The sequence below is a fragment of the Tenacibaculum aestuarii genome (assembly GCF_964510395.1).
Taxonomy (GTDB): Bacteria; Bacteroidota; Bacteroidia; order Flavobacteriales; family Flavobacteriaceae; genus Polaribacter; species Polaribacter aestuarii.
Genome location: NZ_CAZEFY010000003.1, coordinates 519045 through 576715, shown reverse-complemented (window position 1 = coordinate 576715; position 57671 = coordinate 519045). Strand labels below are relative to the sequence as shown.

Sequence of the window (57671 nt, the reverse complement as noted above, 5' to 3'; positions counted from 1 at the left end):
TTCAAAGAAGATTTAGCGAATAAGAATTCTGAATATAAAAATATTCTACAAGAATATAAAGAAGGATTGCTATTGTTTGATTTAATGGAAGCTAAAATTTGGAACAAGGCTTCAACTGATGAGGTAGGATTGAATCAGTTTTATTCAACTCATAAAAACAAATATGGCAAAGAACTTGATGAAATTAGAGGGCAGGTGATGAGCGATTATCAAGATGAATTAGAAAAAGAGTGGATTAAAGATTTAAGAGAAAAGAATACTATCAAAGTAAAAGAAAAGGTTTTAAGAAAATTAAAGAAAACGTATAACCAATAGTATAAAGTGAAGAAATATATTTTTCTAATAGTATTAATAAGTATAGTTTCATGTGATCTTGTTAGTTTAAAGAAAGAAAAAACAAGAGAAGATAAACCTATAGCCACAGTTTATAACAAACATTTATATGAGAATGATATTAAAGGGTTATTACCTAAAAATCTTTCTAAAAAAGATAGTTTAGTACTCGTTAAAGGTATTATCAATTCATGGGCTAAACAAGAATTGTTATACATAAAAGCTGAAGAAAATATATCAGAAGTAAATAGCGAGCAGATTGAAGGCTTAGTAAACGATTACAAAAAAAGTTTATATATAAACGGTTACAAAGAACGATTAATAAAACAGCAATTAGACACTGTTGTAGGAGAAGAAGAAATAGCTTCATACTATGAAGAGAACAAAGAAAACTTTAAAACAAATGAAGAGTTACTGCAATTTGAGTATATAAATTTTGGTAAAAAGTTTTTAGATAAAAAGGAAACCATAGCACAGTTTAAATCAGAAAAAGAAGAAGATAAAATAGATTTAGAAAGACACTTGTTGAACTTCAAATCATATCGTTTACAAGATTCAACTTGGGTAACTTTTGATTATTTAAAGAAAAAAATACCTCCTTTTCGTAACGAATCAAAGGAAAACTTGTTAAAAATATCAAAATTCATACAAAAAGAAGATACTTTAGGAGTATATTTGGTCGCTGTAAAAAATATATTGCCTAAGAATGCAACTGCTCCTTTAAGCTATGTTAGCCCTAGAATTAAGCAAATTATTTTACATAAAAGAAAATTAGAATTAATACGAGATATTGAAAAAACACTAATAAATGATGCAATCCAAAACAAAAACTTTAAAGAATACTAGTATAGCTTTTGCCTTGTTTTTAGCAGGTTTAACTACGTTAAACGCACAAGAAAAAATAGACGGAGTAGCCGTTGTGGTAGGTAAAAACATTGTTTTAGATTCTGATATTGATAAATTTAAGCAAGAAGTAGAGTTAAGGAGTGAAGGAAAAGTAAAGATTTCTAACTGCGAAATGCTTGAAGAGTTAATGCAACAAAAATTATTAGCACACCATGCTGTAATTGATAGTGTAGTAGTGTCTCAATCTGAAATAGATGGGAGAGTAGACCGAAGTATTGCTTTTTTCACGCAAGAATACGGAAGTGAAGAAAAAGTAGTTGAAGCATATGGTTTTAACGATATCGAAGATTTAAAGAAAGAATTAGCTAGAGTTCAAAAAGAAAACTTACTAATAGAAAAAGAGCAACAAAAAATTACAGAAGATATTGATGTTACTCCAGAAGAAATTAGAGTATATTTTAAAGGTTTAGAAGAGAAAGGAGAGCTTCCTGAAATTCCTGCAGAAGTAGTATTAAATCAATTAATCTTAAAAGCTGAACCAACTCAAGAAGAAGTAGATCGTGTTATAAACAAGCTTAAAGAAATTAAAAAGGAGATTGAAGAGGGAGCAAGTTTTAAATTAAAAGCGATTATTAACTCAGAAGATCCAGCGGTAGCTCAAAACGGAGGAAAATATGTGATAACTAAAGATAGTCCGTTTATCAAAGAGTTTAAAGAAACTGCTTTTTCGTTAGATGTAAATCAAATTTCAGAACCTATTAAATCAGCATTCGGATACCATATTCTTCAATTACATAAAGTAAAAGGGAATCAAAGAGAAGTATCTCATATTTTAATGCAACCTCAAATTTCTGATGAAAAATTAAAAGAAACTAAAGAGGAAATCGAAAAAATTGTAGCTGAAATAAAAGAAGGTAAAATTACATTTGAGGAAGCTGTAGCAAAATATTCTGAAGACGAAGAAACTAAAAATAGTGGAGGTTTAATTGTAAACCCATATACACAAGAACCTTCTTTTGAATTAACAAGAATGCCTCCAGAATTATATCCAAGAATTAGTGAGTTAAACAAAGGAGATTTATCAGATATTTATTATGATGAAACTCGTGAAGGAGAAAAAATGTACGGGGTAATCTTAATGAAAGATAAAACAGATAACCATACGGCTGATTTAGTTCAAGATTATGTAAGAATGCAACAGTTTGCTTTGGCTAAAAAGAAAGAAGAAGAAATAGCTAAATGGACAAAGGAAAAAATACAAGAAACGTATTTAAAGTTAGGAAACGATTATAAAGATTGTACTTTCAAGAAAGATTGGAAGAAAGAAAATAAATAAGAAGTAATAAATTTAGTATATTGTCATTCCCGCGAAAGCGGGAATTTCATTTTATAAAAGTTTGTAATTAAATTTATTGAATAAAGAAAAACTTTCATTTATGTCTGACGTAACAGCAGTAAACACACTGGTAGAAAAATACAGCCAACTACAGCAAGAAATAGGAAAAGTTATAATAGGGCAGCAAGAAGCTGTAAATTACACGTTGCTTTCGATTTTTTGCGGAGGTCACTCGTTATTAATAGGTGTTCCAGGGTTAGCAAAAACCTTGTTGGTAAATACAATTTCAAGCGCATTAGGATTAAATTTTAGTAGAATTCAGTTTACGCCCGATTTAATGCCTTCTGATATTTTAGGAAGTGAAATACTAGATGAAACACGTCATTTTAAATTTATAAAAGGGCCAATTTTCTCAAACATCATTTTAGCAGATGAGATAAACCGTACACCTCCAAAAACACAGGCAGCTTTACTAGAAGCCATGCAAGAGAAGTCGGTAACAGTGGCGGGACATCACTATAAATTAGATTTACCATTTTTTGTGTTAGCAACACAAAACCCAATAGAACAAGAAGGAACATACCCGTTACCAGAAGCACAGTTAGACCGTTTTATGTTTTCAATCAACTTAGAATACCCAAGTTTTGAAGAAGAGGTGCAAGTGGTAAAAAATACTACTTCATTGGTAGATGAAAAGGTAAATGCTATTTTTTCTTCAAAAGAAATTATTGAAGTCCAAAAATTGATTCGTAAGATTCCTGTAGCAGATAATGTAGTAGAGTATGCTGTTAAATTGGTAGGTAAAACGCGTCCGAAATCAGATAAAGCAACAGAGTTGATAAAAAAATATATTGATTGGGGAGCTGGTCCAAGAGCCTCACAAAACTTAATTTTAGCAGCGAAAGCACATGCTGCGGTTCATGGAAAGTATTCTCCAGATATTGAAGATGTTCAAGCAGTAGCAATTCCTATCCTATCACATAGGATAGTGAGGAATTATAAAGCAGAGGCAGAAGGAATTACTATTAAAGAAATCATAAACTCTCTATTTTAAAATGAAGAAATTTGTTAGCATTTTTTTATTTGTTGTAGTATTTGTTTCATGTAAACAAGAAGCTACCAAAACAGTTTCAGAGGAAACAGAAAAGCAAGAAATTTTATTGGTGATGAAAGCTCAGGAAGAAGCTTGGTCCAAACACGATTTAGAAGGTTTTATGCAAGGATACTGGAAAAGTGATTCATTAAAATTCTATGGAAGAAAAGGAGTTACTTTTGGTTGGCAAAAAACCTTAGATAACTATAAAAAAGGATATCCAACAAAAGAACACTCAGGAACATTGACTTTTAAGATTAATGATATTTCTAAAATTACTGAAGGAGCATATTCTGTAATGGGAGAATATCACTTAAAAAGACCCGTAGGAGATGCTGACGGTGTTTTTATGATTATCTTTAAGAAGATACAAGGCGAGTGGAAAATCATCGCGGATACTTCGTGTTAATTTAAAGTAATGTACTATCAGGTCATTTCGAACGAATGTGAGAAATCTCACATATCTTATAAAGTAAAAAAGGGAAGTTTTCAATTGAAAACTTCCCTTTTTTTTATAGTTGTAAGCTAAAGTTTACGAAAACATTTTCGCTACTTTCTCAGCTTTTCTACTTTCAGAATAATCGTAAAAACCTTCACCAGATTTTACACCTAATTTACCTGCCATTACCATATTTACTAATAACGGACATGGAGCATACTTAGGGTTTTTAAATCCGTCATACATTACGTTTAAGATAGATAAACAAACATCTAATCCAATAAAATCAGCTAATTGTAATGGTCCCATTGGGTGCGCCATTCCTAACTTCATTACAGTATCAATTTCAGCAACACCAGCAACACCATTGTATAAAGTTTCAATACTTTCGTTAATCATTGGCATTAAAATACGGTTGGCAACAAAACCAGGATAATCATTTACTTCAACAGGAACTTTGTTGATTTTCTTAGTTAAATCAACCGTAAAATTCATTACTTCATCAGAAGTATTGTATCCTCTAATAATTTCAACCAATTTCATAATTGGCACAGGATTCATAAAGTGCATTCCAATTACTTTTTCAGGGCGATTTGTAACCGCAGCAATCTGAGTAATTGAAATTGATGAAGTGTTAGTAGCTAAAATAGTATCCTCAGCACAAGCTTCATCTAAATCTTTAAAGATTTTAAGTTTTAAGTCAATATTTTCAGTAGCAGCCTCAACAACTAAACTAGTATTTTGTACACCTTCTTTAATAGAAGTGTAGGTAGTAATATTGTTTAAGGTATTATTTTTATCGTCTTCAGTAATTTTTTCTTTCGCTACCATTCTATCTAAGTTTTTAGTAATGGTTGCTAAACCTCTATCTAAGGCAGCTTGCGAAATGTCGATAAGTTGAACATTGTATCCAAATTGAGCAAACGTATGCGCAATTCCGTTCCCCATTGTTCCTGCTCCAATTACGGCGATATTTTTCATGTTGTTGTGTTTTGGTATTTATATGGGCGTTCCCCTATGGGGCGGGCTTTCCGCTACAATCTTTTTTGGTGTATTCTTCGCTTTACTCAGAATAACAAAAAAGGATTTTCACTACAATCCCTAACGCGGTTGTTACTTATTTACTTTATTCTAAAAACAGTCTATAATCTGATGTGCTACACGTAAAGCCTCAGTACCTTGACGTAACGAAACGATAGGAGTAGTGTCGTTATGAATTGCATCTGCAAATGATTCTAACTCATCTAAAATGGCATTGTTAGCCACCACTTCAGGATTGTCGTAATAAATTTGCTTTTTAACACCTTCAGCATTTTGTAAAATCATAGCAAACTCATCAGGTTTTTCTGGTACATCTTTCATTCTAACAACTTCTGACTTCTTTTCTAAGAAGTTTACAGAAATGTATGCATCTCTTTGGAAAAAACGGCTTTTACGCATGTTTTTCATCGAAATTCTACTTGCTGTTAAATTCGCAACACAACCATTTTCAAACTCAATACGGGCGTTGGCAATATCAGGAGTTTCAGAAATTACTGATACACCACTAGCATGAACACTTTTTACTTTTGAGTTTACTACTGATAAAATGATATCAATATCATGAATCATTAAATCTAACACAACAGGTACATCCGTTCCTCGTGGGTTAAACTCTGCCAAGCGATGTGTTTCAATAAACATAGGCGTGTCTATCATATCTTTTACAGCAGTAAAAGCAGGGTTAAAACGCTCTACATGCCCTACTTGTCCACGAACATGGTGTTGACTAGCAAGGGTTCTAATAGCTTCTGCTTCTAGTACGGTATTGGTAATTGGTTTTTCAATAAAAATATGTCTTCCTTTTTTAATGGCTTGTTTAGCACAATCAAAGTGAGAAAGTGTAGGGGTAACAATGTCTACCACTTCTACAGCATCTATTAATTCTTCTACAGAATTGAATAATTTATAACCAAATTCATCGGCTACTTTTTGTGCATTTTCAGTAAAAGGATCATAAAATCCTACTAACTCGTATTTTTCTGATTGTTGTAACAAACGCAAATGGATTTTTCCTAAATGACCTGCGCCTAAAACTCCAGCTTTTAACATTCTTATCTGTTTAGTTATTGAAAAGTATTGTTGTTTGTAGGAAGAAAGCTTTCTTTATTCGAATGATTGATAAATATTTACCTAAAAAAACAGCTTTACCGTTTTAAACAACGCTAACAAAGATACACTTTTATACATATTTATTACTACTTTTAGCCTCTCGAAATTTTATGATCAGCCAAACTTTTACAGGAAGAGTTGGCAATAGTTACAATAAAATAAATAACCTATATTTATATAGAATACTGTTTGTATTAGGAGGGAATATAAATGAAAGACACAACCAAACACCAAGGACTTAGAAATCAATTAGCAAACGTTTTAGCCGCAAAAGGAATTACTGATACTAAAGTATTAGAAGCAGTTCGTAAAATACCAAGACATTTGTTTATGGATAGTAGTTTTGAAGCACATGCGTACCAAGACAAAGCTTTTCCTATTGCTGCAGAGCAAACGATTTCTCAACCTTATACGGTAGCTTTTCAATCGGAAGTTTTAGAGATACAGCCTGGTGAAAAAGTATTGGAAATAGGTACAGGATCTGGATATCAAACAGCAGTTTTATTAGAGTTGGGAGCAGAAGTATATTCAATTGAGCGCCAGCACGAATTGTTTAAGAAAACTTCTATGTTTTTACCAAAATTAGGATATAGACCAAAGCGTTTTATTTTTGGAGATGGATATAAAGGTTTACCAGAAGAAGCTCCTTTTGATAAAATTATTGTAACTGCTGGGGCTCCGTACGTTCCTAAAGCGTTATTGGCACAAATTAAAGTAGGAGGTAGGTTGTTGATTCCTGTGGGAGATAAAGAACAAGTAATGACACTTTTTATAAGGAAATCACCCAAAGAATTTGAAAAGCACGAGCTAGGCGATTTTAGATTTGTACCTATGTTAAAAAAGAAAAATTAATAATTTAAATTGTTGTAATATGAATGGAAAAAAAGAAGATGAGTTAGATAAGTTAAAAAGACTTTTACCATATGCTAGAGGTTTACAAAGAGAGATAACCGAAGCAGAAGCTCTTTTATTAACTAATGAATTGTCAAGAAGATCTATAAAAAAATTAAAGTATGATAGTATAACTAACCTTCTTTTTTTAATCATTGGAGGAGCTATAACTTTTTTCTTTACTAGTATTTCAGAGAGTAACTCTAGAGAACTCATAGAGGGTGTTGATGAGCTAAAAAAGGAAATATTAGAGAATAAATCGAATTATGAAAAAAGAATAGAAAAACATAAAAAAGATATTTTTATAATTCAAAGAGAACTAGATTCCTTGAAAAAAAAATCCGCCTAAAAAAGCGGATTTATTGAATTTGAATAAAGAAACATCAACTTATTCAGCAATCGCTACTTCAGTTGCATCGGCAACCACTACCTCTTGTTGTTGATGTTGTTTTTGTTGAGTTTGATCAGTTTTGGCTAAACCACAAGGACTAGTACTTCCGCAAGAAGAAAAACCTAATAAACTAACAGTACAAATTGCAATAAATACTACTTTTTTCATGTGTTTGTTTTTATCGTTTTTAATAGTCGTACCTCAATTAAATTAGGTACTTTATGTAAGCTTTACTATTGAAAATAGTCAATTTATTGAATGTATAATGACTATTTTAAACAGGGTAGCTTGGTTATTTTTTGTTTTCTGAAAATCAAATATACATATTTCTGATTAAGTCACCAGAATTTTCCTTCTTTTCAATAACGTTAAACTCTACCATTTTATTTTGTATAGTAGAAATTAAATCTTCGCTAATAGGTTTTCCATCGTTCCATTCAGTAATAGATAACCATTCTTGGATATCTTCTAACTGTTGTTCGTATCTGTTAGCAAGAACTTCATCGATGTTGTCAAAATCTTTAAAGTCTTTTGTACAACTATTGATAATATCGTGTACTTTTTTTACTTCTTCGAAGTGATTTTCTAAAATTTCATCACGAACAGCAATCACAAAACAAGGCCAAGGTGTAGGGCAGTCGCCAACACGTCTAAAAGTACCGTTATCTACTAAAGGCTTTGTAGTAAAATGCTCCCACATAAAATAATCAGCGTCACCATTTGTTAAAGCGTCAATTCCTCCTTGTAAATCGCCAACTACTTTAAACTTTAGTTTACTAACATCCCAACCATTATTATGAGCATTCACAATGGCCATAAGTTGAGAACCAGAGCCAAATCGACTAATAGCTACCGTAGCATGCTCTAAATCGGAAATGGTTTTGAATTTAGAGTTTGCACCTACATGTATCCCCCAAATAAGAGGACTTTTTACAAAGGTTTGTGTAATTTTTGAAGGGTTGCCATTGATGATATCTTTTATAATTCCCTCAGTAAGGACTAACGCGATATCAACTTCTCCAGAACGTAACGCTTTTGCCATCGCACCTGTACCTCCAGGGTAATCTTGCCAACGCAGGTTGATTCCTTCTTTAGTATATTCTTTATTTTTCAACGTAATGTACCATGGATAATTAAAGTGTTCTGGTACACCACCTATTCTTAAATTTATCATGAAATAATTAAAATAATAATTATTAAAAATATTAATAATACAGAGATTAATGCTGTAAAAAGTGAGTTAGATGTAAATTTAGGAAGTCTAGTTTCAATATTAGGTAATGAATCTAAATAGATTTCAAGTTGATTTTTTACACAAATAGCGTCAAACTTTTTTCTGTCAGAATTTCTAATATAATATTTATTAGACCTTGATTCAGTTAAATGTTCTAGTTCATTATGAAACTGAATATTGTTTTCGAGCATTAATCTTTCAAACTTAAAGATATCTTGAAACCTAATATGAAATTTAAAAGCTTCCTCTCCATCAAACATTTATTCAACTAATTTATCTAGGGTATATACAATCAAATCATTCACCACTTTGTACGGATCTTCACTAAACGTTCCATTGGCTCTATTAGCAATAATAGCATTCATCGAGGCTGCATTGTGACCTAATAATTTGGCTAATCCGTAAATGGCAGAAGTTTCCATTTCTAGATTGGTGATTCGGTTGTTATTATAGTTAAAACTATCAATTTTGTGGTTTAACTCAGCGTCTTGTAAAGGCAAGCGTAACACACGACCTTGAGGGCCGTAAAAACCACCAGCGGTAGCTGTAATTCCTTTATAAACTTTATCAGATAACAACTTATCTTCTAAAGATTTCCCGTTAGAAACAATTAAAGGGTATGATTTTTTCTCACTCCACCTTGTGTGTTTTATAAAAGCTTCTTCAAGTTCAGGGTGTGAAATTTCATCTACTTGATAAGATTGAAGTAGTCCGTTTAGATCTAAAGCATGAGAACTTAATAAAAAGCTATTAACAGGAATATCACTGTGTAAAGAACCAGAAGTTCCAATTCTTGTAATGTTTAACTGGGTATGGTTTTCTTTTACTTTACGTGTATTTAAATCGATGTTTACAAGAGCGTCTAACTCGTTTAAAACAATATCAATATTGTCAGGGCCTATACCTGTAGAAATAACAGTAATTCGTTTTCCTTTATAGGCACCAGTTGTAGTTTTAAATTCTCTTTTTTGGGTACTGAATTCTATAGTGTCAAAATGTTTCGTAACCTTATCCACACGATATTGATCACCAACGAAAATAATATCGGTAGCAATATGTTCAGGTCTTAAATTCAAATGATAGATACTACCATCTGGATTTAAGATGAGCTCAGAATGTTGTATACTCATTTATGATGTAATTTTTAACAGCTTATCGGTAGAGTTTACATAGAGATAGCTGTACTTTTTTGCGCCACCAAGATACGAAAAATCAGAACGAATTTTAGCATAATAATTGGTTTGGTTTTGCAATACCTTTTTTCCTGTCTTGCTTAATTTAACAGGGTCAAAAGAAGTAAATAGTTTTTTTAATTCATCTAGCTTATGAAAATATTGACTGTCGCCAAATCCATAATTTTCTTGATGCGTTAACATATAGCCAACTAATTCGTTTTGATTTGCAAAATTGTGTTCGTTAGCTATTTTTAATATGTTGTTTTCTAAGTGATTTAATCCGTTTTCAATTGAAGGAAAACGAAGTAAGTGCGCTTTAATGGCACTTTCTAAGTAAACAAAAGGTGATTTTGGATTGAATTTATGAGCATTTTCAAGAGGAAGTGGACTGTCAGAACAATATAGTTGCCATATATAATCAGCATATTCAATATCGTCGTTAGTTAGTTCTATTCTGTTTTCAAAATGCTGTTGTAATTGTGTTTCAGATAATTCTCCTAAGCCGAATAATTTTTCTTCTCCTTGAATTTTACCGCTTGTAACTAGAGATACTTTGTGGCCAGAACGATAACGTTTTAACCAACTAATTACAGCAACCATGTTTATTTGACAAAACAAATCATATTCAAACCATAAAACAATTTCATCTTGTTGTTTTTGATTACAAAGATTTCTGTATTCTTTTAAAGTGTAATCGATGAATTTCTTTTTAGTGATTTTATAGGAATCTTTTAAAAAGTCGAAGCGGATTTTCCAAAAGTTTTCGCTTCCAACATCGACAGAAGTTTTTCCTTCACATAACATTTCACGCCAAGTAATAATATCGCCTTCAACATTTAATTTTTGAAGTCTTTGAGTGGTGTGGTCTCCATTAGTTATGTGTAATAAAGAATGTTTCATAATTTTTAAGGGAATTAGTTGATTTCTTTATTGATATAAAATAAACGGTTTATTTTACACGTTATTATTTATTGGTTGATATTTAACACTTTACAAAAAGTTGTAAATATAAAAAAAATGTCGAGGAATCAAATTCCTGACATTTTTTTGTTTATCCACCAACGCGTTTTACGTTGAATCCTTTATCTTTTAAAAGCTGCATTATAGTATCTCTATAATCGCCTTGAATGATGATTTGGTCATCTTTAAAACTACCACCAACACTTAGTTTGGTTTTAATTTCTTTTGCTAATTTCTTGAAATCTTCGGTAGCTCCATTGTATCCGTCTATAATTGTAACTGGTTTCCCTTTTCGCTTTTCGTATTTACATAAAATAGGATCATCTTGAAGCCAGATATCAGGTTTTTCTTCAATAGGTTTTTCTTCAAATTGATGATCAGGGAATAGGTTTTTTAATTGATCTTGTAAATCCATTAGATTTATTTTTTCAATCCTAATTCACGTAAACGCTCATCTAAAAACTCACCAGCAGTAATGTCTTCAAACTGTTTTGGGTTGTTTTCATCAATACAATTTTCTAAAACATCTAATTTCATGTCTGAAACTGGGTGCATAAAAAATGGAATTGAGTAACGAGAAGTTCCCCATAATTCTTTAGGAGGGTTAGTTACTTGGTGAATGGTAGATTTTAATTTGTTGTTACTGTGACGTGATAACATATCACCAACATTAATCATTAATTCATCTGGTTCAGCAATAGCGTCAATCCATTCTCCTTTATGGTTTTGAACTTGTAATCCTTTTCCTTGAGCTCCCATTAATAAGGTGATTAAGTTGATATCACCATGAGCAGCAGCTCTTACAGCTCCTTTAGGTTCTGTAGTAATAGGAGGGTAGTGGATTGGACGTAAAATACTGTTTCCGTTTTTGATATAGTTATCAAAGTAAGTTTCCTCTAAACCTAAATGCAATGCTAAAGAACGTAAAACATATTTAGCTGTTTTTTCTAACATTTGGTAAGCTTCTTTACCTACTTTGTTAAATTCAGGTAATTCCTCAACCTCTACATTTTCTGGATATTCTTTTGCGTATTTTGAATCAGCATCAACATACTGACCAAAGTGCCAAAACTCTTTTAAATCTCCTTCTTTTTTTCCTTTTGCACTTTCTTTACCAAAAGAAACATATCCTCTTTGACCTCCAATACCTGGAATTTCGTATTTTTCTTTTACTTCAGTAGGTAAATCAAAAAACTTCTTGATTTCAGCATATAAGTTATCTACTAATTCATCGTCTAAAAAGTGTCCTTTTAATGCTACAAATCCTATATTCTCATAAGCGTCACCAATTTCGTTGATGAATTTTTGTTTTCTTTCAGCATCGTCTGATAAAAAATCTGCTAAGTTTACGCTTGGAATTTTATTCATTGTTAATAAGTTTTATTATTCAGACTGTAAAGTTAGTGAAATCAAGCGTATGCTGATAATTTATTTATTAACAAAAGGGATTAAGTACGATATTGTATAATTAAATCCGAAGCCTGTACTGCTGTCAAATACACGATTAAAACCAGGAGCATATAAGGTTTTAAATCCTTTTTGATCATCAACACTCAGCATTATTTTATAAGAAAAGCTAAACCCAACAAATAAGTTTTTAAAAGTTTCTGCTTTGATACCTAGCTGTAATTCAGTCCAATGAGCAGTTAAGCCAGTATCAGTTATTGGAACTTCAACAGAAGGAATTGAAGGGAAATAGGGAGGTGAGCCAGCAGTACCAGAAGACACATTAGGAGTGTAGCTATTTAAAGTATGATCAAACATAGCAAAGCCATAACGCATACCAACATAAATTTCGTTATTCATGTCTAACCAATTCTCGTAAGCATTGTAATTAGCTCCAAGTCTAATATAATTTCCTTTTGAGGTTGAAGAAGTAAAGTCTTCAAAAGTTATTTCTTCTTCATGACCTAATTCGGCAGCAACATACCACTTTTCAGAAACACGGTAATCTCCCACAAGTTCTAATCCGCTATAACTTTTGTCAATAATAGCAAGACCAGGTTTGCTAATATCTATTCCCAATCGTAAACCGTATCCAGTTTTATAAGTTACCGTATCTTTTTTTTCTTCGGATTTTTCTTTAGATGTGTTTTGTTGAGAATATCCGTTTACAAACACAAATACAAAACATAGACTAATGAAATACTTGTACATGGGAACTAGCTTGATTATCGATTAAAGGAATTTCTTTGGTAGATAAACTGTCTATCCAACCTGTATGATCTAAGGTAACATTTTCAAAAATGATTCTAAAACCACATGAACGAGATACATAGTCTTCTTCTGGTTTATATTCAATGGTGAGTGTAGCGGTTTGATTATTGGCTACATTACCATCTACATCATTCATTTTTAAAGTATAAACTGTTTTTTGTGACAGACTATTTAAAGGAATAGCAATACTATCTGTAGTTCTATTTGTAAAAAGACTGTCTGTTTTTCCTTCTGAAATTACCGATAGATGCTCTGCATTTTTAAGGTCATTAGTATTGTCTTTATCATAAAAACGTAGGACTAAGTTAGGAGTTACTGGGTTTTGTGTACAAAAATCATCTTTTTCACAAGAGCTTAAACCTGCTAGAAGTATGAATAGCGCAATGTATTTTTTCATTAATTTTTTATTTTTCAAATAAAACAACCGTTTCTATATGTGATGTATGCGGAAATTGATCTACTAAACTAATCTTTTTCAATTGATATCCGTTTTTGATTAACTCTTCCGTATCACGAGCTTGCGTTGCAGGGTTACAAGATACATAAACCATTCTATCTGCATTTAAGTTTATGATTTTCTTAAGCGTTTTAGGAGCAATTCCTGCGCGAGCTGGATCTAAAATAATGGTTCTAATTTTATTTTTATACTGTGGATGTTCGTTTAAGAACTTTCCTACATCAGCAGCATAAAATTGTAATCCTTCAATGTTATTTCGTTCAGCATTTTTCTTAGCATCTTCAATTGCTGAAGCAACAATATCTACCCCAACAATTTTAGTGTTATTTGCTTTTGAAGCGATAATTTGCCCGATGGTTCCTGTACCACAGAATAAATCCATAACTACCGTGTTGTCTACAGCTTCTTTGTTTTCTAACGCGTAATCAACTACTTTGGTATAAAGCTTTTCGGCAGATTTAGGGTTAGTTTGAAAGAAGCTCTTCATACTAATTTCAAAGTTTAAGCCTAATAATTCTTCTACAATTTTATCTTTTCCGTATACCAATTTGATACTTCCAGAAGTTGCAATAGTTCTATCGCCAGTTTCATCATTTATAGTATGCAATAAACCAGCTACTCTCTCTCCGAATAATTCAACCAAATAGTTAGCAAAATCTTGTAAATCAAATTTTGATAAACCGTTTGAAGTGGTTACTAAGTTGAATAATAATTCGTTGGTTTTGTATGATTTTCTTACCACAAAATACCTAAAGAAACCTTCTTTTTTAGGTCCATGCCAAGGCGCTAAACCAGTTTTTTCACAATACTCTCTAATGTTTTTGATGTTATCTTCAACTTGTTTGTCAAACAACCCTGAGTCTTTTTCTAAATTATCTCCCATCCACCAAACACCACGACGCTTGAATCCTAGGGTAAACTCATCAATATCGGTTTTGTTTTCACGATCGTAACCAATGGCAGAAAAACCATATTCCATTTTATTTCGGTAGTGGAATATATTTGGAGAAGAAATAAATTCATCAAATAAGTCTTCTATATTTTCAACTTTACCTATACGTTTGAATAAAGACAACGTACTTTCTTGCTTGTATTTGTGTTGTAATTCGATAGGTAATTGAATATATGGAGCTCCAGGGATGTCTTGATACGGAACTTCAACTTCATCTTTTGAGTGTTGTAAAACATCAATTAATTTACATTCTGCATATTTCTTTTTAGATTTTTCTACACGTGCTTTTACCAATTGACCTGGTAAGGTATTCGGTACAAAAACCACGAAAACACCTTCCTCAGAACGTATTCTTCCAATTCCTTTTCCTCCGAAGGCATAATCCTCAATTAAAATCTCGATGATTTGTCCTCTTTTTACAAACTTATTTCGCTCTCTTCTTGGCATTTTCTACTAAAATTTATGGTATGCAAAATTAGGAAAAGATATGGTTTGTGTAACTTTAAAGATGAACATTAATTCTTATTTTTAGTGTAAAATTGAACCTTTTTATTTTTTCTACGTCTATGAGGTGTAATCAATGATGAAAAACTTGAGGAAAATATCTGATGCAACACTGATTTTGGCTTACCAATCAGGAGATTCTAAGGCACTCAATACTTTGGTGAAAAAATGGCATTTGCAATTTTGTAAGTTCGCCTTCTGGATGGTAAAAGATGCTGATGCAGCCAAGGATATAGCTCAAGAAAGCTGGAAAGTTATTTTTAACAAGCTAACCGATTTAAAAGAACCAGAGAAGTTTAAGTCTTGGGCAATAAGTATTGTAAATAGAAAATCGATTGATTATTTACGAGCCAACCAAAGAAAAGCATTGCAGTTGAGAAATTATCAGCAAGAAGAGGTTCAGCATAATGTTGAAGAGGGTGATGATGCTTCTTTATATCGAAAAAAATTAAGAAAAGCAATTTTAGAATTGCCAGAAAATCAAAGAATAATCATTCAGCTGTTTTATTTGCAGAATTATTCTTTAAAGGAAATAGGAGAGTTGTTGGGTATATCGGTAGGAACTGTGAAATCAAGATTGTTTCATGCCAGAGAAAAATTAAAGTTAAGTATAAAAAATAGAAATCATGAGTAAGTTAGAAGATATTGATGCATTAATAAAGGAAACATTAACCGAAGAGGAAGCAAAATTTTACGATGAACTTGAAGAACAGAATGTTTTTCAAATGATAGGAGGCTTGTTTGAAGGAAAAAATAAATGGATTATGTACGGAATGAACTTTGTAACACTGATTTTTTTCGGATTGTTTATTTACTGTATAGTTCAGTTTTTTCATGCAGAAGAAACAAAAGAACTTATTAAGTGGGCGAGTGGAACCATTATTTTTTTAATGGGCGTAAGTATGCTAAAGATGTTTGCGTGGATGCAAATGGATAAAAAAGCAATTTTACGAGAAATTAAACGATTAGAAATACAGGTTTCTTCGTTGTCTGGAAAACATTTGGAATAAAAAAACTCCGTAGGATATCCTGCGGAGTTTTTAATGAATTTTAGGTCACTTTTTATTGACCTGCTTCTTTTTTAGCTTCTTGAATCATTTGTTCGTTAGCAACGATGGCAAATTCAACACGTCTGTTTTTACTTCTACCTTCAGCAGTTTCGTTAGTAGCAATAGGGTCGTTAACACCTAAGCCTTTGGTTTCAAAACGGCTGTTGTTTAATCCTTTGCTAGCTAAATAATTTTTTACAGAATTAGCTCTTTTTTCTGAAAGCGTTTGGTTGTACTCAACAGCACCAGTGCTATCTGTATATCCGTAAATTACAATATCTGTGTTTTGGTAATCTTTAAAAACAGGGACTAATTTCTCTAAGTTAGCTTTAGCTGTTGAAGTTAAACTAGCTTTATTAGTATCAAAACGTACAGCATTTTCTCCTAGTGTAAGTTTAATACCTTCACCAATTCTTTCTACTTCTGCACCAGGTAAAGCTTCTTCAATTTCACGAGCTTGTTTATCCATTTGGTTACCAATTACACCACCAGCAACTCCACCAACAACACCACCTAAAATAGCGCCAAGTTCAGAGTTATTTTTGTTTCCTACATTGTTACCTATTACAGCTCCTATTACAGCTCCTGCGGCTGTACCAATAACAGCTCCTTTTTGTGTGTTATTAGCATTTTGAACTGATTTGCAAGAAGTGAAAATAGTACCTGCTAAAAATAAAATTGATAAACTATAAATGATTGATTTTTTCATAATGCTTTTATTAATTATTGTCTTTGAAATGAATATGTGATGTCTTTTACTTGTCCTGCAACGTTAACTTTGTCAATTAAATCAAAACTAGTTTCAGTAACGTTTCGTAAGCCTAAAATATATCCGGTATTAACGTCTTTAGCTTTGTGATTATTGATGATTTTTAATACAAAGTTTCCATCTTTATTTACATACCAAGTAATTGGAGAACTAAAGTCTTTACAATCTGTACTAGGATTGTTTAAGTTCATTTCTCCTTTGTTATTGTTTGAAATAAAACTCCAGTTACTACCAATAAAACAGCTAGAATCTTCTAAATTAAATGAGTTTACTTTTAAGTATTCTGATCCAGGAAAGTTAACCGAAGTAATTGTCCAGTTACCTTTTAGCATTCGTTCAGTTTTGTTGTCTAGTTTCGTGTTGGTTACAGATGTTGATTTACATCCAATTACAGCTGCAGAAAGCAGTAATAAAAAAATGATTCTTTTCATAAAATGATATTTAGTTAATTTCTTTTAAAGATAAAAAAACTATTTAACTCTGTTTTTATTGTAAACAGTAAAAAGTTAAGGAGTTTTATTTTTTAGACGCGCTAAACCTAAATAAAGTCACTTAAATTTGATAATTTTGTAGCTAGGGATGATTTCTTTCCCACGCTGAATTTTCGAAACTTCTTTTTCGAAAGGATAAAGGTAGATAAGGAATGGTTATTTTATAAATTTAAAAAAATTAAGAAAAATGGCTGTTTTAGACCAATTAACTTCGCAACAAGCGATCGACTTAGAAAACAAATACGGAGCGCATAACTATCACCCATTACCTGTAGTATTAAGTAAAGGAGAAGGAGTGTATGTGTGGGATGTTGAAGGAAAAAAATACTACGATTTTTTATCGGCTTACTCTGCAGTAAATCAAGGACATTGTCACCCTAAAATTGTAGGAGCAATGGTAAATCAAGCGCAAACTTTAACCTTAACTTCTCGTGCATTTTATAACGATATGTTAGGTAAATATGAAAAATTTGCAACTGAATACTTCGGATTTGACAAGTTGTTACCAATGAATACTGGTGCTGAAGCTGTTGAAACTGCTTTAAAGATTTGTAGAAAATGGGCATACGAAGTAAAAGGAATTGAAGAAAACGAAGCACAAATAATTGTATGTAAAAATAACTTCCACGGAAGAACAACTACGATTATTTCTTTTTCAAACGATCCAGTAGCTCGTAAAAACTTTGGTCCGTTTACTGACGGATTTATCAAAATTGAGTACGATAACTTACAAGCTTTAGAAGAAGCGTTAGAAAATAACGATAATATTGCTGGTTTCATGGCTGAACCAATTCAAGGGGAAGCAGGAGTATATGTGCCTTCTGAAGGATATTTAGCAGCTGCTAAAGCTTTATGTGAAAAGCACAATGTATTATTTATTGCTGATGAAGTACAAACAGGAATTGCACGTACAGGAAAATTATTAGCAGTAAACCACGAAGATGTACAACCAGATATTTTAATTTTAGGAAAAGCATTAAGTGGAGGAGCGTATCCAGTATCAGCAGTGTTAGCAAACGATAGCATTATGAATGTTATCAGACCTGGTAACCATGGTTCTACTTTTGGAGGAAATCCAGTAGCAGCAGCAGTAGCTATTGCAGCTTTAGAGGTAGTTAAAGAGGAAAAATTAGCTGAGAATGCTGAACGCTTAGGTAAAATCTTTAGAGAAGAATTAGCTGAATTTGCTAAAGAAAACGATTTAGTAATTTTAGTTCGTGGTAAAGGATTGTTAAATGCTGTTGTAATTAACGATACAGAAGATAGCTCAACTGCTTGGGATATTTGTATGAAATTACGTGATAATGGATTGTTAGCAAAACCAACACACGGAAACATTATCCGTTTTGCACCGCCATTAGTAATGAACGAAGAGCAATTAAGAGATTGTATTTCTATAATTAAAAACACAATTTCTGAGTTTAAAAAGTAAACTCAAAAAATGAATAGATAAAAAAAGGAGCAATTTATTGCTCCTTTTTTTTATACCTAATTTACCATTTCATAAATATTTAAATGCTTTTTTAAGATTCCGGAGGGTGTATTTTTAGTTTCATCAAAAATTCGGGTGTCTCCAAATAGAATAAAACTTTCCTTAGCTCTAGAAACTGCCACATTCAACATATTAGGTTTGTTGTCCTTTTCAAAAAACAAAGTACCTTCATCTTCATTTGAATACACAGAACTGAACAAAATGATGTTTCGTTCTGCTCCTTGTAAAGCGTGAACGGTTCCTAGTTTGATGTCGTTTACCTTATAACCTGCATCAGTTAATGCTTTGGATAATTCTCCTTTCTGACTTGCAAAAGGAGTAATGATTCCTAATACACTTTCAATAGAAGTTACATCATAGGCCTCTTGAATGGTTTCTTTGTTTTGTTGCAACCAAGATACGATGGCTTTTACTTCGGTAATGTTGCAACGACTGTTATACTTACGCTCGCTAACCCCTTCAATATGATATGCCATCATTGATGGAAATGCTTGGTCTTCTTTAGCTTTCCCTTTCATCGGTTTTAAAATACCGTCATAAGCAAGTTCGTTACAAAAGCTAATAATTTCATCATTACACCTTCTGTGTTCTAACAAAACAAGACCTTGTTCGTTGTTGTTAGGTAGCGGGGTTTCAAATTCGCAGGCGTTTTGTGCCATTCTCATGATACTTCCGCTGGAAGCTAAAAACCCTAAATCTTCTAGATATTCATCGTTTTGATTTTCAATAATATTTAAGCTTGTTAGGTTTCCTTGGTCAATTTTTTTAGGAATAGACCAAATAGGTTCAATTTGTTTTAAATCACCTATCACAAAAGCTTTTTGTGCTAGAGAGAATACGGGAATGCTAACTTCTGGAGTTACCTGACCAGCTTCATCAATAATTAATAAATCTAAAAAATTGTACAGCGGTAAGTATTCGAAAATAGGTTTTCCGTTTTCGTTTTCTCCTTGAAACTGACTGTATAAAAAATGACTCGGCGCCATATAAAAAGTAGCCACAAAACAAGGAGTTAGCATCGCTCTTCGTTTCCATCTTGCTTTTATAGCATTTTCACCTGTTCCTTTTTCGGTGTCATATTCTAGCATTTCTTTGGTCTCAAGCAACCATCGTGCTTCCCAATAGTGAGTTGCTAACAAAAAAGCTTTATGACGTAAATGAATATCTAATTCGTCATAAAAGAAGCGTTGTGAAGCATCGTTAGATTTGAGTTTCTCATATTCATTATCCCACATTTCTTCTTCAGAAACAAAAGGGAACCCTTGAATGTCATTTTCATACTTCCAGTTTTTCAGTTTTAAATTAGACTGAAGTAACAAATTCATATGAGCAATACTTTCTTTGATAAAAGCAATCGCTTTTTTATTATCTGAAAGAACAGTGGTGTCAACTTTAAAAATATATTCAGAAGAATTGTTAGAAGTTGAAATCTGTGATTCAGCGATGCAATAACGTTTCATTTTTTGGATGAAATCAGCATCTTTTGAAGCAGATTTTAAATCGTTTAAAATGGTTCTCCATTCTTGTAGTTTAGAGATTTCAAACGTGTTTTTTTGAATGTAATCTTCTTCGCGTGCAAGTATGTTGTTGATGTTGTTTATTGAGTTAATATAATTGCTTGAAAACTCAACTCCATCCGCTAAAATATTCTGAATTGCTATTATTTCCTCCTGTAAATGATAGCATACATCTTCTAGTGAGTTTGTTTCTGTATGAAAGTAATGGCAATAATTAGTAAGAAAATAATACTCTGCTTCAGAAACATAGTTTTCATTTTCTAAATTACACAAGGTACCTTCATGTCCGAATAAATTTCCTTTTAAAAAATTAATGTCGGCTAAGTTTTTTTCACTCTTTGAGTTGGATGGAAGATAGGTTGCATATCCATTAAAATCAGGAATCCAACGGTCAGATAGCCCTTCCATAGAACTTTCAGAATTAATAAAACTATCAATAATATTGGTTACAGCCTGATTGTTGTTAGAGCAAGCGAGAATGATAGGAGCTTCTTCTCCCTCAATTGCAGCTCTTACAAATTCGGTGGCAACTAAGCTTTGTAAAAGAGTGGTTTTCCCTGTTCCAGGAGGTCCGTTTACTGCAGTAACTGCGTTTTCTTCAGCTACCAAATACGACAACAATGTTTTACGTTGACTAACAGATAAAGGGAACTCGTTAGACATCTGCCCTAAATGCAAATGATTATAATTTAAGAAACCATGATCAGTAATGGCTATTTTACGTTCTCTTGTATACGGATTGATAATTTTTGACAAAACAGGAAGTTCTTCTGTATTTTTCAATAAGTTTTCATACAGAAAAAGAATGCTTTTTGCGGTAGAGATTTTTGAGCTTAACGCAAAATAGGTCAATTCATATTTTGTGGTGTACTTATCAACTTGGTAGCGGTATAGGTTGCTATGTGTTATTGCAGGAAAAATATCATTAATGTAGTTCCAGTACTCATCCCAAGGAACAGTTTCTTCTTCGTTTTCAAAATCGGGTGATGCCAATTCTTTTGCCTCTAAAACGGTATCGATAGAAGAAAAAATGAAATCATTTTTTACATCGGCAATAGGAGTGAGGTAATTGCGAACAATTAATGGAAACGCGTCTTTAGGGGTTGATAAATTTCCTGAACGATTAACAATAGCACTAATCCAAAACGGATGAATAGTACGTTGTTTAAATTTTGTGTTATCTGTTTGGTATTCTAAATGAAAAGGAGCGATAAGAATTTTGGTTTCCTCAATCACATGCCATTTCGGACTGTCTTTTTTGGTGATTCCTTTTAATCGATTAATTCTTCGTTCTTCTGCATCTAATATTTCATTAGCTTGTTTTGAGTTGATAATAGCATTGCTTAAATCGGATGATTTTTGACGAAATAAGTTTTTGATTTTACTAATATCAATCGCTAAGTTTTCACTGTCAGATAAGCTGTTTTTATAATATTGAAGCCAGTTTTTCTCGTTGTTCATAGTTGTTCTCGTACCCTAGAATTGTAATTTTTTCAATAAGAAAGGGTGCGAAAATAGTGTATTCAACGCCGTGAAAAATAGTTTCTATCAGCTTTTTATTAACGAAAAAAATAAGGAAGAGGATAGTAGGTTTGTTTTCAGTAAAATAAATGTTGAAAAATTATTGACGTGCGTAATAATGATAATCTTTAATCACAGTGTTTACAAATTCAGCTGGTTTTTGCTCAGTAGAAATTCCTGTGAGTTCAATAATCTTAGCATGAAGTTTTAAAATCACTTTATGATTTCTTTTTCTCATGGCGTCCTTATATACGTTTGAAATAGTGTGAATATCGTTATCAGTTAACAACGTTACTTGCGAATAGGTAGGAGTGTAATTGTCTACTACATCACTAGCAATGGTGTCTTTTAAAGTAATTCTTTTCTTTTCAGATATTACAGTAGTTCCTGCAGCAATGTCACCTAAGCGTTGCCCTTTTCCGTTTAATAAAATGGTTAGTACAGCAACCGAACCACTTGCCAATGTGAAATCTACAACTCGCAATAACCAACGAATTAAATAGCTTCCAAAAGTAGGTTTAGAACCATCTAACTTTACCACTCTTGTTTGATTGAAATATTTTCCAGGTGTTTGTCCGTTCATTAAAATTTCAAAAATCAAGCTGTAAAAAAATATAGGTAATCCAAGTAGCATGTACAAGCTCAGGAATTCCATACTAAAAGGAATATCTAACATTCCTATAATAATGGCTATGATGATATAATATCCGAAAATAAATAAAGCATCAATTAAGTACGAACCAATACGAGTGGTAACATGTGCCACATTTTGACTAATAGTGATGTTCTGAGCAGTTTCTATTTGAAATTTATCCATGAATTAGTTTTTCAATTTTTTTATTGATATTTCTACAACTTTTTTTAGTTTAGCGAAGATAAAAATATTCTATGATTAAGGAAACTTCTCAACAAATACACTTTAATTTTTTGAGTAGATGAGAGAAGCTGCTTTTGTAAATAAAAACAAAGAAAAGTGGCAGCTTTTTGAAGATGCATTGTATCAAAAAACAATTATTTCTCCAGATAAATTATCAGATTTATATGTGGAGTTGACAGATGATTTAAGTTATGCCAAAACCTTTTACCCTAACGGGAATACGGTTGTATACCTGAATTCTATTGCTTCTGCTGCGCATCAAAAAATCTATAAAACAAAAAAAGAAAGTAAGAATAGATTTGCCAGTTTTTTTAAAACTGAGTTTCCTTTGATGTTTTATAGCTATCAAAAAGAATTGTTTGTTGCTTTTATCGTTTTTGCTTTTTTTACCATATGTGGAGCATTTTCAGCAGCGACTGACACCGATTTTGTACGTCTTATTTTAGGAGATAGTTATGTGAATATGACCTTAGAAAATATTGAAAAGGGAGATCCTATGGCTGTGTATAAAGATGCAAATGAAATTAATATGTTTGTAGGAATTACTATGAATAATATACGAGTTGCTATGTATGCCTTTGTATTAGGAATACTGTTTTCGGTAGGAACTTTATATATAATGATGCAAAACGGAATCATGTTAGGATCGTTTTTGTATTTCTTTTATGAGAAAGGTTTGTTTTGGGAATCTTCAAGAACTATTTGGATTCACGGAACCATAGAAATATCAGTAATTGTAATTGCAGGTTGTGCAGGTTTGGTGTTGGGGAATAGTATATTATTTCCTAAAACCTATTCGCGATTAGAATCGTTTAAAAGAGGAATGAAAGACGGATTGAAAATTATGGTGAGTACTGTTCCGTTTTTTATTGTAGCGGGTTTTTTAGAAGGATTTGTCACTCGTCATACTGAAATGCCCGATTGGTTAGCTATTCTAATCATAGGAACTTCGTTAGCATTAATTATATTTTACTACGTTATATATCCAATTAAAGTTTATAAAAATCAACTAACACATGAATAAAGAATACATCGAGTTTAAAAGAGAAAGAGATTTAGGAAGTATTATTTCAGATGCTTTTAAATTTATCAGATTAGAAGGAAAGCAATTCTTTTTATCTATTTTAAAAGTAGCTGCAATACCAATAGTTGTAGCTGTAGCTTCTATGATTTATTATATGATGTCTATGTCATCAATAATTACTGAAGATGCTAGTGCTGCCATTGGTATGGTAGGATCAGTGTTTATTATGATGATAGCTTATTTAGTAGCTATTGTTTTTATAAACTTAGCAGGTATGTACTATATTAAATCTTATATAGATAACAAAGGAGTGGTTAATCAAGAAGAAGTTGTAGCCAACACAAAAGCAAAATTTTGGTCGTTTACAGGTTTTGGAATTTTAGCAGGATTGATATTGTTTGCAAGTGCCATGTTATGTGTATTACCAGTATTTTATACTTGGCCAGCATTATCTTTAGGAGCTTCAATATTGGTGTTTCAAAATGAAACAGCTTCAGGAGCGATAGGTAAATGTTTTAACTTTATTAGTGGATATTTCTGGGAAGTTTTCGGAGTAGTTTTCGTGGTGTCTATTTTAGTAAGTGTTCTAGGATATGTATTCCAAATACCAGCAATGATTTATCAATTTGCAAAAATGGGATTAAGCATGGGAAGTGATGATCCAACAGAAGTTTTTGGATTTTTTAGTGATCCTATTTACTTAATTTTGAATGTTGTTTCAATAGCAGGTCAGCTAATGTTTTACTCAATAACATTAATCACTAACGTGTTTTTATACTTTGATGTTAACGAGAAAAAGAATTTAACAGGAACTATTGAAAGAATTGATAGCTTAGGACAATAATCTTTTGAAACAGTTTCTTTTTTACATAACATTTTTTATTTGCTCAATCGCTGTTTTTTCTCAGGAAGAAAAAAAAGTGATTCAGTATGATGATGCTATTATCGAGCAAAAGAAGTTTGATGCTCAAAAAATAGAAGAGTACAAGCAAAAAGACGAGTTTATATATGTTGTAGAAAAAAGAGAACCTACTATTCTAGAGAAAATATGGGATTGGATAAAGCGAACAGTTATTAAAATACTTTCGTACATTTTTGATGATATTACACCAGCAGTAGGATTTTTACGTGTTGTTTTAAAGATTTTACCTTACGTAATTGCAGGACTCGTACTTTTCTTCATTATTAAATTCTTTTTAAAAGTAAATGCAAGTAATATTATTGATGGTAAAAGAGCAAAACCTATCGTACATCTTTCGGAAGAAGAAGAGTTGATAAAAGAGAAAGATTTACCAAAGCTAATAGAACAAGCTATTACAGAAGGAAACTATCAATTAGCAGTGCGTTATTACTATTTATTACTACTGAAAAACTTATCAGATAAAGAGTTTATTTCTTGGCAACAAGAAAAAACAAATGAAGATTATATAAAGGAGTTGGCATCTAAACAACAATTACACGGTGATTTTAAAAAGTTAACCTATTTGTATGATTATGTATGGTACGGAGAGTTTTCAATCGATAAAGAAAAATTCGTGCAAGCAGAAAGTAAGTTTAAAAATACCCTAGCTAAAATTTACTAATTTGGATAAGAAACTTAAAATATACATTGGTTTATTGGTGTTTATACTGCTTGGTATTATATATATCGAGTCTGTAAAGCCTAAAGAAATCAATTGGTATCCAAGTTATGCTGCTAAGCATAAGATTCCGTATGGTACGTATGTGTTGCATAAAGAAATGCCGAGTTTATTTCCGAAGAAAAAAGTAAAAGACATTCATCAAAATCCGTATACATTTTTAAAAGATTCAACGAATAAGGGAACTTATTTTTTTGTTGATAATGCATTGAATTTTGGTGAAGATGAGTTTTCTGAACTGCTCAAGTTTGTAAAAAGAGGAAATAATGTTTTTATAGCTACAAACGGAGTACATATTGATACGTTACAAACAGAAACGAGTATTTTAACAACATCAGCTTTTGAAGAAAAAGCGTATCAAAAAATGAGTAACTCAATTTTTGGCGGAACAGAATATCATTTTGATAGGGACTTTTCTAAATTCTATTTTTCCGAAGTAGATACCTTAAATACTACTATTTTAGGTGAGTTAGTAGTCAGAAATGAAAACGATTCTATCATCAGCAAAAAACCAAATTACATTAAAGTAAAACACGGAAAAGGAAATTTCTATTTGCATACTTTTCCACAGGCTTTTACCAACTACAACATGTTGTTAAACAACAATTACGAGTATGTAGCAAATGTATTATCCTATATAAGTACTCCTCAAAAAAAAGGAGCTAATGCAAGTACTATAAATGGGGGTGAAAATGCTGTTTTGTGGGATGCTTATTATAAAACAGGAAAAAGTAGTATTACTTCACCGATGCACTATATTTTATCAACCCCACCGTTAAAATGGGCGTATTACATCTCTTTAATAGGTGTATTGTTTTTCATTATTTTTAAAGGAAAGCGTAATCAGCGATTAATTCCAGTAATTACACCGTTAAAAAATCAAACGTTGGCTTTTACGCGTACTATAGCAAATATGTATTATGAAAAGTCAGACCATAAAAATATAGCAGATCATAAAATCAATTATTTTTTAGAGTATATAAGAGTTAAATACAGACTATCAACTCTAAAGATAGATGAGAGTTTTTATAAAAATGTAGCTAGTAGAAGTGGCAATTCTGAAGAAAAGATTAAAGATTTATTTCAGAAAATAAAACAAATACAATCAAAATCAAACATAACCGAAGAAGATTTGATAGCCTTAAACAAAGCTATTGAAGATTTTAAAGCATATAAAAATAGTTAATATGGATACAGAAAATAATTCAGTAGAAACAACAAATGAGTTGTTTACAAGCAGAGTTGACTTGTCAAAATTAAAAGAAGCTGTTGTTAAGATTAAAGAGCAGTTAGGAAAAGTAATTGTTGGGCAAAAGGAGTTTATGGAGCTGTTATTAGTTTCTTTATTAGCTGACGGTCATGTGCTAATTGAAGGAGTGCCTGGTGTAGCTAAAACAGTAACTGCAAAATTATTAGCTAAAACAATTGCAACGGATTTTAGCCGAATTCAGTTTACACCAGACTTAATGCCTTCGGATGTGTTAGGAACTTCGGTTTTAAACATGAAAACTTCTGATTTTGAGTTTAAAAAAGGGCCAATTTTCTCCAATATTGTATTGATTGATGAAATCAACAGAGCGCCTGCAAAAACGCAAGCGGCATTGTTTGAGGTGATGGAAGAAAAACAAATTACGATGGATGGTGAGCGCTATGCAATGAATCCGCCATTTATGGTATTGGCTACACAAAACCCAATAGAGCAGGAGGGAACCTATGCTTTACCAGAAGCGCAATTAGACCGTTTCTTATTCAAAATAAATGTTGGGTATCCAAGTTTAGATGAAGAAATACAAATAATTACTGCTCATAACGATCGTAAAGGGGCGCTACCTCAAACTCAAGTAGAAGCTGTGTTAACCGAGTCAGAATTGTTAGAATATAGGAGTAAGGTTTTTGAAGTATTGGTAGAGGAAAAAATTATTAAATACATTGCCCAGTTAATTTCTAATACACGTAACAATGCACATTTATTTTTAGGAGGTTCGCCAAGAGCAAGTATTGCGGTATTGATGGCTTCTAAAGCTTTTGCAGCGATTAACGGACGTGATTTTGTGATACCAGAAGACGTGAAGAAGAGTATTTATCCAGTATTACGTCATAGAATCATGTTAACTCCAGAACGTGAAATGGAAGGAATGACTCCTGACAAAGTAATTGAAATGATTGTACAATCTGTTGAAGTTCCTAGGTAGTGATTCAATTCTTTAAATCGTTATACATACACAACCGCTTTTTTGTTTACATCAGCGTAGTTTCGGTATTGTTTTTAGTATCGTTTTGGATTCCTATGCTGTATTCTGCAGCATGGATGTTAGTATGGTTGTTTGTTATAGCGATGTGTATCGATTTAATTATTTTATATCGATTTAAAAACGGGTTTTCAGCAAAAAGAATAGTATCAGAAAAGCTATCAAATTCAGATGATAATGAAATAGCGATTACACTTGAAAACAATTATCCATTTCAAGTTTTTATTTCGTTGATTGACGAGTTGCCAGCTCAATTTCAAAAAAGAGATTTTGAGCATGCAATGTCTTTGAAGCCTGGAGAAAAATCAACGTATACATACACTGTTCGACCTGTTGAAAGAGGAGAGTATAACTTTGGAAGAGTAAATGTGTTTGTATCCTCTATTTTACAAGTGTTTTCTAAACGTTACACATTTTCTGCAGAAGAAAGTGTAAAAGTATATCCGTCTTACGTGCAAATGAAAAAGTACGAGTTTTTGGCAATGCACAATAACTTAACTGAGTTTGGAATGAAGAAAATCAGACGTATTGGACATACTATGGAGTTTGAGCAGATAAAAAATTATATTCCAGGAGATGATATACGTACGATAAATTGGAAAGCCACTGCAAAGAGAGGGGATTTGATGGTGAATCAATACCAAGATGAAAAATCGCAACCTATTTATTCGATGATTGATTTAGGGCGTGTTATGAAAATGCCTTTTGAAGGATTGAAATTATTAGACTACGCGATAAACTCAACCTTAGCGTTTTCAAATATTACTTTATTAAAAAATGACAAAGCAGGAATGCTTACGTTTTCTAAAAATGTAGAAAAAATAGTAGCAGCGAGTAGTAAGAAAACAAATTTATCTGTCATTAATGAAGAGTTATATAATATAACTACAGACTTTTCAGATGCTAATTATGCATTATTGTATGCAAATATTAAAAGGAAAATAAATCAGCGAAGCTTACTGATTTTATACACGAATTTTGAACATATTTCAGCTTTAAAACGTCAGTTACCTTACTTGAAGGCTATTGCTAAAAAACATCTATTAGTGACTGTTTTCTTTGAAAACACAGAGTTAGACACGTTAATCAAAGAAAATGCAGAAGATTTACAAAGTGTGTATCACAAAACGATTGCTGAGAAATACGCATACGAAAAACGTTTGATGATAAAAGAATTAGAGAAAAATGCAGTACACGCTATTTTAACCAAGCCACAGCATTTATCAGTTAATGTTATAAATAAATACCTTGAGTTTAAAGCGAAAGGAATGATATAAAAAAAGCGACCATTTGGTCGCTTTTTTTGTGTGAGTTATTATTGATATTGCTCTAACTGTCTGTTGTATTCTTCCATAAGAACATCCCAATCTGTTGTAGCAACTCTGTAAATAGTCATTGATAAATAAATTGCATTTAATATTAAAGCAATCATAGCAACCGTTTTAGCTGTTTTTATAGATTTTATTGTAGCAGCATTATATTGCTCAGGGTTAGCTTCAGCTTCTTTTAGTTTACCGTTAGCCATAATAAAAGCTGGTAAAGCTAATACAATACCTAACCCAGCAAAACAGCAACATAAAAAACTGATGATTGATAATACGTAAATAACAGTAGGGTTGAATTGTTTTTCCATAGTTTTTCTAAAATTTAAATTATTTGATTCATTTTTATTACATAGCTAATCACAATAATAGCTATGTTAACGATAGCCAATATACTGATTATTTTTTGGGCGTATTTTACTTTATAAAAGAAGTTAATAGCAACGACAAAAGCTAATGCTAGTAAGGTATATATAGCAGGGTACATTTTAAAAGCTGCTATAAATTCCCCGTGAAAAACTAAGCTTAACGCACGTTGTATGCCACAACCTAAACAATCCATTCCAAAGAATTGTTTGTTTAAGCAGGGTAGCATATAATCTTCTAATTGTAAAAACATAGCCTATTATTTAAACATATCCATTCCAGGAATGTTTGGCATACCGCTTTTTGCAGCAATTGCTAATTCTTGTTCGTTAATTTCACCAGCACGCTTTAACGCTTTGTTTAAAGCTAAAATTAAGTAGTCTTCTAGCTCTTCTTTATCTTCTAATAAAGATTCATCAACAGTAATAGCCTTTACTTCTCTGTTGGCAGTTACGGTAACTTTTACATTTCCATCAGCAATACTTTCATCAATTAAAACGGTATCTAAACGTTTTTTAGTTTCTTCTACTTTTTGTTGAGCTTCTTTTAATTTACCCATCATTCCAGAAATATCTCCGAACATAATCCTTCTATTTTATGATTTACTTAACAACAAAAATAGTATTTTCACAAGAAATATAAACCAACTTTAAAAATGAAAAAATTAATGCTATCAGCTTTGGCATTTAGTCTTATTTTTGCGTCTTGTAAAAAGCAAGAAATGAAGAAAGATATCAAAGCTCCAGTTGCTGAAAAACAGCCGACAAAGTTAGAGAAACATGGAGATGTACGTACTGATGATTATTTTTGGATGCGTTTAACCGATGAGCAAAAAAATGCTGAGGTTAAAGATGAACAAACTCAAAAAGTATACGATTACCTAAACGCAGAGAATACTTATTATGATGAAATGACGGAAGAAACGAAAAAGTTTCAAGAAGAGTTGTTTCAAGAAATGAAGGGACGTATAAAAGAGGACGACGAGTCTGTTCCGTATAAAAAAGATGGGTATTTTTATATTACTCGTTATGAAAAAGGGCAACAGTACCCAATTCATAGCCGTAAAAAAGAAACTTTAGAGGCTGAGGAAGAAATCATGTTTAATGTGAATGATGAAGCTAAAGGGTATGATTATTTTCAGTTAGGAGGATTGAATGTATCTCCAGATAATAAAATGATAGCTTTTGCTACAGATACAGTAAGCCGTCGTCAGTATTTTATAAGAATAAAAAACCTTGAAACAGGAGATATTTATAAAGATATCATCGAAAACACGACTGGAGGTTCTGTATGGGCAAACGATAATAAAACGTTGTTTTATGCTAAAAAAGATCCTGTAACATTACGTTCTTCAAAAATTTACAAACATACTTTAGGCTCTGATGCATCTTTAGATGAATTAGTGTATGAGGAAAAAGATGATACGTTCGGAGCTTTTGTTACCAAGTCAAAATCTAAGGATTATATCATAATAGGTTCGTATAGTACAGTTTCTACAGAGTACCACGTATTAGATGCTAATAACCCTGATGGAGAGTTACGTATTATTCAACCTCGTGAGCGTGATTTAGAATATGATGTAGCACATTACGGAGATCATTTTTACATCAAAACAAATAAAGATGGAGCGACTAACTTTAAGTTAATGAAAACTCCTGTAGATAAACCAGGAAAAGAAAACTGGGTAGATGTAATTCCTCATAGAGATGATACTTTATTTGAAGATTTTTCAATCTTTAAAGATTATTTAGTTTTAGAGGAAAGAAATGAAGGGTTGAATAAAATCCGTATTAAACGATGGGATGGAAGCGAAGATTACTATTTACCTTTTGATGAAGAAACGTATTCAGCAGGGGTATATGGAAATCCTGAATTCGATACAGAGGTAATTCGTTATTCTTATAATTCAATGACAACTCCAAGTTCTGTGATTGATTTCAATATGAAAGATAAATCAAAAGAAATTAAAAAAGAACAAGAAGTTTTAGGAGGAAAGTTTGATAAGAACAACTACGTAAGCAAGCGTATCTGGGTACCTGCTCGTGATGGTAAAAAAGTAGCATTATCAATTGTACACCATAAAGATACGAAGCTTAATAAAAACACGCCTATTTTACAATATGCATATGGTTCTTACGGATATACAATTAATGACGGATTCTCAACAACACGTTTAAGTTTATTAGATCGTGGATTTGTATATGCATTAGCACATATTAGAGGAAGCCAGTATTTAGGGCGTGAGTGGTATGAAGATGGAAAAATGTTAAACAAGAAAAACACCTTTACTGATTTTATCGATTGTTCTAAATATTTAATAGATAACGGTTATACATCACCAGACCATTTATATGCTATGGGAGGTTCTGCTGGAGGTTTATTAATGGGAGCTGTTATAAACATGAATCCAGAGTTATATAATGGAATAATTGCTGCAGTACCGTTTGTAGATGTAATTTCTACGATGTTAGATGATAGTATTCCATTAACAACAGGTGAGTATGATGAGTGGGGGAATCCTAACAATAAAGAATATTACGATTATATCAAATCGTATTCTCCATACGATCAAGTTGAAGCAAAGGCATATCCAAATATGTTAGTAACTACAGGTTTGCATGATAGTCAAGTACAATACTGGGAGCCAGCAAAATGGGTAGCTAAACTACGTGAGTTAAAAACTGATAATAATTTATTATTCTTACATACAAACATGGAAGCAGGTCATGGAGGAGCATCAGGAAGATTCGATGCATTAAAAGAAACTGCAGAAGAATATACGTTCTTTTTAATGTTAGAAGGTAAGTTAAAAAAATAATTATATTTTTGCGCTCGATTGAGTGTAAGTGTCATTGCGAAAGCAACGAACAATCTCAACAGATTTTTCGTGTCTAATTTTCGTAATGACACTTTTTCTTATTTATAAAACATAATGAAAAGACATCAAGGTATTACCAATTCAATAATAGATTTAGTAGGTCAAACCCCCATGATTCAACTGCATCGAATTACCCAAGACTTACCGGGTACGTATTATGCAAAAGTTGAAGCTTTTAATCCAGGACACTCTGCTAAAGATAGAATTGCACTTCATATTATAGAAACAGCTGAAGAAAAAGGAATCGTTAAAGAAGGAGATATTATTGTTGAAACGACTTCTGGAAATACAGGTTTTTCCTTAGCGATGATTAGTATTGTAAAAGGGTATCGCTGTATTTTAGCAGTGAGCGATAAGTCTTCTCAAGATAAAATAGACATGCTAAAGTCGATGGGAGCAGAAGTTCATGTTTGTCCTGCAAATGTAACTCCTGATGATCCTCGCTCATATTATGAGGTAGCAAAACGATTGCATAGAGAAAATCCAGGGTCTATTTATATCAACCAGTATTTTAATGAGTTAAATATTGAAGCACATTACAAGAGTACCGGACCAGAAATTTGGAAACAAACAGAAGGGAGAGTAACTCACGTTGTAGCTGCAAGTGGAACGGGAGGTACAATTTCTGGAACTGCACGCTATTTAAAAGAACAAAATCCTGATATTCAAATTTTAGGAGTAGATGCTATGGGTTCTGTGATTAAAAAATACCACGAAACTGGTGAATTTGATGCCAATGAAATCAGTCCTTATAAAATTGAAGGTTTAGGTAAAAACTTAATTCCTACTTCTACAGATTTTGATGTGGTAGATGTATACGAAAAAGTGTCAGATAAAGAAGCAGCTTTAAAAGCTAGAGAATTAGTTAAAGCAGAAGGAATTTTTGCTGGATATACTTCAGGAGCAGCTTTACAGGCTACACAGCAATACGCAGATAACGGTTTTTTTGATGAAAATAGTGTAGTGGTAGTAATTTTACCAGACCATGGTTCTCGTTATATGAATAAAATTTATTCTAACAACTGGATGAAAGAACAAGGCTTCTTATAGAAAGCCTTGTGAGATGAAAACTAAAAAGTTTCGCTTTTGTTTTTTAGCATAAGCAATAGCGGAATTAATGACGTTGTTTTAGAATGTAATTGTTTGTCATCTAGGGGGATATGGGGGAGTGCTATTGCCTATGCTTAGAGGTATGTGTTAGATTTTTTTAATCGTCCACATAGCTCCATTTTTAGTAGCAATTTTATCTAACTTTTCTCTTTTCACAAGATCGTTTAATAACTGTTCACTTTGACTCCTTGGAGTTCCAGATAACTCTGAAAATTCTCTTGCCGTTAGTGAGTTGTATTTAGCAAATAATGTTTCCCAATCCTTAGCATATTCACTTTTAGAAATTTCAGGTTGAATTTTTAAAATAGCCATTTCGTAAAAAGCATAGGCTTTAGATCCGTATACGATTTCTTGTTTGCCAGAATTGTCTTCAAAATACATTGTAGGAAACCCTCGTACTCTATAAGCTCTAGCTAATTTTAAATCTTCTTCAAATAATACTTTAGCTTTTCCTTCATAATCAGCTTTTAATAAATCGACATCAAGACCTACGTTTTTAGCTGCAGTTACCATGTGTTCCCATTTAGCAATGTTTTTCTTTTTTAAGAACACCATTTCTCGTAGTTCTCTTAAAAATAATAAGGCTTTATCTTGGTCTTGTAACTGAGCTGCTTTAAATGCAATTGAAGGAGGGAAAGATGAATCTAAAGGGTCTTCTAGCCACACATCTCCATCTATTGGCATATCGTAGTAAGCGCTAACCTCGTCCCAATGATGCGCAACATCCGAAGGTTTACTTATTCCACCACTATTATAGCTCCAGTCAGGTAATAAACCACCCATTCTGTACTCAATTTCAATATCTTCTCCGTATTCTAACTTTAATTTACGTAGTTGAGGTTCAATACCCCAGCAAGAAGAACAAATAGGATCGGTAAAGTAAACTACCTTAAGTTTATTTTTGTTAGGTTGTTCTTTTTTAACAGCAGGAGCTTTAGTTTCATCAGTAGTTACTTCGCATACTCCTGTTTTCGGATCGCATAAAAGCGGATTTACATTCGAGGTTTGTTCGTTCATTTTCTTAGTTTTTGATTGACCTTTACAAGCTGAAAGATTCAATAAGGCAATAAATAATATTAATACATTAAGATTTTTAATCATACTCTTTTTGTTTTCTACTTTTTAATTTCGGTAGCCTTTTGATGAGACAAATCTATTGTAGATTAACTGTATATTTGCTATGGATTTCCTTTTAGAAAGTACTTTCCTCTAGGAAACTACCCTAGCGTTTAATGAATAGAATTAGAGTTTAGATAAGTGAAAAAATCAGTAGTTAACAATACACCTGTTTGTAAGGTAAGAATGCAAGCAATTAGCGATGCCATGAGTATATTATCAGGAAAATGGAAGTTTCATATTTTAGGAACTTTGATAGAAGGTAATAAACTAGGGTTTATGGATTTATTGCGAGAAATTAACGGAATAGGGTCTAAAATGCTTTCAAAAGAATTACAAGATTTAGAAATGAATCGTTTGGTTAACAGAACGGTTAAAAATACGAAACCAATCACGGTTGAATATACGATTACTGAATATGGTAAAACACTAGCTCCTTTAATTGACAATCTTGCAAACTGGGGAATTAACTATAGGCAATCGATGTGTGAGGATAAGTGATTGTAGATTTAAGATTTTTCTGATGATTAAATTGAAGAGGAAGGTTAGGTAATTATTGTATCTATAGAAAGATAAGTATGTAAAATATGTTTTAATAACTGAATTATTCTTGGTTATTTGTATAATCAAAGTTTAAAGTTAAATTTTTAGATATGTTTTTTAATAGATTTAAATTCCAATCATCTTTTAAATAATTTATATTTTTAATAAAAAACTTTTCATCGTTAGTTAAAGAATTAATTATTAAATCAAAATACCTTTTCTTTTGATTGTCATTGATTTTGCTATTCTCAATCCATTCAAGTAAAGTGTTTAAGCTTCTGAAATAATATTCAAAACTTAAATTGTTAAAATCTATAGTTTTATTATATGCACATTGAAATTCATGATTTTCTTCAAGTTTTTGGAATTTTCTTCTACTTTCTAGAAAAAATCTAGAACCATATATCCACTCTTTTTCTCCTTCTCCCTCTTTCTTCCAAAATTTCATTTGTTCAAAACGATATTGGTTAAAGGTTTTAAGTAATTCAAAGAAATAACTATTAAATTTATTCAATTCAAAAGAATCTAAAGTAGATTTTTCTATTTCTTTTTGACTAATGTAAGTTTTATAAACGAAAGTCAAAGTTAGAGGAAGTGTTAAAGCAGCAGAAACACCGCCTATAAAACTACCAAATTGACTCCAAGTATTATTGTTTACTAAGACTTTAAAATCATAAAAAAAATATAAATAAGTAAACCAAGGTAAGGCTGTGATAAAGAAAATTAATATATATATCTTTAAATTAGTTGTTTTTCTCATAAAGTTGGTCAGTTGAATTAATCTTTAAAACTACTCATACAACAAATACTCTTCACGAACTTTTTTAAAGTCATTTAAACCTTGTTGCCAACTTGCTTTAATTTCTTTTTCAGAAAGCCCTTGTTCAATTTGTTCTTGTAGTTTTTTGGTTCCTGCTAGTTTGGTGAAAAAAGCATTGAAAAAATCTTTTTTAGGAGACTGTTCGTATGCTTTTTTAAGCCAACTAAGATCTAAGTTAGTTAAACGGTTGTGAGTGCTTAAATCTTCTCCAAAACATAATTCTCCTTTATATTTTGGGTGTTTTGCTCCTTCGTTTGGTTGCGGAGTAAAACTAAAACCAGTTTTTTCTAAATATGGCGAACCATAAATTTGAAATTGTTTGTCAGTTCCTCTACCAGCAGAAACGTTTGTTCCTTCAAAAAAGCACAAACTAGGGTATAGGTTAATCGAAACATCATTCGGTAAATTAGGCGATGGTTTTATCGGTAAACTATAGGTTGATTGGTGTGTATAATTTTCTAAAGTAATCACTGTTAAATCACATTTAGCCTCATTAGCCAACCATTTTTCGCCGTTAATCATTCGTCCGTATTCACCAATCGTCATTCCATAAACAACAGGTATAGGATGCATCCCCACAAAACTTGTGTGTTCAGGTTCTAACATAGGTCCGTCAATATAATGTCCGTTCGGATTTGGTCTATCCAATAAAATCACAGGAATATTTGCCTCGGCACAAGCTTCCATTACATAATGTAACGTAGAAATATAGGTATAAAAACGCGCGCCTACATCTTGAATATCAAAAACAACAACATCAATTTCGTTTAATTGTTCTGGTGAAGGTTTCTTGTTTTTTCCGTACAAGGAGATGATTGGAATTCCTGTTTTTATATCTTTTCCATCAGCGATTGCTTCACCAGCATCAGCTTTTCCTCTAAAACCATGCTCAGGAGCAAAAACCTTTTGTACGTTAATTCCTTCGTAATTATGTAAATAATCTACTAAGTGATGCTGTACCATTTTAGAGCCCATGATATTTGGAGCAACTTCTGCTCGTTGTAATACTTGTAAAACTGAGGTTTGATTGGCAACAATTGCAATATTTTTATTTTTTAAAAGAGGAAGATAGGCTGTGGTTCTGTCAGCCCCAGTTTTAATAGTTTTTGGTTCTTCTTTTTGTATAGGTTCTTGTTTGTTCTCTGTTGATTTTTGAGGTTGCGCACAAGAAGTAAGTTGAAAACTGAATACTAAAAAAAGGGAAAAAACGGAATTAAAAGAAAGCTTCATCTATAAAAAATTAAAAGATAAAGGTACAGATTTCTATTTTTTAAGAATAATAAAAGTTAAAGAATTAAAACCTAGGTATTCTTCTCTTTCTTTCCGTAAGAATTAATTACTTTTGGTTTTGTAAAAAAGAAAACATTTGAATTTCGAACTATTTATAGCAAAACGAATCATTGCTGGAAAACAGTATAAAAGCAGTATTTCATCACCTATCATTACCATAGCAACCATTGCCATTGCACTTGGCGTGGCAATTATGCTGATTGCGGTGTCAATAACCTCAGGTTTTCAAAACAAGGTGCGCGATAAAATGACCGGATTTAAAGGGCATATTCAAATTGTAAATTACGATAACAACAATTCCGATGTTTCTACTGTTCCGATTGATATTAACCAGGAGTTCTATCCAGAGTTTAAAAATATTGATGGAATAAAAAAAGTTCAACCTTTTGCCAATGTGGGAGGAATCATAAGAACTCCATCCGATTTTGAAGGAATAATATTGAAAGGAGTTTCAGCCGATTATGATTTTACATTTTTCAATGAATGTTTGGTTGAAGGTCGCTTGCCTAATTTCAATCAAGAAAGAAATAAAGAAATTTTAATCTCAGAATCAATCGCTAATCGATTAAACTTTAAATTAAACGACACGATTCAAACATGGTTTGGAGCTGAAAATAGTAGTTTGAAATTTAAAATGAGAAAACCTGTAGTTGTAGGAATTTACAATACAGGGTTTGAGCAGTTTGATAAAATCATGGTGTTGGGTGATTTAAGAGAAGTACAACAGATTAATCGCTGGGAGGAAAACCAAGTAGGAGGTTTTGAAGTGTTGATTGATGATTACGATGAGTTAAGACAAAAAGGAGATGAAGTATATTCAAGTATAGGAGCAACCCTAAATAGCATTACCATTGTTGATCATTATCCAGCAATTTTTGAATGGTTAAAGTTATTAGATAACAACGTGTGGTTTATTATCGGAATTATGGTGTTGGTTGCAGGAATAAACATGGTAACAGCCTTGTTAGTTCTTATTTTAGAACGCGTGCAAATGGTAGGAATATTAAAAGCCTTAGGAAGTGTAAATTGGAGCATTAGAAAAATATTTTTATACAATGCTTCGTATTTAATTTTAAAAGGATTGTTCTGGGGAAATCTTATCGGGTTGAGTCTTCTTTTAATTCAGAAGTACACCAAATTAATAAGCTTGGATCCTGAAACCTATTATGTGTCTACGGTACCTGTAGATATCAATTTACTAGCGATTTTATTGTTAAATATTGGTACGCTAGCATTATGCTTTTTAATGTTGATTGTACCTTCGTATATCATAACCAAAATCCGCCCTTCAAAATCCATTCGATTTGCTTAGTTTTGCATAACAATTACAAGATATGAAGTACGCAAAAAATATATTAGAAACTATTGGTAACACACCTTTAGTTCAATTAAACTCTGTAACAAAAGAAGTTGATGCTTTGGTGTTAGCTAAGGTAGAAACTTTTAATCCAGGAAACTCTGTAAAAGACCGTATGGCATTAAAGATGATTGAAGATGCTGAAGCTGATGGTCGTTTAAAACCAGGAGGTACTATTATTGAAGGTACTTCAGGAAATACAGGAATGGGATTAGCTTTAGCGGCTATTGTAAAAGGGTATAAGTGTATTTTTGTAATTTCTGATAAGCAGTCAAAAGAAAAAATGGATATTCTACGTGCAGTAGGAGCAGAGGTAGTTGTTTGTCCTACAAACGTAGAACCAGATGATCCTCGTTCATATTATTCAGTATCTAAGCGTTTAGGAGAAGAAACTCCTAATTCTTGGTACGTAAATCAATATGACAATCCATCAAATGCGCAGGCACATTACGAGCAAACAGGACCAGAAATTTGGGAGCAAACTGATGGAAAAATCACACATTTTGTAGTTGGAGTAGGAACTGGAGGAACTATTTCTGGAACAGCAAAGTATTTAAAAGAAAAGAATCCAAATATTAAAATTTGGGGAGTTGATACCTACGGATCTGTCTTTAAAAAATATCACGAAACAGGTATTTTTGATGAAAATGAAATCTATCCTTACATTACTGAAGGAATTGGAGAAGATATTTTACCTAAGAACGTTGATTTTTCATTAATTGATGGGTTTACTAAGGTTACCGATAAAGATGCGGCTGTTTATACACGTAAGATAGCGAAAGAAGAAGGTATTTTTGTTGGAAACTCTGCAGGTTCAGCAATTAAAGGATTGTTACAGTTAAAAGACGAATTTAAACCAGATGATGTAGTAGTTGTGTTATTCCATGATCACGGAAGTCGTTATGTAGGTAAGATGTTTAATGATGATTGGATGCGTGATAGAGGTTTCTTAGAAGAAGAAATTACAACTGCAGAAGATTTAATTAAAGATCATATTGATAAGCCATTAGTAACTGTTCAAACAGAAGAGTTGGTCGCACATGCAATAGAGAGAATGCGTAGTTTTAAAATATCTCAAATTCCTGTAAGAGATGCAAGCGGATTTGTAGGTTCTGTTGATGAATCTGCTTTGTTACATAGTTATTTAGAAGATAAAAATGTAGCAGACAAGCCTATTAAAGAGGTTATGGGCAAAGCATATCCTATAGTTAAAAAATCGGCTTCAATAGAAGAAGTATCTAAATTAATAGACAAAGATAGTCAAGCTGTATTGGTTGATTTAGAAAATGGGAAGTATCACATTGTCACTAAATATGACATTATCAGAGCAATATAAGTTGTAAAGTATTATAAAATCAAAAAGCCCACTCAATTGAGTGGGCTTTTTTGTTAATCAACTAATTCAAATAATTTACACAATGAAAACAATGTTACTTGTTTACATAAATATTGTTTCCAATATCTGTGCCAAAATTAAAAAGAAAAAACGCACGTTAGTGCGTTTTTTAAATATTTGACATTTTTTTAACGTTGAAACGTTAAAAAGTTAAGGATTATTTAAAGTGAAAATTAGCTTGCGTGCTTGTGTGCTTTGTACGAAGAACGTACTAAAGCCCCGCTTTCTACGTACATAAAGCCCATTTCTAATCCTAAAGTTTCGTATTTCTTAAACTGTTCTGGTGTTATGAATTCCTTAACAGGTAAGTGTTTTTTACTAGGTTGTAAATATTGGCCGATAGTAATAACATCTAACCCAACACCACGTAAATCTTTCATAGTTTGAATTACTTCTTCTTCAGTTTCTCCTAAACCAAGCATAATTCCAGATTTAGTACGCATACCATTATCTTTTAAGTATTTTAAAACACCTAAACTACGGTCGTATTTTGCTTGAATACGAACTTCACGTGTTAAACGACGTACCGTTTCCATATTATGAGAAACTACTTCAGGAGCAACTTCAATAATACGATCTATTAATTTTTCATTCCCTTGAAAGTCTGGTATCAAAGTTTCTAAAGTAGTATTCGGGTTTGCTCTACGGATTGCCTGTACTGTTTCAGCCCAAATAATAGAACCTCCATCTTTCAAATCATCACGATCAACCGAAGTAATTACAGCATGCTTAATATCCATTAACTTGATAGAGCGCGCAACTTTTTCTGGTTCATCCCATTCAACAGTATCTGGTCTTCCTGTTTTTACACCACAAAATCCGCAAGAACGTGTACAAGTATTTCCTAAAATCATAAAGGTAGCAGTACCTTCTCCCCAGCATTCACCCATGTTAGGGCAGCTTCCGCTGGTACAAATTGTATTCAGTTTATACTTATCAACTAAACCTCTTAGTTCGGTATATTTTTTACCAACAGGTAATTTTACACGTAACCATTTTGGTTTTTTTGTTCTTTCTGGTGCTACTATAGATTCGTTTGCCATTCCATAAAAAAATTGAACTGCAAATTTACAAAGAAAAGATTTATAAACTAAGCAAAAACCAAATACTAAACCCAATAAGAAAAGCAATGCCAACTAAGCTTAAAATACGCAAGCCTATTTCTGGTCTGTGTTTTTCAGATGTATGTTTTCCTGTTATTAAAATGTAGTTTAAAATTGCGTAAAAAGGTGCTGTTAAAAACGATAAAACAGTAGCGATTCTTACAAGAAAAACCATATCAATTAAAAAATAACGAAGGATTATATACGTACCAATTGTTAAAAGTATGATCCAAAACCAGTAGTTTAATTTTATCTTTTTGGAAAAAAGTAATGAAGAAGATTTTTCCATTGCTCTAGGTGAAGCATCCAAGGTGGTAATAGTGGTGCTAAACATAGTTGTAAATGCTGCAGCACCGATAAATATTCCTGAGAATTCACCAAGGTTTTCAGTATATAGATTAATAAGTTGTGAGGCAAAAGTAGCTCCTTTACTAGAAAAAGACTCTCCTGATTGATACATTACTAAAGCCCCTAACATCACAAAACAAACTCCTAAAAATAAGGCTCCAATGTATCCTACATTAAAATCAAAAATAGCTTGTTTAGGTTTAATCTTTTCAAAAGTAATTTTATCTTTTTCAACTGACCATAATGAATGCCAAATTGAAATATCTAATGGGGCAGGCATCCATCCTAAAAAGGCAATTAAAAAAGTTACTTGTGCTGTTCCGCTAGGGATAATTTGTTGAAAGCTGAATCCTTTTTCAGTTTTAAATAAAGCGATAGCCACAGCAACAATAGTACTTACAGTTAAAATGGCTATAATATACTTCATCAAATTGTCTAAAAAAGTATACTTACCAATTCCTAAAAAAAGAATACTAACTAGCATAATTGCTAATGACCATGCAACTAAATCGTGTGAAAAACCAAAGAGATTAGCTGCCAAACTAGCAGTAACAATCGTTACAGCAGCTTGAATGGTAAACATGGTAGCAAAATTTAAAATATAGTAACTTATTAAAACGCCTTTGCCTAGTTTTTTATAACCATCTAACAGCGTTTCTCCGGTTGCAGCAGCATAGCGTGGTCCGAACTGGAAAAAAGGATATTTAAAAACATGAACTAGGAGAAGCGCCCAAAGTAAACCAAAACCAAAATCGGCACCAGCTCTGGTAGATTGTACTAAGTGCGAAACCCCAATGGCAGCTCCAGCAAATAATAATCCAGGACCTAATAAACTTAAGAGGGATTTTTTCATGAGAAAAGAGAAGGTTTAAAAGTTTAGATAATCACTATTTCTTAGCTTTTTTAAAATAGCGCTTACATGCTCTTTTCTTCCTCTTTTTAATCGAAGCTCTTTATATAATTCTTTTTTGTATACGTTTTTTGCGTTTGCATGAAACTGTAAAATCATAAGTTTTTGATTTTAATGTTCTTGCAATTTATGATTTCTTTATTATTTCAGCTAATAATTTTTTTGCACGCAATAATTTAACTTTAACATTGTTAATAGGTTCGTTAATTTGCTCAGAAATTTCTTTATAACTCAATTCCTGAAAATAACGAAGATTGATAACTTCTTGATATTTTGGTTTTAGTTTTTTAATATCTTTTAGAAGCTTGGCTAAGTTTTGTTCCGTAATAATTTTATCCTCAGGTGAGGGGGCGTCATCAACAACGGCATACACCTCTTTTTCTTGTTCTTCGGTAGTTTGTGTATAGATAGAAGACTTTTTTTTCCGAAGAAAATCGATATATACATTTTTGGAAATGGTAATCAGCCAAGTTTTAAATTGATAATCTTCATCAAAAGTTTCAATTCTATCAAAAGCTTTAGAAAAAGTTTGAATGGTAATATCTTCAGCATCATTATCATTCTGAGTTTGTTTTAATTGAAAAGCATATACGTTTCCCCAAAAAGTGTCTAACAAATAATTAAAAGCTATTTGATTTCCTTTTTTTGCTTGCTGAATATTGTGAAGTACTTTTTCTTGATTTATTTCCAATGTTTTGGTTTCGAAATTTGGTTTGATATAAATATACTAATTTGTACTAATACGAAACAAATATCTAAGAAAGGCAGTAATAGAATTACGTTTTTTTCTTGAAGTTTTGAAGCAGCTTTTCCTAAAGCTACATATTGTAAAATGAAATATCCTATTACAACTGGCAAGGCAATTACCCAATTAATTACCGCGATGTAAATAGCTAAAATGTAGAATACTACTTTCGATATTTTGAATAAACGGAGTAAAAATTGATGTTTGGTTTTGTATAATGAATTTAGGATGGTTTCTTTTTTCTGAAGAGAAATCCATTCTTTGAAAGTTATTTTTTTTCTAGCCCCAACAAAGCTGTTGACATTAGTAGTGTAGGTTGTGTTGGTTTTGGTAGCAGCATCTTTTATAAATAAATCGGCTTCACCAATAAAAAGATTTACGTGATTGATGTATCCGTTAACTCTAAAAAACTCGCTTTTTGTATATGCCAAGTTATGGTTTGTAGCTTTGTACGGATTTCCAAATTTGGTAAAAGTAAAAGCTTGAATGTTGTTTAATAAATGGTGAAATCGTATAAATAGATTACTTAACGAATTCTTATTACGTTTTAACTTTTGATACCCAATAACTATTGATTTTTCTTGTGAAAAATTACTAGCCATTTCACTAATCCAGTTCTCAGTTAAAGTTTTACTGCCTATTTCGGTAAATAATAAATGTTCGTGTGTAGCAGCTTTAACCCCAAGAGTAAGTGCGTATTTTTTATTTCCCCAAAAAGCTTCTGTATTTTTTACGTCTACAACTTTTAAGTTTGCGTACTTTTTTTGTAGTTCTTCTAAGATATCTAAAGTGTTATCTGTAGAAGCGTTGTTAATAAGAACAATTTCAAAATCATGGTATTTTTGTTTAACCAAATGTTGAATATATTCAGTTAAAATATCAGCATTGTTTTTTATATATACAATTACTGAAATAGGGATATTCACGTCTCCGTTTTTTTCTTTTTTCTTTTCAAAAGCAAAAGAACAGAAGAACAAATAATACACAACTTGTATAGCCGTAGCTACAACAAAAGTGTAGAACAGTATAGTAAATACCATAAAAATAAAAAGGTTAGTTGAGTAAGACCGTTAGTTGTGTTGAGGTTCGCTACAAGTATCGAATTGGTCTGGGGTTTTACCACAAAACCCGCAAGCTTCACCACTTTCGTTTAACATTGGGTTTTGACTAGCACAAGTACCAGCAAACTCTCCGTCTTTTTTTGCCCAAATTTTAATGGCAATTCCAGCAAATGCTAACGCTAATAATCCTATGGTAACAAAAATTAATTTCATCTGTTCGTTTTTAATTGTTTCTCAATGGTCAGATGTAACCTTAAATGTTTAAAATACTTATTTTAAACCTACAGGTTTCATGATGTGTTGTTTTGTATTGCAAAGATACGAACTTCCTGTTTCTTCTGTGTGAATTTAAAAGAGATTTATAACAATGTGACTTTTATTTAAATACGGGTCATATTTAAGAATCAATTAATTTAAAAACATGAATATGAAAAAATATTTTGCTGAATTTTTCGGAACATTTTGGTTAGTTTTTGGAGGGTGTGGTAGTGCTATTTTTGCTGCTGGATTTCCCGATTTAGGTATTGGCTTCACTGGCGTAGCATTGGCCTTTGGTTTAACGGTATTAACAATGGCGTATGCAGTAGGACACATTTCAGGAGGGCATTTTAACCCTGCAGTTACTATTGGGCTTTGGATTGGTGGAAATCATACAGCTAAAGAAGTAGTACCATATATTGTATCACAATTAGTAGGAGCTATTTTAGCAGCTACTTTTTTATATTTAATAGTAACAGATAACGACGGATTTGAAATACTTGAAGGCTTTGCAGCTAATGGCTATGGAGATTTATCTCCTGGAGGATATAACATGACAGCAGCTTTTGTAGCAGAGTTTTTATTAACTATGTTCTTTTTGCTAATCATTTTAGGAAGTATTCACAAAAATGCACCAAAAGGTTTTGCACCAATTGCTATTGGTTTAGGGTTGACCTTAATTCACTTAATAAGTATTCCGATTACGAATACATCGGTAAATCCAGCTCGTTCTATGAGTCAAGCGCTATTTGCTGGAGGTGGTTACTTATCGCAAGTATGGTTGTTTTGGGTAGCTCCTATAGCTGGTGCAGTAGTGGGTGGTTTAATTTACAAGGCTTTATTTGATAAAGAATAGATAGCATCAATATAAAAAGATAAACGTCGTTACTAATTTTAAATCTAGTAACGACGTTTTTTTATATAATATGAGGTCGAAAGACTAAATGTCTAATAATCTAAATATCTAACCATCTAATAATCCAGAAATCTATCTATTGAATAATATTCACTTCTATTTCAAGATCAATATCAAATGTTTTTTTGATAGTATGCTGAATTTTTTGTGCTAACTCGTAAATTTTTTTTCCTGTTGCTCCACCATAATTCACCAATACGAGGGCTTGTTTTTCATGGACTCCATAATCGCCAAAACGCTTGCCTTTAAATCCGATTTGTTCAATTAGCCATCCAGCAGGAACTTTAATCTCTGTATCAGAAATTACATAACTAGGAATATTAGGAAATGCTGTTTGAAGCTTTTCAAAATGTTCTTTTGAAATCACAGGGTTTTTAAAGAAACTACCACTGTTTCCTATTTTTTTAGGATCCGGCAACTTTGATTGACGAATAGCTATAACAGCGTCAGAAACATCTTTAATAGTCGGATTTGTAATATCTTTTGAAGATAGCTCAGATTCAATTGCTCCGTAAGAAGTATTAAGATTGTGATTGTTTTTTGTTAGTTGGAAACTAACAGAAGTCAATACATACTTTCCTTTCGCTTCGTTTTTAAAAATAGAATTACGGTATCCAAACTGGCATTCTTCCGCAGAAAAAGAAACTAGTTTTCCTGTTTCAATTTCAATAGCTTCAACTTTTGATATGGTATCTTTTACTTCAACACCGTAAGCTCCAATATTTTGGATAGGACAAGTACCCACATTACCCGGAATTAATGATAAGTTTTCTAATCCGCCATAACCTTGAGAAACACACCATAAGACAAATTCATGCCAGCTTTCGCCAGCATTAGCAGTAATGTATATATCGTTATGATTTTCTCTATCAATAGAAATTCCTTTTATATCAATGTGTACAACTAAGGTATCAATATCTTTGGTGAGTAGCATATTACTTCCTCCAGAAATTAAAAAAATGTCTTTTTCTTCTTTTAAAAGTTGTTGTAGCTGATATACAGAGGTGACAGAAACAAAACGTTTGGCATTAACATTAATACCAAACGTGTTGTACTCTTTTAAAGGTATGTTTTTTTGAATATTCAATTAGCTATTGTATTTTTCTAAAGCAATTTTTAATATTTCAACCGAGCGTTTTAAGTCCGCTTTATTTAAAACGTACGCGATACGAACTTGGTTCTTTCCTTCACCTTCTGTTGAATAGAATCCGCTAGCAGGGGCTACCATTACCGTTTCGTTATTATCGTTGAAGCTTTCTAAAATCCACTGAGCAAAATCGTCGCTATCTTTTACTGGTAATTCAGCAACACAATAAAAAGCTCCTTTAGGATTCGCAACTTTTACACCTTCAATTTTTTGTAATTCAGTAATTAAGGTGTTTCTACGATCTTCGTATTCTTCAATTACTTCATCAAAATAACTTTGAGGAGTTTCTAAAGCAGCTTCACTAGCAATTAAAGCGTAAGTTGGAGGACTTAAACGTGCTTGAGCAAATTTAAGAGCAGTATTAATAAATTCTTCGTTTTTAGAAACGATACAACCAATTCTAGCACCACACATACTATATCGCTTCGAAACAGAATCGATCATAATAGCATTTTGCTCTAATCCTTCTAAAGCCATTACCGAATTGTGTTTTTCTCCGTCATAAGTAAACTCACGATACACTTCATCAGCAATTAAAAATAAATCGTGTTTTAATACAATTTGTTTTAATTTTTCAATTTCTTCTTGACTGTATAAATAACCCGTTGGATTTCCAGGGTTACAGATTAGGATTGCTTTAGTTTTTGAAGTAATTAATTTTTCAAAATCTTCAATTGCAGGTAAAGCAAAGTTATCCTCAATTTTAGAAATTACAGGAACAACTTTTACACCTGAAGCAGTTGAAAATCCGTTATAATTAGCATAAAAAGGCTCAGGAATAATGATTTCATCTCCTGGATCTGTAATACTACCAATAGTAAATAATAAAGCTTCTGAACCTCCTGTAGTTGCAATAATATTGTTAGCTGCTACATGAATATCGTTTTTAGCATAGTAATTAGCTAATTTTGTTCTGTATTCTTCCGAACCTTCAGATCTAGCATAAGACAATACTTCAATAGTATTATTTTTTACAGCATCTAAAGCGACTTGTGGAGTTTTGATGTCTGGTTGCCCAATGTTTAAGTGATAAACTTTTGTTCCGTTCTTTTTAGCAGCCTCTGCAAAAGGAACCAATTTACGTATTGGTGATTGAGGCATAGCATTTCCTTTACTAGAAATTGATGGCATTTTTATATTAATTAGTTGTTTGAGTGGCAAATTTGCGAAATATTTTTGATAAAATAAGAGAGTTTTTAAGGAAAAAGGGGGTTAAAAAAATCATAAAAAGCGAAAAAAATGATAAGAAGATTGTATCTTTAAGTACAGAACCTTAAAACAAGTTTTTTTGACTAAACTACTACTATATATGTTAACACTATTTTTTAGTGTGTCTGTTTTTGCACAGCAAAATTTTAAATTTTTAGGAAATAATACAGATAAACAATCTATTAATTTTCAATTAATAAATAACCTTATTGTCATACCTCTAGAAATTAACGGGAATCAATTGTCTTTTATTTTAGATACAGGAGTAAGTAGAACAATTTTATTCAACCTGACCTCAAAAGATAGTGTAGGGTTAAATGATATAGAAAGAGTGTTTATTCGAGGGCTAGGTACAGGAGAACCCGTTGAAGCATTAAAATCTAAAAATAATATTTTTAGAATAAAGAACATCAAGAGTTCTAGTGAAGAGCTTTACGTTATATTAAAGGATGCTTTTGATATATCTGCCAAAATGGGAACTACAATTCATGGTATAATAGGTTATGATTTGTTGAAAGATGTTATTGTAAAAATTAATTATAATAGTAAAAAGATTGATTTTTACAATCCGAAAACTTATAAAAAATCTATTTGTAGAAGTTGTGAAAGTTTTCCTTTACAATTTTATAGAGATAAACCTTATATAGATGCTTTTGTGCAGTTAGATTCTCCTACAAGCATGATGATACCTGTGAAATTATTAATTGATACTGGAGGAAGTGATGCAATCTGGTTATTTGAAGGGACAAAAGAAGAATTACAAACTCCTAAAAAATTTTTTAAGGATATTGTAGGAGAGGGGTTTAGTGGAACCATCTATGGAAATAGAAGTAGGATAAAAAAAATTGAAATAGGAAAATTTTTAATAGAAGAACCAACAGCATCTTTTTTAGATTCTTCTTCAACATTTAATGCAAGACAATTTAAAGAACGAAATGGTAGTATCGGAGGAGATATTTTAAAACGGTTCAAAGTTTGGATAGATTATCCTAACGAGAGAATTATTTTAAAGAAAAATGCTTCTTTAAAAAAAGGTTTTTATTACAATATGAGCGGTATACACGTTGTACATGCTGGTCAAGAGTTAGTAAGAGAAAAATCGATGACCAAAGCTGTAGATAGTTATAATAATGATGCACAGCAAAAAAATGTTATTTCATTTATAGATAGTTATTTTTATCGCTTTAAACCTAAATATAGAATAGATAAAGTCGTAAAGAATTCACCTGCATATAAAGTAGGGCTTAAAGTAGATGATGTTATAAAAAAGATTAACGGTAAAGCAGCACACGAATATCAACTGAATGGAATTATTGAAATGTTTCATACCAAACCTGGCAGAAGAATAAGAATAGAAGTTGAAAGGGCAGGAGTGAAGCTAAAGTTTGAATTTAAATTAGAACAGCGTATATAAATAAAAAGCTCAACTTATTAAAGTTGAGCTTTTTATATTTAATGGAATGTAGTTTTTAGCTATCACTTACTGTACTTTTTTCTTTCGCAGGTGTTGCATCTTTTGCTATAAACCCTTTTATCTTAATCATTTTTCTACTTTTCTTAGCGTTAGAAATAATGGTAATAGCTTTAGAAAAACCACCTGGTCTTTTAGTGTCATAAGAAACCTCAATTTCTCCTTTTTCTCCTGGCATAATTGGTTTTTCAGGTTTAGTTGGAACTGTACATCCACAAGTAGATATAATATCTTTTATAATTAAAGGAGCATCTCCTACGTTTGTGAATTCAAATACACGTTTTCCTTCAGACCCAAGAGCTACTTTACCGTAGTCGATTGTTTCAGTTTCAAATTTAAATTCTTGAGCGCTTACTGTTAACGTAATAAAGAAAACAGCGACAAATGATAAAATTGTTTTCATAATGTTAAAATTAATTTTAAGGTGTAAACCAATACAAATTTAGTATTATTTATTTAAGATCTTAAAAAAACAACTTCTAATTTTCTGTACCTCATAGATAGTTGTATTTTTGCTAATCAATTTTCAAAAACAATGCCAAAAGCTAATTTATTAGCAAATAAGCAAAACAAGATATTTTAACACATATGAATATTCCATCAAAATACAATTCTAAAGAAGTAGAAGGTAAGTGGTACGATTACTGGATGAAACATGATTATTTTCATTCTGAAGTAGATGAAAGAGAACCATACACAATAGTAATACCTCCACCAAACGTCACAGGAGTGTTGCATATGGGACATATGTTAAATAATACTATTCAAGATGTATTAATTCGTCGTGCTCGTTTACAAGGAAAAAATGCATGTTGGGTTCCAGGTACAGATCATGCTTCGATTGCTACAGAAGCTAAAGTAGTAGCGAAGTTAAAAGAGCAAGGAATAGATAAAAACGATTTAACTCGTGAAGAGTTTCTAGAGCATGCTTGGGAATGGAAACATGAGTATGGAGGAATTATCCTTGATCAGTTAAAAAAGTTAGGAGCTTCTTGTGATTGGGAACGTACTGCATTTACGATGGATCCTGCATTGTCAGAATCAGTAATTAAAGTATTTGTAGACTTATATAATAAAGGACTAATTTACCGTGGATTCCGTATGGTAAATTGGGATCCTGAGGCAAAAACTACACTTTCTGATGAAGAAGTAATTTACGAAGAGCGCCAAGGAAATTTATACTATTTACAGTATGATATTGTAGGTTCTGATGAAAAAGTAACTATAGCAACTACCCGTCCTGAGACTATTTTAGGAGATACAGCTATTTGTATCAATCCTAATGATGAGCGTTTCACGCATTTAAAAGGAAAGAAAGCAATTGTACCTTTATGTAATCGTGAAATTCCAATTATTGAGGATGAATATGTTGATGTTGAATTTGGTACAGGTTGTTTAAAAGTAACGCCTGCGCATGATGAAAACGATAAGGTTTTAGGAGATAAGCACAATTTAGAAGTAATTGATATTTTTAATGAAGATGCTAGCTTAAATTCATTCGGATTACACTATGAAGGAAAAGACCGTTTCGTAGTTCGTAAAGAAATTACCAAAGAATTGGAAGAGAAAGGCTTTTTAGTAAAAACAGAAGTTCATATAAATAAAGTAGGGACATCTGAAAGAACGAAAGCAGTAATAGAACCAAGGTTATCAGATCAATGGTTCTTAAAAATGGAAGAGTTGGTAAAACCAGCTATAGAAGCTGTGCTAGGAGAAGATAGAGAAGTGAAGTTGTTCCCAAGAAAATTTGAAAATACATATCGTCACTGGATGGAAAACATTCGTGACTGGAATATTTCACGTCAGTTATGGTGGGGTCAGCAAATTCCTGCTTATTACTTCGGAGACGGAAAAGAAGATTTTGTAGTTGCTGAAAATGTTGAGGATGCAGTTAAATTAGCTCAAGAAAAAACAGGAAACTCTTCGTTGTCAGCGTCTGATTTAAAACAAGATCCTGACGCGTTAGATACCTGGTTCTCTTCTTGGTTATGGCCAATGAGTGTTTTTGATGGAATTCGCAACCCAGAGAATGAAGAAATCAAGTATTACTATCCAACGAATGATTTAGTAACGGGTCCAGATATTTTATTCTTCTGGGTAGCTCGTATGATTATTGCTGGATATGAATATAAAGATGCACGTCCGTTTGAAAATGTATACTTAACAGGGTTAGTTCGTGATAAGCAACGTAGAAAAATGAGTAAATCCTTAGGAAACTCACCAGATGCTTTAAAATTAATTGAAGATTTTGGAGCTGATGGAGTACGTGTTGGATTGTTGTTAAGTTCTGCTGCAGGAAACGATTTATTATTTGACGAAGATTTATGCCAACAAGGTAAAGGGTTTGCAAATAAAATTTGGAATACATTCCGTTTAATTAAAGGATGGGAAGTTGATGAAAATTTAGCACAACCTGAAACAGCTAAAATAGGATTAGCTTGGTATGAGTCTAAGTTTGATAAAGTGATGTTAGAAATTGAAGACCACTTTAGTAAGTATCGTTTATCAGACGCATTGATGGCTATTTACAAATTAATTACTGATGATTTTTCGTCTTGGTTATTAGAAATTGTAAAGCCGGGGTATCAACAACCGATAGATGCTAAAACGTACAAAGTTGTAATAGAGGTGTTAGAAAACAACTTAAAAATATTACATCCTTTCATGCCTTTCTTGACAGAAGAAATTTGGCAACACATCATAGAAAGAACTCCAGAAGATGCGCTAATTATAGCTAAATATCCTGCAATTGGAGAAGTGAATGAAGAGTTGATTACCAATTTTGAATTTATGACCGATGTGGTTTCAGGAATTAGAACGATTAGAAAAGATAAAAATATTTCGTTTAAGGACGCTATTGAATTAGCTGTGGTAAATAACGAAAACTATACTAAAGATTTTGATGCGGTAATTCAAAAGTTAACCAATGCTTCTGAAGTTACTTATGTATCAGATAAAGTAGAAGGAGCTGCTTCATTCCGTGTGAAGTCAAACGAATATTTTGTTCCAATTTCATTAGATACAATTGATGTAGAAGCTGAAATCACAAAATTAAACGCCGAATTAAAACGAGCAGAAGGTTTCTTAACAGGAATTCAAAAGAAATTATCTAACGAGCGTTTTGTAAGCAATGCACCAGAGCAGGTGATTACGTTAGAACGTAAAAAAGAGTCAGACACCTTAGCTAAAATTGAAACGATTAAAGCGAGTTTAGCTTCGTTGAAATAAAGAAAGTAACTCTTGATAAATAAAAAATCCGCTGTTTGTAAACAGCGGATTTTTTTATGATTTTTTAGGTTATTATCTTCTATTTACTTAGGTTTGGAGCAGTTTCAAAAAATGCTATATTTAAAAACCTACTATGATTTATTATTTTACCTACTCAAGAATGAAAAACATATTTACTTGTATGTTTTTTCTATTTCTTTCTTTAACTGTATACGCGCAAAAAAACCTTGAAATATGGAATGCTTTATTAGAGAATAACCGGGATAAGGCACTTAGCTTAGTAAATAAGCTAAATTATGAAGATGATGTTGAGAATCTAATTCTGAAGAAACTAGTAGAAATGGAGAATGGTAATATGCGTAGTGACCATGAACTATTGAAGCAAATATCTAATTATGAGAACTATGAAAATTATATGTTTTCTAATTGGACAATGAATTACTTTTTTAGTGATTATTTCGATATGGGTTTTAATTCTGAAACATATGAGTCACCTCAGTTTATAGATGCTTCTAAAGTAAAGAATACAACAGTGAAGAATGGGGTTTTTTATTTACAATCGATAACTAAAAGAAACCTTAAAGATTGGGGGTCTTATACTATGTTAATGAATAATATTAATGCTGTAAGAGATTGGGAGCATTGCGGTGTTTTTGAAAATTTAAATTCTAGTGGTATAGATATGCCTTATCCTCCAGAAGAGGAATCGTCGAATAAAGTGGTTTTTGACGCTCAAAGTAACGGAGATGCACAATGGTATAAATCACCAAACAATTCAGAAGTATATAATTTGTTTACTAACCACTCTGAATATGGGGCAGGAGTTCATTATGCTCAAACATTTATTGAGTCTTCAGAAGATCAAAGAGTTTTAGTAAAGTTAGGTAAAGGAGGGTTAATTCGTTTTTGGATTAACGATGTATTGGTTTTAGAAGATGATGATCAGTATAATACAGAATTAGACGCTTATACTTATGAAGTAAATCTCCAAAAAGGAGTTAATAGGTTTTTAATAAAGTTGGCAACAAATGGAAGTAATCCATATTTTATTTTAAGAATGGAAGACTTAGAAGGAAAGCCTTTAAAGAATTATAAGACATCGTTTGTTAATAGAAATTATAAAAAAAGTAGTGTAAAAGAAGTAGACCCTAAACTAATTCCTCATAGTATAGAGAAGTATTTTGAGGAAAAACTTAAAAATCCAGATTACGACACTAATTTGACAAAATTTAATTTGTTCCTTACTTATTATAGAAATGGAAGAATAAATAAAGCAATGAACCTTTTAGAAGATTGGTATGAGAAACATCCTAAGAGTTCATTGATACGAACTTGTTTAGCGGAGTGTTATAGTGTAAAAGGGGATGATAGTGCTTTAAAAAGAATACAGGATAATTTAAAAAGAGAAGATCCAAATTACTACATGTCTTCTTTTTTAGAGTATCAAAAATTTGACGACTTAATGAGGTTAGATATTGAGGCATATGAAAAGAAAATGAAAAAACTTAAAAACTCAATTAATTATCCATTTATTGAAAAAGTATCTGATTTCATGATTTTCTTACGTCGAGAAAATAAGTTAGAAATGAAAGAGAAGTTAAAAGAGTTGCTAGAAGACAAAACATTACCATCAAGTATGAAATCTGTTTTTTCTGAATTTTACACTAAACTTTTTAATGATGACAAAGCCACAATAAACACTTTAGAAAAATATAATAAATCAGAGTTTAACTCAGAAGTTATAAAGTATTTAGGTTACTATTATAAAAAACAAAATAGAGTTGAAGAAGTAGTTGATTTGTATACTGAGGTTATAAACAGGTTTAGTTATGATAATGATTTTTTATATATATTAATTCAATTACTTCATGATACAAATCAATATAAAAGGTCTTTACCTTTTATAGAACGAGGAATTGAAAACTATCCAAATTCATATGCTTTTATAAAGGCAAAAGGAGATGCTTATGTTCAATTAGGAAAGAAAAAAGAAGCCATAAATTTATATAAAATAGCTCTAGATAGAAGTCCATCAGATCATAAATTGAGAAAAAAAATTAATGATTTAGAAAATAAGAAGAATGTACTTGATGAATTTAGTTTAAAAGATGCTTATGGATATATTAATCAGAATAGAAATAAGAATACCACAAATAATTATGGTATAAATACATTATTAAATCAAGTAACGGTCTTAAGTCATAATAGAGGAGGGGGAGAATTTCAAGAAACTTTTATTCAGGAAATAACCTCTTTGAATGGTGTAGATATTTTTAAAGAATATGATTTAGGCTTGTCGGGAGATTATCTAATAAAGAAAGCAGAAATAATAAAACCTAACGGAGAATCTATTCCTGCCGATCGTAATGGAGCTAACCTTGTTTTTTCTGGGTTAGAAATAGGAGATGTTGTCTATGTAGATTACGTAACAACTTACTCAACTTATGGTAGGTTTTATAAAGATTATATTTTAAGCCATGGGTTTAAAGGGTATCATCCTATTTCCAAAAATATTTATAGGCTCTTAACTTTAGATAAAGAAGTAAATCAAGTAGTAAAGAATGGAGATCTTAAGTATCACACATATAAAAAAGGAGATTATTATGTTCATGAATGGGAACTAAATAATGTGCCTGGTATTCCAATAACAGAAGACTATATGCCAGCTTTTAACGATGTAGTAACGAGATTAAGTGTTAGCTCTATTGATTCTTGGAATGATATAGCTTCTTGGTATTCTGATATTGTTAGAAAGCAGTTAAAAGTAGATAAAAAGGTAGAAGAAGTATTCAATGAAATATTTATAGATGGATACAAGCAATTATCAGAAAATCAAAGAGCAAAAAAGATTTATTATTATATAACGGACAATTTAAATTATAGTCACGTAAGTTTTAGACAAGGAGGGTATGTACCACAAAAACCATCAAAAACAATAAAAACTAAATTAGGAGATTGTAAAGATTTTTCATCTCTATTTTTAGTTTTAGCAAAAAAAGCGGAGTTAGATGTAAATATGGTTTTAATCCTTACTGCAGATTATGCTAAGAACCAACTATTGCTTCCAAGTACCGATTTTAATCATTGTATTGTTAAGGTTAAAATAAATGGAGAAGCTCAATTTTTAGAGCTTACAGATAAGCATTTACCATTTAAATCGTTACCAATGTCTCTTCGTGAAGCAACTGCTTTAGAAATTCCGTATGATAACTCTAATAAAGTTGTTAAAGGTTTATTTAAACTAAACAATGTACTTAGAGAAAAAGCAAAATTTATGAGTATTACTGACTTAAGTTTACATAAAGAAGAGTCAGATATTAAGTTAGAAACACAAGTTACTGGTCATTTAGCATCTTATTATATCGATGTTTTAACAAATAAAGAAGGTGAATTATTAAAAGATGAACTTCATCAAGAGATTTCTAATAGAACGAGCGAACCTGTCAAATTTAAAGATGTTGAAAAAATAGAGATAAATAAAGACAAAGGAACTGCTTCATATAAAATGAAATTAACTTCAGATATAAAAATAAACAAAGTAGCAGGTTTACAAACGTTTAAAGTACCATATTTTTTAAACCCATATAATAATTTAGTTATTCAACTAGATAAACGATCATATCCAATTGATTATAGGCAATATGAAAATTCAGATTATTATAGAGAAAAAATAATTGTAAGACTTAATGAGAATGAAGAGTTTGTAGGCTTACCAGAAAAAAATACTTATAGTTTTAAAGACCATAGTTATTCAATCTCTTATAAGTTAATTAAGAAAAACCTCTTAGAAATAGATATTGAATCTAGTGTATCTTCTGATTTAATTACTCCTGAAGATTATATGCAGTTTAAGGATTATGTAGAAAAAGTTTTAGATACTAGAGAAACCCTAATTGCTTTTAAAAGTGTAAATCCAATAGATTAGTGTTGTTTAAAAAAGAATAAATAAAAAAATCCGCTGTTTGTAAACAGCGGATTTTTTTATTGTAGTTAGTTTATACTGAGTTTAGTTTTTGTCAACAACATCTCCAGAACCTAAAGAGTTGCTGTCTATTTGGGTTGGATTTCCTTTGTAGTAAATATTTCCAGATCCAACGACAGTTGCTTTAATTTTATTTTTAACTGAAACTTGCACATCACCTGATCCTGCAATACTTGCTTTTAAAGAATTAGTGTCTAATTCGTACGCTTTCACATCTCCAGAACCTCCAATAGAACATTTTAAATAGTCAGTTTTCCCTTTTAATTTAATGTTTCCAGAGCCTCCAATTGACGTCTTAACAGTGTTGGCATCTACATTGGCTACAATATTTCCAGAACCTCCAAGGGCGAAATCTACTTCATCAGCTTTAATGCGTTTTTTGGTAATTACATTTCCTGAACCACCCAAAGAAACAGACTTAAGGTTTTCAAAAGGAACTGTAATTGTTAATTTCTTAGTCATGCGAATATTGGTGTTGTCTTTAAAACCAAGGTGAAGTTTTCCGTTTTTAACTTCAGTTTCAACATATTTTAAAACATTTTCTTCTCCTTCAATTGTTAATTCACCTTCAACACCATCAACTAAATAAACATCGAATGAACCTCCTAGACTTACTTTGTCAAAAGAACCGACATTTCGTGTTTCTGTAGTAACTTTTCCGTTTCCTCTTACTTTTTTAGTATTCCACCAACTTTGTGCTTGAGATTGTAAGCTGAAAGTAAGGGTAAGTAAGATAATTGCTAATTTTTTCATAATAATATAATTTTAAGTTGGTTAATCATTTAGTTTTAAAGAAACACCACCATAGTTAGATTTAATGGTGATCTTTGAATTCGAATTTCCTTTACCAAAAGTACCTTCATAGTATTTTTTAGATGTTTTTTTGATGCTTTTGTATAGTTCTACATTGTTGTCAGGATACCCAAAACTAGCATAAGATAAATCGATGTTGAAATTAAAGTTGTTATTGCTATTGGTTCCTAATTTGATGCTAGCGTAGTTTCCATCAATAGTAATGTTATCAAATCCTTTAGCAATGTTTTGAACTCTAATTCCGCCATAATCGCTATTAATTTTCAAGTTCTTTTTAAGTGTACCTACTTTAACACTAGCATAATCAGAATTTCCAGTTAAGTTAGAAATTTCTCCTACAGAAATACTTCCATAATCGCTATTAAATGTAACATCTATAGCTTCGTCAATTTTTATGGTTGAATAATCTGCACTTACTTTTAAATTATTAGATTTTCTAATGTTTAATTTTGAATAATCAACATTAAGGTTTCCTGATTTCATGTAATTGATTTCAGAAGTACCGCAATAATCTAAACTAATATTGTTGTTGCTGTTTAATAATTGGTCGATTTGAATTTTACCATAATCACAGTTAATATTCGATTTTCCTTCAAGCTCGTCTAATAAATAGATGTTACCATATTTATTGTGTAAGTCGGCATTGTTTGTAATAGGCATTCTTACCGAATAAT

Annotated in this window: 58 protein-coding genes (2 of these 58 cut by a window edge); 25 read left to right on the top strand and 33 right to left on the bottom strand. The window is 31.7% G+C overall.

Annotation, left to right across the window (positions count from 1 at the left end):
• From ACKTSU_RS08820 to ACKTSU_RS08800, 5 genes are all read left to right on the top strand, one after another.
• Positions 1 to 315, top strand: the final stretch of a protein-coding gene (locus ACKTSU_RS08820; RefSeq protein WP_408036012.1) for a peptidylprolyl isomerase. The gene continues 1284 nt to the left of window position 1, outside the view; the window shows 315 of its 1599 coding nt (coding positions 1285-1599); its start codon lies beyond the left edge, outside the window; the stop codon is at positions 313 to 315.
• 6 nt (positions 316 to 321) lie between these two features.
• The gene (locus ACKTSU_RS08815; protein WP_408036011.1) at positions 322 to 1179 is read left to right on the top strand and encodes a hypothetical protein; all 858 of its coding nucleotides are present in this window, start codon (positions 322 to 324) and stop codon (positions 1177 to 1179) included.
• Positions 1142 to 2515 carry a peptidylprolyl isomerase gene (locus ACKTSU_RS08810; protein ID WP_408036010.1) on the top strand — a complete coding sequence of 458 codons (1374 nt, stop codon included), beginning with the start codon at positions 1142 to 1144 and terminating at the stop codon, positions 2513 to 2515. The genes ACKTSU_RS08815 and ACKTSU_RS08810 overlap by 38 nt, the downstream gene beginning before the upstream one ends.
• A gap of 100 nt (positions 2516 to 2615) precedes the next feature.
• Positions 2616 to 3569: an AAA family ATPase gene (locus ACKTSU_RS08805; protein WP_408036009.1), complete on the top strand. Its 954-nt coding sequence runs from the start codon at positions 2616 to 2618 to the stop codon at positions 3567 to 3569.
• A 1-nt stretch (position 3570) separates the two neighbouring features.
• A complete protein-coding gene (locus ACKTSU_RS08800) occupies positions 3571 to 4017 on the top strand; it encodes a YybH family protein (protein ID WP_408036008.1) in 447 nt (148 codons plus the stop codon).
• 123 nt (positions 4018 to 4140) lie between these two features.
• On the opposite strand, the gene ACKTSU_RS08795 is transcribed toward ACKTSU_RS08800, so the two are convergent.
• Both ACKTSU_RS08795 and ACKTSU_RS08790 read right to left on the bottom strand, forming a co-directional pair.
• Positions 4141 to 5028 (bottom strand): 3-hydroxybutyryl-CoA dehydrogenase, encoded by an 888-nt coding sequence (locus ACKTSU_RS08795; RefSeq protein WP_408036007.1) that lies wholly within the window; start codon positions 5026 to 5028, stop codon positions 4141 to 4143.
• A 150-nt stretch (positions 5029 to 5178) separates the two neighbouring features.
• Positions 5179 to 6138 (bottom strand): Gfo/Idh/MocA family protein, encoded by a 960-nt coding sequence (locus ACKTSU_RS08790; protein ID WP_408036006.1) that lies wholly within the window; start codon positions 6136 to 6138, stop codon positions 5179 to 5181.
• Positions 6139 to 6408: 270 nt separating this feature from the next.
• Between ACKTSU_RS08790 and ACKTSU_RS08785 the strand changes: the two genes are divergently transcribed.
• The gene (locus tag ACKTSU_RS08785) at positions 6409 to 7050 is read left to right on the top strand and encodes a protein-L-isoaspartate(D-aspartate) O-methyltransferase (RefSeq protein WP_408036005.1); all 642 of its coding nucleotides are present in this window, start codon (positions 6409 to 6411) and stop codon (positions 7048 to 7050) included.
• A 19-nt stretch (positions 7051 to 7069) separates the two neighbouring features.
• Positions 7070 to 7438, top strand: coding sequence for a hypothetical protein (locus ACKTSU_RS08780; RefSeq protein WP_408036003.1), 369 nt, complete (start codon positions 7070 to 7072; stop codon positions 7436 to 7438).
• Positions 7439 to 7477: 39 nt separating this feature from the next.
• On the opposite strand, the gene ACKTSU_RS08775 is transcribed toward ACKTSU_RS08780, so the two are convergent.
• The 10 genes from ACKTSU_RS08775 to rlmD all read right to left on the bottom strand — a co-directional run bounded on the left by ACKTSU_RS08775 (position 7478) and on the right by rlmD (position 14922).
• Positions 7478 to 7648 carry a hypothetical protein gene (locus tag ACKTSU_RS08775; RefSeq protein ID WP_299002999.1) on the bottom strand — a complete coding sequence of 57 codons (171 nt, stop codon included), beginning with the start codon at positions 7646 to 7648 and terminating at the stop codon, positions 7478 to 7480.
• Between the two features lie 145 nt (positions 7649 to 7793).
• A complete protein-coding gene (locus ACKTSU_RS08770; protein WP_274634327.1) occupies positions 7794 to 8654 on the bottom strand; it encodes a substrate-binding domain-containing protein in 861 nt (286 codons plus the stop codon).
• Complete coding sequence (locus tag ACKTSU_RS08765) at positions 8651 to 8974, bottom strand: hypothetical protein (RefSeq protein ID WP_408036001.1); 324 nt, start codon at positions 8972 to 8974, stop codon at positions 8651 to 8653. Before ACKTSU_RS08765 ends, ACKTSU_RS08770 begins: the two co-directional genes overlap by 4 nt.
• On the bottom strand, positions 8975 to 9844 hold the full coding sequence (locus tag ACKTSU_RS08760; RefSeq protein ID WP_408036000.1) for a nucleoside phosphorylase: 870 nt from the start codon (positions 9842 to 9844) through the stop codon (positions 8975 to 8977).
• On the bottom strand, positions 9845 to 10789 hold the full coding sequence (locus ACKTSU_RS08755; protein ID WP_408035999.1) for a DUF1835 domain-containing protein: 945 nt from the start codon (positions 10787 to 10789) through the stop codon (positions 9845 to 9847).
• Between the two features lie 151 nt (positions 10790 to 10940).
• Positions 10941 to 11264: a translation initiation factor gene (locus tag ACKTSU_RS08750; RefSeq protein ID WP_274634323.1), complete on the bottom strand. Its 324-nt coding sequence runs from the start codon at positions 11262 to 11264 to the stop codon at positions 10941 to 10943.
• A gap of 5 nt (positions 11265 to 11269) precedes the next feature.
• Positions 11270 to 12217: an isopenicillin N synthase family dioxygenase gene (locus tag ACKTSU_RS08745; RefSeq protein WP_028892562.1), complete on the bottom strand. Its 948-nt coding sequence runs from the start codon at positions 12215 to 12217 to the stop codon at positions 11270 to 11272.
• A 60-nt stretch (positions 12218 to 12277) separates the two neighbouring features.
• Positions 12278 to 13006 carry a DUF6048 family protein gene (locus tag ACKTSU_RS08740; RefSeq protein ID WP_408035998.1) on the bottom strand — a complete coding sequence of 243 codons (729 nt, stop codon included), beginning with the start codon at positions 13004 to 13006 and terminating at the stop codon, positions 12278 to 12280.
• The gene (locus ACKTSU_RS08735) at positions 12987 to 13463 is read right to left on the bottom strand and encodes a DUF6452 family protein (protein WP_408035997.1); all 477 of its coding nucleotides are present in this window, start codon (positions 13461 to 13463) and stop codon (positions 12987 to 12989) included. The genes ACKTSU_RS08740 and ACKTSU_RS08735 overlap by 20 nt, the downstream gene beginning before the upstream one ends.
• Positions 13464 to 13470: 7 nt before the next feature.
• A complete protein-coding gene (gene rlmD / locus ACKTSU_RS08730; protein WP_408035996.1) occupies positions 13471 to 14922 on the bottom strand; it encodes a 23S rRNA (uracil(1939)-C(5))-methyltransferase RlmD in 1452 nt (483 codons plus the stop codon).
• Positions 14923 to 15067: 145 nt separating this feature from the next.
• Here rlmD and ACKTSU_RS08725 point away from each other — a divergent pair, with 145 nt between their 5' ends.
• On the top strand, positions 15068 to 15613 hold the full coding sequence (locus ACKTSU_RS08725) for an RNA polymerase sigma factor (protein WP_408035995.1): 546 nt from the start codon (positions 15068 to 15070) through the stop codon (positions 15611 to 15613).
• Positions 15606 to 15989 (top strand): DUF6768 family protein, encoded by a 384-nt coding sequence (locus tag ACKTSU_RS08720; RefSeq protein ID WP_408035994.1) that lies wholly within the window; start codon positions 15606 to 15608, stop codon positions 15987 to 15989. Before ACKTSU_RS08725 ends, ACKTSU_RS08720 begins: the two co-directional genes overlap by 8 nt.
• Positions 15990 to 16041: 52 nt before the next feature.
• Here the strand turns inward: ACKTSU_RS08720 and ACKTSU_RS08715 are convergent, their stop codons facing one another.
• Both ACKTSU_RS08715 and ACKTSU_RS08710 read right to left on the bottom strand, forming a co-directional pair.
• Positions 16042 to 16737, bottom strand: coding sequence for an OmpA family protein (locus ACKTSU_RS08715; protein WP_408035993.1), 696 nt, complete (start codon positions 16735 to 16737; stop codon positions 16042 to 16044).
• Positions 16738 to 16751: 14 nt separating this feature from the next.
• Entirely contained in the window at positions 16752 to 17228 is a 477-nt protein-coding gene (locus ACKTSU_RS08710) for a hypothetical protein (protein WP_408035992.1), read from the bottom strand.
• 247 nt (positions 17229 to 17475) lie between these two features.
• On the opposite strand from ACKTSU_RS08710, the gene rocD reads away from it, so the two are divergent.
• Entirely contained in the window at positions 17476 to 18720 is a 1245-nt protein-coding gene (rocD, locus tag ACKTSU_RS08705) for an ornithine--oxo-acid transaminase (RefSeq protein WP_408035991.1), read from the top strand.
• A 56-nt stretch (positions 18721 to 18776) separates the two neighbouring features.
• On the opposite strand, the gene ACKTSU_RS08700 is transcribed toward rocD, so the two are convergent.
• Both ACKTSU_RS08700 and ACKTSU_RS08695 read right to left on the bottom strand, forming a co-directional pair.
• Positions 18777 to 21758, bottom strand: coding sequence for a DEAD/DEAH box helicase (locus ACKTSU_RS08700; protein WP_408035990.1), 2982 nt, complete (start codon positions 21756 to 21758; stop codon positions 18777 to 18779).
• Positions 21759 to 21918: 160 nt separating this feature from the next.
• Entirely contained in the window at positions 21919 to 22635 is a 717-nt protein-coding gene (locus ACKTSU_RS08695; RefSeq protein WP_408035989.1) for an RDD family protein, read from the bottom strand.
• 118 nt (positions 22636 to 22753) lie between these two features.
• On the opposite strand from ACKTSU_RS08695, the gene ACKTSU_RS08690 reads away from it, so the two are divergent.
• From ACKTSU_RS08690 to ACKTSU_RS08665, 6 genes are all read left to right on the top strand, one after another.
• Complete coding sequence (locus tag ACKTSU_RS08690) at positions 22754 to 23719, top strand: stage II sporulation protein M (RefSeq protein WP_299035370.1); 966 nt, start codon at positions 22754 to 22756, stop codon at positions 23717 to 23719.
• The gene (locus tag ACKTSU_RS08685; RefSeq protein WP_408035988.1) at positions 23712 to 24563 is read left to right on the top strand and encodes a hypothetical protein; all 852 of its coding nucleotides are present in this window, start codon (positions 23712 to 23714) and stop codon (positions 24561 to 24563) included. The genes ACKTSU_RS08690 and ACKTSU_RS08685 overlap by 8 nt, the downstream gene beginning before the upstream one ends.
• A gap of 76 nt (positions 24564 to 24639) precedes the next feature.
• Positions 24640 to 25302 (top strand): DUF4129 domain-containing protein, encoded by a 663-nt coding sequence (locus ACKTSU_RS08680; protein WP_408035987.1) that lies wholly within the window; start codon positions 24640 to 24642, stop codon positions 25300 to 25302.
• Between the two features lies 1 nt (position 25303).
• Positions 25304 to 26545, top strand: coding sequence for a DUF4350 domain-containing protein (locus ACKTSU_RS08675; RefSeq protein WP_408035986.1), 1242 nt, complete (start codon positions 25304 to 25306; stop codon positions 26543 to 26545).
• Position 26546: 1 nt separating this feature from the next.
• Entirely contained in the window at positions 26547 to 27551 is a 1005-nt protein-coding gene (locus ACKTSU_RS08670; RefSeq protein WP_408035985.1) for an AAA family ATPase, read from the top strand.
• A gap of 2 nt (positions 27552 to 27553) precedes the next feature.
• Positions 27554 to 28885, top strand: coding sequence for a DUF58 domain-containing protein (locus ACKTSU_RS08665; RefSeq protein WP_408036901.1), 1332 nt, complete (start codon positions 27554 to 27556; stop codon positions 28883 to 28885).
• 38 nt (positions 28886 to 28923) lie between these two features.
• Here the strand turns inward: ACKTSU_RS08665 and ACKTSU_RS08660 are convergent, their stop codons facing one another.
• Genes ACKTSU_RS08660 through ACKTSU_RS08650 form a run of 3 tightly spaced genes read right to left on the bottom strand, consistent with a single transcriptional unit; the run spans position 28924 to position 29879 of the window.
• Complete coding sequence (locus ACKTSU_RS08660; RefSeq protein ID WP_274634309.1) at positions 28924 to 29241, bottom strand: CCC motif membrane protein; 318 nt, start codon at positions 29239 to 29241, stop codon at positions 28924 to 28926.
• Between the two features lie 14 nt (positions 29242 to 29255).
• The gene (locus ACKTSU_RS08655) at positions 29256 to 29549 is read right to left on the bottom strand and encodes a DUF2752 domain-containing protein (protein ID WP_028892546.1); all 294 of its coding nucleotides are present in this window, start codon (positions 29547 to 29549) and stop codon (positions 29256 to 29258) included.
• Positions 29550 to 29555: 6 nt separating this feature from the next.
• Positions 29556 to 29879 (bottom strand): YbaB/EbfC family nucleoid-associated protein, encoded by a 324-nt coding sequence (locus ACKTSU_RS08650; protein ID WP_408035984.1) that lies wholly within the window; start codon positions 29877 to 29879, stop codon positions 29556 to 29558.
• 72 nt (positions 29880 to 29951) lie between these two features.
• On the opposite strand from ACKTSU_RS08650, the gene ACKTSU_RS08645 reads away from it, so the two are divergent.
• Together ACKTSU_RS08645 and ACKTSU_RS08640 are read left to right on the top strand one after the other, a co-directional pair.
• Entirely contained in the window at positions 29952 to 32114 is a 2163-nt protein-coding gene (locus ACKTSU_RS08645; protein WP_408035983.1) for a S9 family peptidase, read from the top strand.
• Positions 32115 to 32228: 114 nt separating this feature from the next.
• On the top strand, positions 32229 to 33224 hold the full coding sequence (locus tag ACKTSU_RS08640; protein ID WP_408035982.1) for a PLP-dependent cysteine synthase family protein: 996 nt from the start codon (positions 32229 to 32231) through the stop codon (positions 33222 to 33224).
• A gap of 147 nt (positions 33225 to 33371) precedes the next feature.
• Here ACKTSU_RS08640 and ACKTSU_RS08635 read toward each other — a convergent pair whose 3' ends face one another.
• Positions 33372 to 34301 carry a DsbA family protein gene (locus tag ACKTSU_RS08635; RefSeq protein WP_408035981.1) on the bottom strand — a complete coding sequence of 310 codons (930 nt, stop codon included), beginning with the start codon at positions 34299 to 34301 and terminating at the stop codon, positions 33372 to 33374.
• Between the two features lie 240 nt (positions 34302 to 34541).
• On the opposite strand from ACKTSU_RS08635, the gene ACKTSU_RS08630 reads away from it, so the two are divergent.
• Positions 34542 to 34901: a winged helix-turn-helix transcriptional regulator gene (locus ACKTSU_RS08630; RefSeq protein ID WP_408035980.1), complete on the top strand. Its 360-nt coding sequence runs from the start codon at positions 34542 to 34544 to the stop codon at positions 34899 to 34901.
• 103 nt (positions 34902 to 35004) lie between these two features.
• On the opposite strand, the gene ACKTSU_RS08625 is transcribed toward ACKTSU_RS08630, so the two are convergent.
• Positions 35005 to 35703: a putative phage abortive infection protein gene (locus ACKTSU_RS08625; RefSeq protein WP_408035979.1), complete on the bottom strand. Its 699-nt coding sequence runs from the start codon at positions 35701 to 35703 to the stop codon at positions 35005 to 35007.
• Between the two features lie 30 nt (positions 35704 to 35733).
• The gene (locus tag ACKTSU_RS08620; protein ID WP_408035978.1) at positions 35734 to 36993 is read right to left on the bottom strand and encodes an exo-beta-N-acetylmuramidase NamZ family protein; all 1260 of its coding nucleotides are present in this window, start codon (positions 36991 to 36993) and stop codon (positions 35734 to 35736) included.
• A 136-nt stretch (positions 36994 to 37129) separates the two neighbouring features.
• On the opposite strand from ACKTSU_RS08620, the gene ACKTSU_RS08615 reads away from it, so the two are divergent.
• Positions 37130 to 38365, top strand: a complete 1236-nt coding sequence (locus tag ACKTSU_RS08615; protein ID WP_408035977.1) for an ABC transporter permease — start codon at positions 37130 to 37132, stop codon at positions 38363 to 38365.
• 22 nt (positions 38366 to 38387) lie between these two features.
• The gene (locus tag ACKTSU_RS08610) at positions 38388 to 39746 is read left to right on the top strand and encodes a pyridoxal-phosphate dependent enzyme (protein ID WP_408035976.1); all 1359 of its coding nucleotides are present in this window, start codon (positions 38388 to 38390) and stop codon (positions 39744 to 39746) included.
• 233 nt (positions 39747 to 39979) lie between these two features.
• Here ACKTSU_RS08610 and lipA read toward each other — a convergent pair whose 3' ends face one another.
• From lipA to ACKTSU_RS08580, 6 genes are read right to left on the bottom strand one after another with little or no spacing between them, the layout of a single operon-like run.
• The gene (lipA, locus tag ACKTSU_RS08605; RefSeq protein ID WP_274634163.1) at positions 39980 to 40849 is read right to left on the bottom strand and encodes a lipoyl synthase; all 870 of its coding nucleotides are present in this window, start codon (positions 40847 to 40849) and stop codon (positions 39980 to 39982) included.
• 40 nt (positions 40850 to 40889) lie between these two features.
• Positions 40890 to 42110 carry an Nramp family divalent metal transporter gene (locus ACKTSU_RS08600; RefSeq protein ID WP_408035975.1) on the bottom strand — a complete coding sequence of 407 codons (1221 nt, stop codon included), beginning with the start codon at positions 42108 to 42110 and terminating at the stop codon, positions 40890 to 40892.
• Positions 42111 to 42125: 15 nt separating this feature from the next.
• Positions 42126 to 42266 (bottom strand): hypothetical protein, encoded by a 141-nt coding sequence (locus ACKTSU_RS08595; protein ID WP_408035974.1) that lies wholly within the window; start codon positions 42264 to 42266, stop codon positions 42126 to 42128.
• Positions 42267 to 42294: 28 nt separating this feature from the next.
• Complete coding sequence (locus tag ACKTSU_RS08590) at positions 42295 to 42858, bottom strand: RNA polymerase sigma factor (protein ID WP_028892534.1); 564 nt, start codon at positions 42856 to 42858, stop codon at positions 42295 to 42297.
• Positions 42849 to 43952 (bottom strand): glycosyltransferase family 2 protein, encoded by a 1104-nt coding sequence (locus tag ACKTSU_RS08585; protein WP_408035973.1) that lies wholly within the window; start codon positions 43950 to 43952, stop codon positions 42849 to 42851. Before ACKTSU_RS08585 ends, ACKTSU_RS08590 begins: the two co-directional genes overlap by 10 nt.
• A gap of 30 nt (positions 43953 to 43982) precedes the next feature.
• Positions 43983 to 44186, bottom strand: coding sequence for a hypothetical protein (locus ACKTSU_RS08580; protein ID WP_028892532.1), 204 nt, complete (start codon positions 44184 to 44186; stop codon positions 43983 to 43985).
• Between the two features lie 214 nt (positions 44187 to 44400).
• On the opposite strand from ACKTSU_RS08580, the gene aqpZ reads away from it, so the two are divergent.
• Positions 44401 to 45087, top strand: coding sequence for an aquaporin Z (gene aqpZ, locus ACKTSU_RS08575; RefSeq protein WP_408035972.1), 687 nt, complete (start codon positions 44401 to 44403; stop codon positions 45085 to 45087).
• A 136-nt stretch (positions 45088 to 45223) separates the two neighbouring features.
• Here aqpZ and murB read toward each other — a convergent pair whose 3' ends face one another.
• Positions 45224 to 46234 (bottom strand): UDP-N-acetylmuramate dehydrogenase, encoded by a 1011-nt coding sequence (gene murB / locus ACKTSU_RS08570; RefSeq protein ID WP_408035971.1) that lies wholly within the window; start codon positions 46232 to 46234, stop codon positions 45224 to 45226.
• Positions 46235 to 47425 (bottom strand): pyridoxal phosphate-dependent aminotransferase, encoded by a 1191-nt coding sequence (locus tag ACKTSU_RS08565; RefSeq protein ID WP_408035970.1) that lies wholly within the window; start codon positions 47423 to 47425, stop codon positions 46235 to 46237.
• A 178-nt stretch (positions 47426 to 47603) separates the two neighbouring features.
• On the opposite strand from ACKTSU_RS08565, the gene ACKTSU_RS08560 reads away from it, so the two are divergent.
• Complete coding sequence (locus tag ACKTSU_RS08560; RefSeq protein WP_408035969.1) at positions 47604 to 48917, top strand: aspartyl protease family protein; 1314 nt, start codon at positions 47604 to 47606, stop codon at positions 48915 to 48917.
• A 55-nt stretch (positions 48918 to 48972) separates the two neighbouring features.
• On the opposite strand, the gene ACKTSU_RS08555 is transcribed toward ACKTSU_RS08560, so the two are convergent.
• Entirely contained in the window at positions 48973 to 49377 is a 405-nt protein-coding gene (locus ACKTSU_RS08555; protein WP_408035968.1) for a DUF1573 domain-containing protein, read from the bottom strand.
• A gap of 185 nt (positions 49378 to 49562) precedes the next feature.
• Here ACKTSU_RS08555 and ACKTSU_RS08550 point away from each other — a divergent pair, with 185 nt between their 5' ends.
• Both ACKTSU_RS08550 and ACKTSU_RS08545 read left to right on the top strand, forming a co-directional pair.
• On the top strand, positions 49563 to 52202 hold the full coding sequence (locus tag ACKTSU_RS08550; RefSeq protein WP_408035967.1) for a valine--tRNA ligase: 2640 nt from the start codon (positions 49563 to 49565) through the stop codon (positions 52200 to 52202).
• A 160-nt stretch (positions 52203 to 52362) separates the two neighbouring features.
• Complete coding sequence (locus ACKTSU_RS08545) at positions 52363 to 56127, top strand: transglutaminase domain-containing protein (RefSeq protein WP_408035966.1); 3765 nt, start codon at positions 52363 to 52365, stop codon at positions 56125 to 56127.
• An 81-nt stretch (positions 56128 to 56208) separates the two neighbouring features.
• Here ACKTSU_RS08545 and ACKTSU_RS08540 read toward each other — a convergent pair whose 3' ends face one another.
• Positions 56209 to 56937, bottom strand: coding sequence for a head GIN domain-containing protein (locus tag ACKTSU_RS08540; protein WP_408035965.1), 729 nt, complete (start codon positions 56935 to 56937; stop codon positions 56209 to 56211).
• A gap of 21 nt (positions 56938 to 56958) precedes the next feature.
• Positions 56959 to 57671, bottom strand: the 3' portion of a protein-coding gene (locus ACKTSU_RS08535; protein WP_408035964.1) for a hypothetical protein. It continues 361 nt past the right edge of the window; only the last 713 of its 1074 coding nucleotides appear in the window; its start codon lies off the right edge, out of view; the stop codon is at positions 56959 to 56961.

Coding starts and splice junctions, on each gene's coding strand:
- ACKTSU_RS08810 (WP_408036010.1), top strand. CDS start 1,142: ATGATGCAATCCAAAACAAAAACTTTAAAGAATACTAGTATAGCTTTT.
- ACKTSU_RS08805 (WP_408036009.1), top strand. CDS start 2,616: ATGTCTGACGTAACAGCAGTAAACACACTGGTAGAAAAATACAGCCAA.
- ACKTSU_RS08800 (WP_408036008.1), top strand. CDS start 3,571: ATGAAGAAATTTGTTAGCATTTTTTTATTTGTTGTAGTATTTGTTTCA.
- ACKTSU_RS08795 (WP_408036007.1), bottom strand. CDS start 5,028: ATGAAAAATATCGCCGTAATTGGAGCAGGAACAATGGGGAACGGAATT.
- ACKTSU_RS08790 (WP_408036006.1), bottom strand. CDS start 6,138: ATGTTAAAAGCTGGAGTTTTAGGCGCAGGTCATTTAGGAAAAATCCAT.
- ACKTSU_RS08785 (WP_408036005.1), top strand. CDS start 6,409: ATGAAAGACACAACCAAACACCAAGGACTTAGAAATCAATTAGCAAAC.
- ACKTSU_RS08780 (WP_408036003.1), top strand. CDS start 7,070: ATGAATGGAAAAAAAGAAGATGAGTTAGATAAGTTAAAAAGACTTTTA.
- ACKTSU_RS08775 (WP_299002999.1), bottom strand. CDS start 7,648: ATGAAAAAAGTAGTATTTATTGCAATTTGTACTGTTAGTTTATTAGGT.
- ACKTSU_RS08770 (WP_274634327.1), bottom strand. CDS start 8,654: ATGATAAATTTAAGAATAGGTGGTGTACCAGAACACTTTAATTATCCA.
- ACKTSU_RS08765 (WP_408036001.1), bottom strand. CDS start 8,974: ATGTTTGATGGAGAGGAAGCTTTTAAATTTCATATTAGGTTTCAAGAT.
- ACKTSU_RS08760 (WP_408036000.1), bottom strand. CDS start 9,844: ATGAGTATACAACATTCTGAGCTCATCTTAAATCCAGATGGTAGTATC.
- ACKTSU_RS08755 (WP_408035999.1), bottom strand. CDS start 10,789: ATGAAACATTCTTTATTACACATAACTAATGGAGACCACACCACTCAA.
- ACKTSU_RS08750 (WP_274634323.1), bottom strand. CDS start 11,264: ATGGATTTACAAGATCAATTAAAAAACCTATTCCCTGATCATCAATTT.
- ACKTSU_RS08745 (WP_028892562.1), bottom strand. CDS start 12,217: ATGAATAAAATTCCAAGCGTAAACTTAGCAGATTTTTTATCAGACGAT.
- ACKTSU_RS08740 (WP_408035998.1), bottom strand. CDS start 13,006: ATGTACAAGTATTTCATTAGTCTATGTTTTGTATTTGTGTTTGTAAAC.
- ACKTSU_RS08735 (WP_408035997.1), bottom strand. CDS start 13,463: ATGAAAAAATACATTGCGCTATTCATACTTCTAGCAGGTTTAAGCTCT.
- rlmD (WP_408035996.1), bottom strand. CDS start 14,922: ATGCCAAGAAGAGAGCGAAATAAGTTTGTAAAAAGAGGACAAATCATC.
- ACKTSU_RS08720 (WP_408035994.1), top strand. CDS start 15,606: ATGAGTAAGTTAGAAGATATTGATGCATTAATAAAGGAAACATTAACC.
- ACKTSU_RS08715 (WP_408035993.1), bottom strand. CDS start 16,737: ATGAAAAAATCAATCATTTATAGTTTATCAATTTTATTTTTAGCAGGT.
- ACKTSU_RS08710 (WP_408035992.1), bottom strand. CDS start 17,228: ATGAAAAGAATCATTTTTTTATTACTGCTTTCTGCAGCTGTAATTGGA.
- rocD (WP_408035991.1), top strand. CDS start 17,476: ATGGCTGTTTTAGACCAATTAACTTCGCAACAAGCGATCGACTTAGAA.
- ACKTSU_RS08700 (WP_408035990.1), bottom strand. CDS start 21,758: ATGAACAACGAGAAAAACTGGCTTCAATATTATAAAAACAGCTTATCT.
- ACKTSU_RS08695 (WP_408035989.1), bottom strand. CDS start 22,635: ATGGATAAATTTCAAATAGAAACTGCTCAGAACATCACTATTAGTCAA.
- ACKTSU_RS08690 (WP_299035370.1), top strand. CDS start 22,754: ATGAGAGAAGCTGCTTTTGTAAATAAAAACAAAGAAAAGTGGCAGCTT.
- ACKTSU_RS08685 (WP_408035988.1), top strand. CDS start 23,712: ATGAATAAAGAATACATCGAGTTTAAAAGAGAAAGAGATTTAGGAAGT.
- ACKTSU_RS08670 (WP_408035985.1), top strand. CDS start 26,547: ATGGATACAGAAAATAATTCAGTAGAAACAACAAATGAGTTGTTTACA.
- ACKTSU_RS08660 (WP_274634309.1), bottom strand. CDS start 29,241: ATGGAAAAACAATTCAACCCTACTGTTATTTACGTATTATCAATCATC.
- ACKTSU_RS08655 (WP_028892546.1), bottom strand. CDS start 29,549: ATGTTTTTACAATTAGAAGATTATATGCTACCCTGCTTAAACAAACAA.
- ACKTSU_RS08650 (WP_408035984.1), bottom strand. CDS start 29,879: ATGTTCGGAGATATTTCTGGAATGATGGGTAAATTAAAAGAAGCTCAA.
- ACKTSU_RS08645 (WP_408035983.1), top strand. CDS start 29,952: ATGAAAAAATTAATGCTATCAGCTTTGGCATTTAGTCTTATTTTTGCG.
- ACKTSU_RS08640 (WP_408035982.1), top strand. CDS start 32,229: ATGAAAAGACATCAAGGTATTACCAATTCAATAATAGATTTAGTAGGT.
- ACKTSU_RS08635 (WP_408035981.1), bottom strand. CDS start 34,301: ATGAACGAACAAACCTCGAATGTAAATCCGCTTTTATGCGATCCGAAA.
- ACKTSU_RS08625 (WP_408035979.1), bottom strand. CDS start 35,703: ATGAGAAAAACAACTAATTTAAAGATATATATATTAATTTTCTTTATC.
- ACKTSU_RS08620 (WP_408035978.1), bottom strand. CDS start 36,993: ATGAAGCTTTCTTTTAATTCCGTTTTTTCCCTTTTTTTAGTATTCAGT.
- ACKTSU_RS08610 (WP_408035976.1), top strand. CDS start 38,388: ATGAAGTACGCAAAAAATATATTAGAAACTATTGGTAACACACCTTTA.
- lipA (WP_274634163.1), bottom strand. CDS start 40,849: ATGGCAAACGAATCTATAGTAGCACCAGAAAGAACAAAAAAACCAAAA.
- ACKTSU_RS08600 (WP_408035975.1), bottom strand. CDS start 42,110: ATGAAAAAATCCCTCTTAAGTTTATTAGGTCCTGGATTATTATTTGCT.
- ACKTSU_RS08595 (WP_408035974.1), bottom strand. CDS start 42,266: ATGATTTTACAGTTTCATGCAAACGCAAAAAACGTATACAAAAAAGAA.
- ACKTSU_RS08585 (WP_408035973.1), bottom strand. CDS start 43,952: ATGGTATTTACTATACTGTTCTACACTTTTGTTGTAGCTACGGCTATA.
- ACKTSU_RS08580 (WP_028892532.1), bottom strand. CDS start 44,186: ATGAAATTAATTTTTGTTACCATAGGATTATTAGCGTTAGCATTTGCT.
- aqpZ (WP_408035972.1), top strand. CDS start 44,401: ATGAAAAAATATTTTGCTGAATTTTTCGGAACATTTTGGTTAGTTTTT.
- ACKTSU_RS08565 (WP_408035970.1), bottom strand. CDS start 47,425: ATGCCATCAATTTCTAGTAAAGGAAATGCTATGCCTCAATCACCAATA.
- ACKTSU_RS08560 (WP_408035969.1), top strand. CDS start 47,604: ATGTTAACACTATTTTTTAGTGTGTCTGTTTTTGCACAGCAAAATTTT.
- ACKTSU_RS08555 (WP_408035968.1), bottom strand. CDS start 49,377: ATGAAAACAATTTTATCATTTGTCGCTGTTTTCTTTATTACGTTAACA.
- ACKTSU_RS08550 (WP_408035967.1), top strand. CDS start 49,563: ATGAATATTCCATCAAAATACAATTCTAAAGAAGTAGAAGGTAAGTGG.
- ACKTSU_RS08545 (WP_408035966.1), top strand. CDS start 52,363: ATGAAAAACATATTTACTTGTATGTTTTTTCTATTTCTTTCTTTAACT.
- ACKTSU_RS08540 (WP_408035965.1), bottom strand. CDS start 56,937: ATGAAAAAATTAGCAATTATCTTACTTACCCTTACTTTCAGCTTACAA.